The organism is Pseudomonas sp. Irchel s3a18, from assembly GCF_900187535.1.
In the GTDB taxonomy this organism is placed as follows: domain Bacteria; phylum Pseudomonadota; class Gammaproteobacteria; order Pseudomonadales; family Pseudomonadaceae; genus Aquipseudomonas.
The window spans coordinates 54923-111526 of record NZ_FYDV01000007.1 but is presented as its reverse complement, the minus strand read 5'-3'; the positions used below and the strand labels follow the sequence as shown (position 1 = coordinate 111526).

Genomic DNA, 56604 nt, shown 5'->3' with positions numbered 1-56604 from the left:
CCAAGTTCACCGACATCAAGCAAGCGCCAGGCGGTGAAGGCTTCAACCACTGGTATCACTGCGTGGTGATGGAAGGTCGTAACCGCGAAGTGCGTCGCCTGTGGGAATCCCAGGGCCTGGTGGTCAGCCGTCTGAAGCGTGTGCGTTTCGGTCCGGTGTTCCTCAACTCCGACCTGCCGATGGGCCGCTGGCGCGAAATGAGTCAGTACGAAGTCGACATTCTGAGTGCTGAGGTTGGCCTGACGCCGGTCGCGATGCCGCAGATGAACGCCAAGAGCAAAGACAAGCTTGATCGCATGCAGCGTAAATCGTCGCGTCCAATGGCCAAGACCGAGCGCGTGCGCACTTTGCGTCCAGCCGCTGGCACTCCGGCTTCCGTCCCGCGTCCGGCGCGTGAGCCGCAGATCGAAGGCGAGCGTCCAGGCCGCAAGCCAGCGCCACGCCAGGATGGCGAGCGCGGTCCGCGCACGCCGCGTCCGGCCAACGGTCGCACTGAGCGTGGTGAAGTCCGTGGTGCTCCAGCCGGTCGCGGTACGCCGGTGGCAGATCGTCCGGTCGACACCAAGCGCCCGGCCAAGCCTGCGCCGAAGAAGCGCCCAGGCATCGTGCTGGTCGACCGTGACGCGCCGTCAGGCAAGCGTCGTGGCGCACCGGCCGGTTCCGGTCAGCGCCCAGGCTTTGGCCGTCGCAAGCCGGAGTGAAGCAGTTGTAAGCTTCAAGCCATAAGCTGCAGATGAAAACGCCAACCCTCGGGTTGGCGTTTTTTTTTGCTGGAATGGTCGTTAACAATAATGATTAACCCTGTGGGAGAGAGCCGTGTGGCGTTCCGCTTGCTCGCGATGCTCTCAAGAGCGACGCGTTGATTCAGGCAGTACGCGTCATCGTTGACGTCCATCGCGAGCAAGCTCGCTCCCACAGGTGCTGCATTGCTGGTACCTCCAGCCTGGAAATTCAATGTTACGGACTGTAACGAAAACCTGACGAAAACCCCGGCTTAAGCCTGTGGAATCGTCATCTTTCGGACGCTGTAAGGAAATCCTGCCGTCCGTTGTCTTTTTGGTCGCTTTCCAGGGCTCTAGCCCGCTTGTTTCACGGGCTCATGCAAGGTGTCATGCGCCCCATGCCTGTCGTGCAGGTGGATAACAAGAAGGAGGCGCAATGTACGCCGTGAGTCATCTTCATCTCTCTTCGTGGGGCGATTTTTCCGTCACCCCCGTCACTGACCCGCAAAGGTCTGACCCCATTTTTGCAGTCGCCCGACCCTGTCGTGGCGGACACCGGCAATCCCGGCAACCGACACGCTGATTCCTGCGAGGTCTGGCGGCAGGGGGTTACAGGTGTACAATGCGCCGCGTTTTACCTGTGACCTCCTTGCGTAACCACGCAAACCTCAAGGCTATCCGCCTTGTTCACTCCGCCGCGTCACGAGCGCGACGGGTTCGATTTCGTCACAGATAAGAACAAACAGGTGACGCATGACCGTTGTAAATACGCTGAACTCCTGGTGCCTGCGCTGGGGTTTGATCGGCGCTGCTTAATCCCGATTCGAGCAGCAACGTCTTAACGAACATCATCAAACCTTGCGTGAGACCCTTTTCATGAGTGGACAAAACTCGCATTCAGGCGAGCTTAAACGCGGCCTGAAAAATCGTCATATTCAACTGATCGCCCTCGGTGGCGCGATTGGTACCGGATTGTTCCTGGGCTCTGCCGGCGTATTGAAGTCGGCCGGCCCGTCGATGATCCTCGGCTACGCCATCTGTGGCTTCATCGCCTTCATGATCATGCGCCAACTGGGCGAGATGATCGTTGAAGAGCCGGTGGCCGGTTCGTTCAGTCACTTTGCCCACAAGTACTGGGGCGGCTTCGCGGGTTTCCTGTCGGGCTGGAACTGCTGGATTCTGTACATCCTGGTGGGCATGTCGGAGCTGACGGCCGTTGGCAAGTACGTGCACTACTGGTGGCCGGAAATCCCGACCTGGGCTTCGGCGGCAGCGTTCTTCGTGCTGATCAACGTGATCAACCTGGCCAACGTCAAGGTCTTTGGTGAAGCCGAATTCTGGTTTGCGATCATCAAGGTCGTGGCGATTGTCGGCATGATTGGCCTGGGCAGCTACCTGCTGGTCAGCGGCAACGGTGGCCCGCAAGCCGCGGTGAGCAACCTGTGGGAACACGGTGGTTTCTTCCCTAACGGCGTCAGCGGCCTGGTGATGGCCATGGCGATCATCATGTTTTCCTTTGGCGGCCTGGAAATGCTCGGTTTTACCGCTGCAGAAGCCGACAAACCGAAAACCGTGATCCCGAAAGCCATCAACCAGGTGATCTACCGGATCCTGATTTTCTACATCGGCGCCCTGGTCATTCTGTTGTCGCTGACCCCGTGGGACAGCCTGCTGAACACCATTAACGCGTCCGGCGATGCCTACAGCGGCAGCCCGTTCGTCCAGGTGTTCTCGATGCTGGGTAGCAACACCGCGGCACACATCCTCAACTTTGTGGTCCTGACCGCGGCGTTGTCGGTGTACAACAGCGGCACCTACTGCAACAGCCGCATGCTGCTGGGCATGGCCGAGCAGGGCGATGCGCCGAAAGCACTGGCGAAGATCGACAAGCGCGGCGTACCGGTGCGTTCGATCCTGGCGTCGGCAGCGGTGACCCTGGTGGCGGTGCTGTTGAACTACCTGATCCCGCAACACGCGCTCGAGCTGTTGATGTCGCTGGTGGTCGCGACCCTGGTGATCAACTGGGCGATGATCAGCTACTCGCACTTCAAGTTCCGCCAGTACATGAATCGCACCAAGCAGACACCGCTGTTCAAGGCGCTGTGGTACCCGTATGGCAACTACGTCTGCCTGGCATTCGTGGTGTTCATTCTCGGCGTCATGCTGATGATCCCGGGTATCCAGGTCTCGGTGTACGCGATTCCGGTATGGCTCGTGTTCATGTGGGTCTGCTACAGCATCAAGAACAAGCGCAGTGCGCAACCGGTGTTGAATGCGGCGCCTGCCGTGAAGTAAGCCTGCTAAGCACAAACAATAAACCCGGCGAATGCCGGGTTTATTGTTTCAAGGCTTATACGGATTGCCTTTAATAACAAGCTCCGCGTTCACTCTGTCGAAGTTCTTGCCAGGGAGAGAGTGCCGGGGTGCTGGATAAAAGGTGTGTAGCTGGCTGCTCCCGCCTTTAGTTGACCGCGCTCGTCCCAGTCCGTGGGCGAATTGAATGAAAGCAGCGGTGCCTGGTCAATATCAGAGCAAAATGATCCGAAGCGCTCCAGTTCCTCGTTCAGGTCGCGTCCCGTTGCCGTACAGTCTGCCCAGATACCGTGTATCAGATGAGCCTGGAGTACATCGAAGCCTACATAACGAAAGGCGTATTGGATCGGCCATAACAGCAGGTGGGTATTTCCCTCTCGACCGTTAACTGCGCATTCGTCTGCCGAGGAACCGGTTGTGACACACAGAAGCACTCTCTTTCCCCGGCATACACCGTGTTCGAAGCGTTTTTCACTTGAGTAAAGGCCACCGTACACCAGTACCCGATCCATCCACCCTTTGAGCATCGCGGGGGCGCCGAACCACCATAGCGGGAACTGGACAATCAACAGGTCGGCCCAATCAAGGGCAGCCAGCTCGCGGTCCACCTGTGCTGGCAGGGTTCCATTTTCGTAACCGAAGCGCTGCTCGGCCTGCACGTCGAACCGGTGAGAGTTCTTGCGCTTGTGAAAATGCCTGGCGTGCTCGCATGCGTCGAAGTCATGTGCATACAAGTCGGTTGCCTTGACACTGTGCCCCGAGGCTTCAAGCGCCTGGGTGGCAGTCGTCACAAGACTGTTATTGAAAGACGTGGGTTCCGGGTGCGCGGAAACTATATAGATATTCATTATTGATAATGATCTCTAAAGTTGGATTAAGGGAGCGCTGCAGTTGTTACAAGCGCCCTTCAATTGTTGGTGGTCATGGGGTTGCGCGAGCGAGTATGAATGCGAGATAAAGTGTTTCTGTTTAATTGTTAGTTGATATGGAGGTCGTCCAGCATAGGGGGTTTGCAGAGGAAGGCGGAGTTGTGCGATAGATGTGTAAAGTTTCCTTGAATTGCAAGGTGCTCTATGTACGGCTCAGGATAGACTTAAAGTGGCTCAGGGCTTTGGTCGATTTTGTTCCAGAATGTGATTCATCAACATGTACGTGGGTGCAATCAAGTTGATATAGGGCGGGCACAGAGCCATGTTGCGTAGTGGCGTTGCATGAACGGGGTAACAGGCACCCCATTCTTTGCCGTTGCGCGTATCCTGCACGCTCTGAACACGGATGCTTTTCCATGCTGGTGATTTCCAACAATGTGCACGTGCCCGATGCCGAGATCGAGCTGACGGCGATTCGCGCGCAAGGTGCGGGCGGGCAGAACGTCAACAAGGTCTCCAGTGCCGTGCACCTGCGCTTCGACATCCCGGCATCGTCGTTGCCCGAATTCTACAAGGAGCGGCTGTTGGCGTTGCGCGACAGCCGGATCACCAGTGACGGGGTGATCATCATCAAGGCCCAGCAATACCGGACCCAGGAACAGAATCGTGCCGACGCCCTGGAGCGTTTGACCGAACTGATCCTGGCCGCCACCAAGGTGGAAAAGAAGCGCCGTCCCACCAAGCCGACGCTGGGCTCGAAGAAACGTCGGCTGGAGTCCAAGACCAAGCGCGGCTCGATCAAGGCCGGGCGCGGCAAAGTCGACTATTAGCGCAGTTCCCGGTGTTTCGATGCCTGGCGGTACAGGTAGACGCTGAGCATCAGGCCGCAGCAGGCGGCGAGGGACGCAAACAGGAAGATTGAGGCAAAGCCGAAGCCGGCGGCTATCGCCCCGGCCAGCGGTCCGGTGATCCCCAGGGACAGGTCGATGAACAGCGAGTAAGCGCCAACGGCCGCACCACGGCTAGACGCCGGCACCAGGTTCACCGCTTCCACGCCCAATGCCGGGAACACCAGCGAGAAGCCGAACCCGCTCAACGCCGCGCCCGCCAACGCCCAGTGGGCGTCCGGTGCCAGCCAGAGCAGCAACAGGCCGAGGCTTTCCACCGACAGGCAGGCAATGGCCACCCGAAAGCCGCCCAGACGATTGATCAGGTTGCCGAACAGCAGGCGCGCGCCGATGAAGCAGGCGCCGAACAGGCTCAGGCACAGCACGGCGTTGTCCCAGTGTCGGGTGGCGTAATACAGGGTGATGAAGGTGGCAATGGTGCCGAAGCCGATCGAACCTAGCGCCAGGCCGCAGCCATGGGGCAGGACCCGTCCCAGCACATGCATGAACGGCAGGCGTTCGCCGGCAACGATGGGCGCGGCGGTCTTCGGCCAGGCCAGCAGCAGGCCGATGATTGCCAGCAACACAATGCTCACGCCCATGCTCCACAGCCCGAACCGCTGGACCAGCAGCACGCCCAGCGGGGCGCCGACCGCCAACGCGCCATAACTGGCGATGCCGTTCCAGGAAATGACCTTGGCGGTGTTCGGTGCGCCGACCCGGCCAATGCCCCAGCCGATGGAGCCTGAACCTACCAGGCTTTCCGCGCTGCCGAGCACCAGGCGGCCAACCAGCAGGCAGATCAGGCTCAGCGTCGGCAGGTGTTGCGTCCAGGCGGACAACAGCATGAATACACCGCTCAGCCCGCACCCGGCCAAGCCATACATCACCGCCAGCTTGCTACCTTTGTTGTCGATGATCCGTCCTGCGTACGGGCGGCTGAGCAGGGTGGCCAGGTATTGCACACTGATCACCAGGCCGGCGATCACCGCGCCAAAGCCCAGGTCGCTGTGGACATAGCCCGGCAGTACGGCCAATGGAATACCGATGTTCAGATAACCGATGAAGGTAAACAGGACGATTAAAACGACTTGCAGCGTGACTGCCAAGGGGCGCTGGGTATCTGGCATGGGAGAACGTCCACGGGACAGCAGGATAGATAGGCTGCTTATGATACCGGTGGTAGGGCGCGCGGCGGGGGAGAAATTGACGCTACGTGTCGGGCGTCAGGTGTTGCCGGGTGATCAGGGCTTGGCGGGGGCCAGCATCTGGGTGGTGACCAGGGCCGCGAGGGCTTTCTCCTGGCTGCCAAAGCGGGCCAGTAGCAGGGCTTGTTTCTCGGGTGTCAGGCGACTCCAGACGTCGATCATTTTTTCCGCCGCGTTGATCAGTGCGCTGGCCTGGTGTTCGTCGAAGGTGTCGGTCATGGAGCGGGTCTCGGGTTTCAGGCGGTGTGGAAAGCGCATGAGTGAGCGCTTTCCACACGGTCTGGGTCTAACGCTTAGTCTTCGCTGTCGGCCTTGCGGCTGCCAGTGGCTTCTTTGCGCTCGGGCTGTTGGGCGCCGGCTTGTTGCGGGGTTGTCTGCTCAGTTTCGTGCAGGCTTGGGAAGGGGAGATTGGGAATCTCGTGCATGGTGATTGCTCCTCGCAAAGTCTGTTTTTAAATCGCTGTGTAGAACCACGCTTTTAAAAAGCCTCGGCAGGATACAGCAGGGGAGATGACAATCAGACTTTTATCTCGATTTTCTGCGACAGATGGCCGCAGAGGCGAGGCTGTGAACAGCTGTTGTGGCGAGGGAGCAAGCTCCCTCGCCACAGGGAACCTGCCTTGCCGGGGGTTACTTACAGACGTCGGCGATGGCCTGCGCGAGCAGGTCCAGGCGCGTGGCGTCGATGCCGGCCACGTTGGCCCGGCCAGAGCTGACCATGTACACGCTGTGGTGGTCGCGCAGGTCTTTCACCTGTGCCGGCGACAGGCCGGTGTAGGAGAACATCCCACGTTGCACACCGATATGGGCAAAGCGTTCGCGTAAACCGTGCGGCTCCAGTGCCTCCACCAGACCCGAACGCAGCTGCGCGATGCGCAGGCGCATGGCTTCCACTTCGTCGGCCCAGCGTTGTTTCAGCTCCGGGTCGCCGAGGATGGTTGCCACCACGGCCGCACCGTGATCCGGTGGTGTCGACCACAGGTTACGGGCGATATGCGCCAATTGGCTGCGGACATCCACCAGCTTCTCGGCATCCCGGGTGCAGACGATCAGCGCACCCGTGCGGTCGCGGTACAGGCCGAAGTTCTTCGAGCAGGAACTGGTGATCAACAACTCAGGCAGTTCGGCGGCAAACAGCCGGACAGCCCAGGCATCCTGTTCCAGGCCATCGCCAAAGCCCTGGTAGGCAAAGTCGATCAAGGGCAGCAGTTCGCGACTGCGAACCACGTCCAGCACCCGGTACCAGTCATCGTGCGACAGGTCGAAACCGGTCGGGTTATGACAGCAGGCGTGCAGCAGTACCACGTCGCCCTTGGGAATCAGGTTCAGGGTGGCCAGCATCGCCTCGACGTCGAGACGGTTGTCGCTGCCCACGTACGGGTAATGGCTGACCTTGAGGCCGGCGGTGGCGTAGATGGTTTCGTGGATCGGCCAGGTCGGGTTGCTCAACCAGATGCCGCGCCCCGGCAGGCACTGAGCGATAAAATCAGCGCTCAAGCGCAAGGCGCCGGTACCGCCGGGTGTCTGGGTGGCGCCGGCGCGCTGCTCGGCGATCAACGCGGAGTCGGCGCCCAGCACTAACTCGTTGATCACCTTGCCGAACGCAGCGTCACCGTGACCACCGATATAGGTCTTGGTGGTCTGACGATCCACCAGGCGCAGTTCGGCCTGTTTCACCGACTGCGGAATCGGCGTCAGGCCCTGGGCATCCTTGTAGACCCCCACGCCCAGGTCGAACTTGCACGGGTTGCTGTCCTGGGCATAGGCCTCCATCAGGCCGAGGATCGGGTCGCCGGGTACTCGGCCGATGGCGTCGAAATGCATTACTTGCGGCCCTCGGCATCCTTGGCCACTTCGTCAGTGCGCGCGGCCATGATGAAGTCGTTGCGGTGCAGGCCCTTGATCGAGTGGCTCCACCAGGTCACGGTCACTTTGCCCCACTCGGTGAGCAGGCCAGGGTGGTGGCCTTCGGCCTCGGAGATTTCACCCATGGTGTTGGTAAAGGCCAGGGCGAATTTGAAGTTCTTGAACAGGAAGACTTTTTCCAGCTGCATCACGCCGTCGCGAACTTCGATGTTCCAGTCAGGGATCTGCTTGATCAGTACCGGCAGTTCTTCGTCGCTGACTTGTGGGGCATCGGCGCGGCAGGCTTCGCAATGGGCTTGGTTCAGAGCGGTCATGGTGTGTTCCTGAATGTGGTTCTTGTTAGACGTTACTATTTTTTCGGGATCGCCGCGACTGCGGCGAGCCTCAGGCCGCCTTGGGTTTTGGCGGGAATTTCGGTGCGTGCAGACCCAGCTTCATACCTTGATGGACCATGCCCATGATGTCCTCGTGGGCCAGGTCGAACAGGCGCTTGAGGTTTGGCAGGACAAAGTACAGCGGCTGCAGGATGTCGATGCGGTACGGCGTGCGCATGGCTTCCAGCGGATCGAAGGCTTGATGCTCGGGCTCGCCGGACAGGCTGTACACGGTCTCTTTCGGCGAGGAGAGAATGCCGCCGCCGTAGATGCGTTGGCCTTCGGGGGTTTCGACCAGGCCGAACTCGATGGTCATCCAGTACAGGCGCGCCAGGTAGACACGCTCTTCCTTGGTGGCCTGCAGGCCGAGTTTGCCGTAGGTGTGGGTGAACTCCGCAAACCAGGGGTTGGTCAGCAGCGGGCAGTGGCCAAAGATCTCGTGGAAGATGTCCGGCTCTTGCAGGTAATCCAGTTCTTCGCGGGTACGAATAAAGGTCGCGACCGGAAACTGCTTGCTGGCCAGTAATTCGAAAAAGGTCTGGAACGGAATCAGTGCCGGTACCCGGGCCACTTGCCAGCCGGTGGTTTCGCCGAGGACTTTGTTGATTTCGTCGAGTTGCGGGATACGGTCATGGGGCAGGCCGAGCTTCTCGATGCCTTCCATGTATTCCGGGCACGCACGACCTTCGAGCACTTTCAGCTGGCGAGTGATCAGCGTATTCCACACCGCGTGTTCTTCAGCGGTGTAGTGGATAAAACCTTGCGCATCGGGCTCACGGGCCACGTATTGCGTCTGCTTCATGCTGCTCTCCTGCAAAGGGATACGTTCTTGTTATGACGTGCTGATGGATCTAGTGATAACCCGAAGTACGCGACCTTGCAGCAGGGTGTGAGGGGTGAGCGTAGGAAAAAATCCTGAAATTCGTAAACTTTTCGTTACGGATTGACCTGTGTCACGTAACTGCTGAGATTTCATGGTTTGAAAAGCCGTGCACCTGTCACATAATCTTGACGACAAACTTCGTGCGTCGGCAGAAAAATCCACACCGCACGCCGTATTTTTCCTCGTTCGGGCCTTTATATGCGTATCAAAGTCCATTGCCAGAACCGCATCGGCATTCTGCGTGACATCCTCAATCTGCTGGTGGAGTACGGGATCAACGTCGCTCGTGGCGAAGTCGGCGGTGAGCATGGCAACGCGATCTACCTGCATTGCCCGAACCTGATCAACCTTCAGTTCCAGGCCTTGCGCCCGAAATTCGAGGCGATTGCCGGGGTGTTCGGCGTCAAGCGCGTAGGGCTGATGCCCAGCGAGCGTCGGCACATGGAGCTCAATGCCTTGCTCGGCGCCCTGGAGTTTCCGGTGCTGTCGATCGACATGGGCGGTTCGATTGTCGCGGCCAACCGCGCGGCGGCGCAGTTGCTCGGTGTGCGGGTCGACGAAGTGCCGGGCATTCCCTTGTCGCGTTATGCCGAGGACTTCGATCTGCCGGAACTGGTGCGCGCCAACAAGTCGCGGATCAATGGCTTGCGGGTCAAGGTCAAAGGAGACGTGTTCCTGGCCGATATCGCTCCCCTGCAATCGGAGCATGACGACAGCGAAGCCATGGCCGGAGCGGTGTTGACCTTGCATCGGGCGGACCGGGTCGGCGAACGCATCTACAACGTGCGCAAGCAGGAACTGCGTGGCTTCGACAGCATTTTCCAAAGCTCCCGGGTCATGGCGGCGGTGGTCCGTGAGGCACGGCGCATGGCGCCCCTGGATGCGCCGCTGTTGATCGAAGGTGAAACCGGTACCGGCAAGGAGCTGCTGGCGCGCGCCTGTCACCTGGCCAGCCCGCGCGGGCAGTCGCCGCTGATGGCGCTCAACTGCGCCGGATTGCCGGAGTCGATGGCCGAGACCGAGCTGTTTGGTTATGGCCCCGGCGCATTCGAAGGGGCGCGGGCCGAAGGCAAGCTCGGGCTGCTGGAGCTGACGGCGGGCGGTACGCTGTTTCTCGACGGCGTCGGCGAAATGAGCCCGCGCTTGCAGGTCAAGTTGCTGCGGTTCTTGCAGGACGGTTGCTTCCGCAGGGTCGGCAGCGATGAAGAGGTGTACCTGGACGTGCGTGTGATCTGCGCCACGCAGGTCGACTTGTCGGAACTGTGCGCCCGGGGCGAGTTCCGCCAGGACCTTTACCATCGCTTGAATGTGCTGTCGCTGCACATCCCGCCGCTGCGCGAATGCCTGGATGGGCTGACACCGCTGGTGGAGCACTTCCTCGATCAGGCCAGCCGGCAGATCGGCTGCCCGTTGCCGAAACTGGCGCCCGCGGCCATGGAGCGGCTCAGCCACTACCACTGGCCCGGCAATGTCCGGCAACTGGAGAACGTGCTGTTTCAGGCGGTGTCCTTGTGCGACGGTGGCACGGTCAAGGCCGAACACATACGCCTGCCGGATTACGGTGTGCGCCAGCCGCTGGGGGATTTTTCGCTGGAGGGCGGGCTGGATGAGATCGTCGGGCGTTTTGAAAAAGCCGTGCTGGAGCGCTTGTATTCCGAGCATTCGAGCAGCCGGTTGCTGGGTAAGCGCCTGGGTGTTTCCCACACCACGATTGCCAACAAGTTGCGCGAGTATGAAATAGGCAAGCTTGAGCGTTGATGTCTATGCCGTGCTCAAGGGGCTGCGCTTAAAAAGCCGGGCCATGGTTACGCACTGCCAATCTTGATCGAGTGGTTATTGAGCCTGATTGATCTGCCGCTGATCCAAATCATGGAAATTGCCCCGCAGGCCATCTAGGCTCAGTGCACTATTTGGCAGGAGCGTTAACCATGCCTTCGGCAGATGAGTCCGCTCAACGAGTACGCAAAGAAACTCGACTGTTCCTGTTCTTGATTGTTTTTCTGTTTCCACTGCTATCGGTCGCCATCGTCGGTGGCTACGGGTTTTTCGTCTGGTTCTTGCAGATGTTGCTCGGTCCCCCAGGGCCACCTCACTGATTGCTTGTCCTGTTCAGTACTAAGGCAAGGAGTGTGCTGGCCATGAAAGAAACCCTCCATATCGCCAGTCTGGTGGTGCTCGCCCGTCCTGCTTTGTTTGACGCGGTGAAGGCTAATCTGCGCTTGCTCAAAGGCGTTGAGCTGCACCAGGAAAGTCCTGATGGAAAACTGGTGGTCGTGCTGGAAATGCACGGCGAACACCAGATGTTTCAGCGGATCGAGCAGATCGGTCGCCTGCCGGGTGTGCTCAATGCCTCCCTCGTCTATCACGAGATACTCGATGTAACGGGAGAAAACGCATGCCTATGACTCGGCGCGAATTCGTCAAGGCCCAGGCTGCCGGGATTGCTGCGGCCGCTGCCGGGCTTCCGGTGTTCACTTCGGCCAGCAACCTGATTACTGAACAGGACATGGTCGCCTTGAACTGGAACAAGGCCCCTTGCCGCTTTTGCGGCACCGGTTGCAGTGTGATGGTCGCGACCAAGGACAACCGGGTGGTGGCGACCCACGGTGATGTGAAAGCCGAGGTCAACCGTGGCCTGAACTGCGTCAAGGGCTACTTTTTGTCCAAGATCATGTACGGGGTGGATCGTCTGACCCAGCCCCTGCTGCGCATGACGGATGGGCGCTATGACAAGCAAGGCGAGTTCCAGCCGGTTTCCTGGGAGCAAGCCTTCGATGTGATGGAGTTGAAGTTCAAGGAGGCGCTGAAAAACAAGGGCGCCGAATCGATCGCGATGTTCGGCTCCGGGCAGTGGACCGTCTGGGAAGGTTATGCCGCCAACAAACTCATGAAGGCGGGATTTCGCACCAACAACATCGATCCCAATGCGCGTCATTGCATGGCCTCCGCGGTCATGGGGTTCATGCGTACGTTCGGCATCGACGAACCCATGGGCTGTTATGACGATATCGAAGTCACCGACGCGTTCGTCTTGTGGGGATCGAACATGGCGGAGATGCACCCGATTCTCTGGAGTCGGGTGACGGATCGCCGGATGAGCCAGCCCGACGTCAAGGTCGCGGTACTGTCCACCTTCGAGCACCGCAGCTTTGAGCTGGCCGACATCCCGATGGTGTTCAAGCCACAGACCGACCTGCTGATCCTCAATTACATTGCCAACTACATCATTGAAAGTGGCTCGGTGAACAAGGAGTTTGTCAGCAAACACACCAAGTTCGCCAAGGGTGTCGATGACATCGGCTACGGTCTGCGCAGCGATGATCCGCTGGAGATGAAGGCCAAGAATGCGGCCAAGGCGAACACCTGGAGCGATATCGACTTCGAGCAGTTCGCCGCCTTTGTAAAACCCTACACCCTGGAGCGCACCGCCAGGGAAACCGGGGTGCCGGCCGAGCGCCTCGAGGCCTTGGCGCAACTGTACGCGGACCCGAAGCGCAAAGTGGTTTCATTCTGGACCATGGGCTTTAACCAGCACACACGCGGGGTGTGGGCCAATAACCTGATCTACAACATCCATCTGCTGACCGGCAAGATCAGCGAGCCGGGCAACAGTCCCTTCTCCCTGACCGGCCAGCCATCGGCCTGTGGCACGGCGCGGGAAGTGGGGACGTTCTCCCATCGCCTGCCCGCGGACCTGGTGGTCACCAACCCGGCGCACCGTGCGAAGGCTGAAAAAATCTGGAAGGTGCCGCCGGGTACCGTCAATGAAAAGATCGGGTTCCACGCGGTGCAGCAGAGCCGCATGCTCAAGGACAGTGTGATTAATGTCTACTGGACCATGGCCAGCAACAACATGCAGGCCGGTCCCAATATCATGCAGGAAGTACTGCCCGGCTGGCGTAATCCCCAGAACTTCGTGATTGTGTCCGACGTGTACCCGACGGTTTCCGCGCAAGCGGCCGATCTGATTCTGCCGACAGCGATGTGGGTCGAAAAAGAGGGCGCTTATGGCAATGCAGAACGACGCACTCAGTTCTGGCATCAGTTGGTGACGGCACCGGGTGACGCCAGGTCCGATCTCTGGCAACTGGTCGAGTTTTCCAAGCGATTCACGACCGACGAAGTCTGGCCGGCGGAGTTGCTGGCAACCTCACCACAATACAAGGACAAGACCCTGTTTGAGGTGTTGTTCAAGAACGGTCAGGTCGACCAGTTTCCGAATGAGCAACTGGACGCCGCCTATCAAAACTCTGAGGCCAAGGACTTTGGTTTCTACCTGCAAAAAGGCCTGTTCGAAGAGTATGCCCAGTTCGGCCGGGGGCACGGCCATGACCTTGCACCCTTTGATCTCTATCACACCGAGCGGGGTTTGCGCTGGCCGGTTGTCGACGGCAAGGAAACCCGCTGGCGCTTTCGTGAAGGCTATGACCCTTACGTGGAAAAGGGCAGTGGTGTTCAGTTCTATGGCTACCCCGACAAGAAAGCGATCATCTTTGCGCTGCCCTACGAGCCGCCGGCGGAAGCCCCGGATGCGGACTTCCCGTTCTGGCTGAGCACCGGGCGGGTCCTGGAGCATTGGCATACCGGGTCCATGACCCAGCGCGTGGAAGAGCTCCACAAGGCGGTGCCCGACGCGTTGGTGTACATGCACCCGGACGATGCCAAGGCCTTGAATGCCCGTCGCGGCAGTGAAGTCAAAGTGATCAGTCGCCGCGGTGAAATGCGCGGGCGCATCGAAACCCGAGGCCGTAACAAGCCGCCACCGGGCTTGGTGTTCGTGCCGTTCTTCGATGCTAACAGGTTGATCAACAAGGTCACGCTCGATGCGACGGACCCGATCTCCAAACAGACGGATTACAAGAAATGTGCCGTCAGGATCGAGCTGATCAAGACAGCGTAAGGAGAGCTTTGATGAATGGTCGTTCGCTGTCCTTGCTTGCCGCGCTGCTGGTCTGGTTGCCGGTGGCTTTCGCCGCGCAGCCGGGTTATCCGCTGGATGCACCCGCGCCGGATGGTCGGCGGGCAGGTGGCACCCTGACCCAGGAGTTGCCGGCCCCGCCGATTGCCGATGACGAGAACAAGGACCTCAAGCGTGAGCGCAATTATCCCGAGCAACCACCGACCATTCCCCACAGCATTCGCGGTTATCACGTCGATAAGAACAGCAACAAGTGCCTGTCCTGTCATAGCCGTGCCAACAGTGCGCGCACCCAGGCGCCGATGATCAGCATCACCCATTACATGGACCGGGATGGCCAGGCGCTGGCGGCGGTTTCCCCCCGTCGATATTTCTGCAACCAGTGTCACGTGCCGCAGAAAGACGTGAAGCCGCTGGTGAACAACAGCTTCAAGAATATTGACCAGGTACTGCAAGATGAAATCAACAACACGCAGAAGCCTTGAGGAGCGGTCATGAAGTCATTGCTTGTCCTGCTCAAAGACTATTGGGCCATTCTGCGTCGACCCAGCGTCCATTACAGCCTGGGCTTTCTGACGCTTGGGGGGTTCATTGCCGGGGTGATCTTCTGGGGCGGTTTCAACACGGCGCTGGAAGCGACCAATACCGAGAAGTTCTGCATCTCGTGCCATGAGATGCGCGACAACGTCTACGTCGAATTGCAGGAAACCATTCACTACACCAATCGCTCGGGCGTGCGTGCGACCTGCCCGGACTGCCACGTGCCACACGAATGGACCCACAAGATTGCACGCAAGATGCAGGCGTCGAAAGAGGTCTGGGGCAAGGTGTTCGGGACCATCAGTACCCGTGAGAAATTCCTCGGTATGCGCCGCGAGCTGGCGGAGCACGAGTGGGCCAGGCTCAAGGCCAACGACTCCAGGGAATGCCGCAATTGCCACAACTTCGAGTTCATGGATTTCACCCGCCAGGGCAAGCGCGCGGTCAGCATGCATTCCACTTCACTGGCGACGGGGCAGGCGACCTGCATCGACTGCCACAAGGGCATCGCCCACAAGCTACCGGACATGAGCGGGGTCAAAGGCTGGTAGCGATTCAGCAGGTGCGCTTCGGCGCATTGCCGTCAAACGGCATAAGTGCGCCGGTTTTTCGTCTTTGACCCACGCCATCATTCCCCTCTGATTGTCCTCATGTCCTGTGTTTAAAGGACTTCGAACCTCTGCGCGCAAGTTGGTCTGCAAATTGCTACAGCCTGCGCAGTACAGCAGTGGGCGGCAAACGTCCGGCATGCAGAGGAACGATTGTGGACAAGTACCTTTATGTGGCAATGACCGGCGCCAGCCAGAACGCACTGGCGCAGAAGGCCCATGCCAACAACCTGGCGAACATCTCCACCAACGGTTTTCAGAAAGACCTGGAGCAGGCGCGGTCGATGCCGGTGTTTGGCGACAGCTTTCCGGCGCGCACCTTCGCCATGAGCGAACGTCCTGCCACCGACTTCAGCCCCGGCTCGCTGGTGGAAACCGGTCGTGACCTCGACGTGGCGGTCAGCGGTAACGGCTGGATTGCCGTGCAGAACCCCGATGGCGGTGAAAGCTATGTGCGCACCGGCAGCCTGAATGTCGATGCCCTGGGCGTGTTGCGCGCCGGCAACGGCATGCCGGTCATGGGCAATGGCGGGCCGATCGCCGTGCCGCCCGAGCAGAAAATCGAAGTCGGCCAGGACGGCACCATCAGCATCCGTGCCCTGGGCGAAGGCCCGAGCGTGATGGCTGAAGTCGACCGCATCAAGTTGGTCAACCCTGACCTGAAGAACATGACCAAGGGCCTGGACGGTTCGATCCACACCAAGGACGGCCAGCCGGCGCCGGCCGATGCCAACGTGCAACTGGTGTCGGGGTTCCTTGAGTCGAGCAACGTCAACGCGGTGGAAGAGATGACGTCGGTGCTGGCGCTGGCCAAGCAGTTCGAGCTGCACATCAAGATGATGAACACCGCCAAAGAAGACGACCAGGCCATGGCTCGGGTCTTGCAGATCAGCTAATTATCAGAACGTCGCGCCGTAAAACAGGCGCACGAGGAGAATCGAATGCTTCCGGCTCTATGGGTTGCCAAGACAGGCCTGTCCGCCCAGGACACTAACCTGACGACTATTTCCAACAACCTGGCAAACGTCTCGACCACGGGTTTCAAGCGTGACCGTGCCGAGTTCCAGGACTTGCTGTACCAGATAAAGCGTCAGCCTGGCGCCCAGTCGACCCAGGACAGCGAACTGCCGTCGGGCCTGCAACTGGGTACCGGTGTGCGCATCGTCGGCACCCAGAAGAACTTCAGCGCCGGTAGCCTGCAGACCACCGAGCAGCCGCTGGACATGGCCATCGACGGCCGTGGTTTCTTCCAGATCCTGCAACCGGATGGCACCACGTCCTACACCCGCGACGGTACCTTCCACCTGGACTCCAATGGCCAGATCGTGACCTCCGCCGGGTTTGCTCTGGAACCGGCCATCGTTATCCCCAACGAAGCCCAGACCTTCACCGTGGGCCGTGACGGCACCGTTTCGATCACCATCGCCGGCAACCCGGCGGCCCAGGTGATCGGCAACCTGCAAACCGCCGACTTCATCAACCCGGCCGGCTTGCAGGCAACGGGCAACAACCTGTTCCTGGAAACCGCCGCCAGCGGTGCGCCGCAGGTCGGCACCCCGGGCCTGAACGGTTTCGGTACCACGCTGCAGAACACCCTGGAAACCTCCAACGTCAGCACGGTCGAGGAGATGGTCAACATGATCACCACCCAGCGCGCCTACGAGATGAACTCCAAAGTGATCTCCACCGCCGACCAGATGCTCTCGTTCGTAACGCAGAATCTGTAATCCAGTCTATGGGGCGGCGTGAGGCCGCCTGCAACACCGTGAGGTTAGGGTCATGAATCGCTTTGTATCTGTTCTCGCACTGAGTGGGATCGCCGTGCTGGCGGGCTGCGTCGGGCCGACGCCGAAACCCAATGACCCTTACTACGCACCGGTGTTGCCGCGCACGCCACTGCCGGCAGCGGCCAACAACGGCTCGATCTATCAGGCCGGGTTCGAGCAGAATCTGTACAGCGACCGCAAGGCGTTCCGGGTCGGTGACATCATCACCATCACCCTGAACGAAAAAACCCAGGCCAGCAAAAACGCCAACTCCCAGGTGGGCAAGACCAGCAAGGCCGACATCGGCCTGACCTCGTTGTTCGGCAGCGTGCCCAACACCAACAACCCGTTTGGCAGTGGCGACCTGAGCCTGGAGGCCGGCTACAGCGGTGAGCGCGCGACCAAGGGTGACAGCAAGGCGGGGCAGGGCAACAGCCTGACCGGTTCGATCACCGTGACGGTGGCGGACGTCCTGCCCAACGGCATCATCTCCGTGCGCGGCGAGAAGTGGATGACCCTCAACACGGGCGACGAACTGGTGCGTATTGCCGGCCTGGTGCGGGCAGACGATATCGCCACCGACAACACCGTGCCCTCGACCCGTATCGCCGATGCGCGCATCACCTATTCGGGTACCGGCTCGTTTGCCGATGCGAGTCAGCCAGGCTGGTTCGACCGTTTCTTCTTAAGCCCGCTGTTCCCTTTCTAGGTGATGACTATTTCCATGCTGAACTTCAAGCACCTGATGGCGGCCGCGTTGTTGCTGTCCACTTCCCTCGGCGTCCAGGCCGAGCGGTTGAAGGACATCGCCAGTATTTCGGGCGTGCGTTCCAACCAGTTGATCGGCTATGGCCTGGTGGTCGGGCTCAACGGCACGGGCGACCAGACCACGCAGACCCCGTTCACCCTGCAGACCTTCAACAACATGCTGTCGCAGTTCGGCATCAAGGTGCCGCCGGGCTCGGGGAACGTGCAGTTGAAGAACGTCGCGGCGGTGTCGATCAGTGCCGACCTGCCACCCTTCGCCAAGCCGGGTCAGCAGGTCGACATCACAGTCTCGTCGATCGGCAACTCCAAGAGCCTGCGTGGTGGCACCTTGTTGCTGACACCGCTCAAGGGGATCGACGGCAACGTCTATGCGGTCGCCCAGGGCAACCTGGTGGTGGGCGGTTTTGATGCCGAGGGGCGTGATGGCTCGAAGATCACCGTCAACGTTCCGTCGGCCGGTCGTATTCCCGGCGGTGCCTCGGTGGAGCGAGCAGTGCCCAGTGGCTTCAACCAGGGCAATAGCCTGACCCTGAACCTCAACCGCTCGGACTTCACCACCGCCAAGCGCATCGTCGACAAGATCAACGACATGCTTGGCCCTGGCGTTGCCCAGGCCATCGATGGCGGTTCGATTCGCGTCACCGCGCCACTCGATCCGAGCCAGCGCGTCGACTACCTGTCGATCCTGGAAAATCTTGAAGTCGATCCGGGCCAGGCGGTGGCCAAGGTCATCATCAATTCGCGTACCGGGACCATCGTGATCGGCCAGAACGTCAAGGTCTCGCCGGCCGCCGTGACCCACGGCAGCCTGACCGTGACCATCACCGAAGACCCGATCGTCAGCCAGCCCGGCGCGTTCTCCAATGGCCAGACGGCGGTCGTGCCACGTTCGCGAGTCGACGCCCAGCAGGAAGCCAAGCCGATGTTCAAGTTCGGCCCGGGTACCACGCTGGACGAGATCGTGCGGGCGGTGAACCAGGTGGGGGCGGCACCGGGTGACTTGATGGCGATCCTCGAAGCCTTGAAGCAGGCCGGCGCCTTGCAAGCCGACCTGATCGTGATTTGAGGTAGCGGGCATGGATATTCACAAGAGCGGCCTGGTCAGCAGCAGCGATTCGGGTTCCTACTCGGACCTCAACCGGCTTAACCAGCTCAAGGTCGGCGACAAGAACAGCGAAGGCAACATGCGCAAGGTGGCGCAGGAGTTCGAGTCGTTGTTCCTCAACGAAATGCTCAAGTCAATGCGCTCGGCCACCGATGCCCTGGGTCAGGACAATCCGCTGAACACGCCAGCGGCCAAGCAATACCAGGAAATGTACGACCAGCAACTGGCGGTTTCCATGTCTCGTGAGGGCGGTGGTATTGGCCTGGCCGACGTACTGGTGCGGCAGATGTCGAAGAACAAGGCGCTGGCACCGGGTGAGGCGGCGGCCTTGTCCGCCGCCAAGCAGGAAGCCGCGAAAGCGGCCGTGCAGACACCGATCGCCGCCGGCACCACAGCGACCAACGGGCCACTGTCCCGGCTCAATGGCCAGCGTCCGCTGTGGGCTTCGCGCTCGGTCAGCCCGCCGCAAGGTGCGGGCGAGGGTGCCCACGGGAATGACATGGCGTTGCTCAACCAGCGCCGCCTGGCCTTGCCGCCCAAACTGGCCGATCGCCTGTTGGCGGGGCTGGTGCCATCGGCCACGGGGACGGCCGCTACCACTGCCCATACCGCGCTGCCTAATCGCGCTACCACCACCGGCAATGCGCTGGTCAAAGGGGATTGGCAGCCAGCGCAAAGCTATTCCGCGGAGCGCGGTCGCTTGCAGGTTTATGGCCGCGCCATGGCGCAGCCGCCGCTGGCACCGGCGAAAAAATCCTTCAGTTCACCTGACGAGTTCGTGGCCACCATGTTGCCGATGGCACGCCAGGCCGCTGACCGCATCGGCGTCGATCCACTGTACCTGGTGGCTCAGGCGGCGCTGGAAACCGGCTACGGCAAATCGGTCATGCGCCAGCAGGACGGCACCAGCAGCCACAACCTGTTCGGCATCAAGACCGGCAGCAGTTGGCAGGGTGCGCAGGCCCGCGCGATCACCAGTGAGTTCAGGAATGGCGAGATGGTCAAGGAGACCGCCGAGTTCCGCTCCTACACCTCCTACCAGGACAGCTTCCATGACCTGGTGAGCTTGTTGCAGAACAACAATCGCTATCAAGAAGTGCTGAAGTCGGCCGATAAGCCGGAACAGTTTGTACGCGAGTTGCAAAAGGCCGGGTATGCCACCGACCCGAACTACGCCAGCAAGATTTCGCAGATTGCCAAACAAATGAAGAACTACGAGCACTACGCTGCGGCTGGCTCTTCCACGAATTTATAAGGTCTGAATCATGAGTTTGCTCAATATCGGGATGTCGGGTCTGTCAAGCAGCCAGTCTGGATTGATGACGACCGGTAATAACATTGCCAACGCCGACACCGCCGGTTACTCGCGCCAGCAGACCGTGCAGAACAGCAAGGCATCCAACCAGTTCGGCAACGTCTTCATTGGCAGTGGCACCACGCTGGCTGATGTGCGTCGGGTCTACAACTCCTACCTGGACAAGCAACTGCAACTGACCACGTCGCTCAACAGTGATGCCCAGGCGTACCTGAGCCAGGTCAGCCAGGTCGACAAGTTGTTGTCCGACAGCGGCACCGGCATCACCAAGGTGATGCAGTCGTTCTTCTCGTCGTTGCAAACGCTGTCTTCGACTCCGAACGACGCCGCCGCGCGCCAGGCGTTGCTGACCAACGCCCAGAGCCTGAGCAGCCGCTTCAACTCGATGTCCGAGCAGCTCTCGCAGCAGAACACCTACATCAACAGCCAGCTGGGTTCGATGGCGGACCAGGTCAATAAGCTGGCCGCGACCGTGGCGGCCTACAATCAGAAAATCAGCGAGGTCAGCGGTTCGGGCGGCATGCCCAACGACCTGATGGACAAGCGCAACGAGACCGTTCGCCAGCTGTCCGAATTGGTGGGCACGCAGGTCGTCGAGCGTGAAGGCAGCCTGGATATCTACCTCAAGGGTGGCCAGCCGCTGGTGATGGGCAACACCGCCAACTCGCTGCAGGTGCAGACCGACAAGAACGATCCGAGCCGCAGCTCGATCATCATCAATCGCGGTTCCTCGACGCTGGATATCACCTCCGCCGTGACCGGTGGCGAGATGGGCGGCCTGCTGCGTTACCGTGATGACGTCCTGGCACCGGCCACCAACGAGCTGGGGCGTATCGCCATGGTCGTCTCTGACCAGGTGAACAAGCAATTGGGGCAGGGCCTGGACCAGAACGGTGAGTTCGGGGCGGCGCTGTTCAGCAACATCAACAGTGCGCTGGCGATCAGTCAGCGCAGTATCGCCAGCGGTAACAACAACCCGGCGTCCGGCAACCTGAACGTGACGATTGCCGACAGCAGCCGGCTCAGCGCCAGCGATTACCAGGTGACCTTTACCAGCGCCACCGGCTATAGCGTCAAGCGCCTGTCGGACAACACCGACATGGGCACCTTCACCCTGGGCGCCAGCCCGGCGCCGGTGATCGACGGCTTCTCCCTGAGCCTGAACAGTGCCGCCGGCATGAGCCCGGGTGACAGCTTCAAGATCACCCCGACCCGTAGTGGTGCCGGTGATCTGTCGACGGTGATGACCGACATCAAGCGCCTGGCAACCTCCGCCCCGCTGACCTCGACCCTGGCTCAGGGCAACAAGGGCACGGGTGCCGTCGGCCAGCCGACGCTGACCACCAGCGTGGATATCTACAACCCGACTCAGGCGCTGGATCTGCAGAATGCGGTGAAGACCGCGATGCCGGTGCGCGTGCTGATGACCTCGGGCAGTGATTACCAAGTGCTGGATGCCCAGGGCAATACCCTCGGCACGGGCAGCATCGTGCCCGGCCAGGAAAACCAGCTGAGCATCCAGGTGCCGTACACCGACTCGGCCGGGGCCAGCCAGAACTTCAATTTCGAAATGACCGTCAACGGTACGCCGAGCAAGGGCGACAGCTTCAATGTCTCGATGACGGCCGCCGGCAGCAATGACAACCGTAATGCCCAGGCATTGCTCGGGCTGCAGTCGAAGGGCACGGTGGGGGCGAGCGCGACCAGCCCGGGAGTCAGTTTCACCGACGCCTATGGCGGCCTGGTGGCCGGGGTGGGGGCCAAGTCCAAGCAGGGCCAGATGGACGGCACCGCCAACAACGCGATCCTGCAACAGGCCGCCGCGGCGCGCGATTCCCTGTCCGGCGTTCAGCTCGATGAGGAATCGGGCAACCTGGTCAAATATCAGCAGTATTACAGCGCTTCCTCGCAGATCATCAAGGCTGCCCAGGAAACCTTCGCCACGCTGATCAACAGTCTATAAGGAGCCGTAGACCATGCGTATTTCGACTGCACAGTTTTACCAGAACACGGCGGCCAGCTATCAGCGCAACTTGAACAACCTGCTCAAGACGGCCGAGCAGGCCAGCAGTGGCATCAAGCTCGAAACCGCCGGGGATGACCCGGTGGGCGCGGCGCGCTTGCTGCAACTGGAACAGCAAAGTGCATTGCTGGGTCAGTACAACACCAACATCACGGCGCTGAAGACCGCCCAGGCGCAAGAAGAAAGTGTTCTGGACAGCATCAATACCGTGCTGCAGAAAGTCAGTGAACTGGCCGTGCGCGCCGGTAGCATTTCGCTGAACGATGACGACCGCATGTCCATTGCCGCTGAAGTCGGTCAGGCTGAAGAGCAGCTGTTGAGCCTGATGAACAGCAAGGACGCGGCCGGAAACTACCTGTTTTCCGGCGCCAGCAACGACGTGGCCCCCTTCTCGCGCAATGCCGATGGCACCTACAGTTACAACGGTGATCAGAGCCAGCTGGAGCTGAAGATCGGCGACTCCCTGTCCCTGGGGCTCAATGATTCTGGCTGGAGCGTGTTCCAGCAAGCGATCAACTCCAGTCGCACGGCGACCACCCTGACGGCTCCGGCGGTCGATGACGGGCGTGTAGCCCTGTCACCGGGGCTGGTGAGTTCCAGTCCAGAGTTCAATTCGAAGTTTCGCGGTGGCGAGCCTTACAGCTTGTCGTTTGTGAGCAGCACCCAGTTCAAGATCACGGACGCGGCCGGCAATGACGTCACGGCCGAGGCGAGTGAGGGCGGCACCTTCGATCCCAAGGCCAAGGGCGGTTCCGATGTGACCTTCCGGGGCATGACCTTCGCCCTGGACGTGACCTTTCAGGACTCGGATATCGGGGCCGGCGAAGATGCCGCGATCGCCGGTCACAGCTTCCAGCTGTCGGCCAAGCCCGACAGTTTTGTCAGCTCCCGCAGCCCGGGTAATTCGTCGACCGCCCTGGTCACCCAGACGTCGGTCAGCAATCCGTCCGACTATGCCGGTTTCTTCCCGGAGGGTGGGGCGGTGCTCAAGTTCACCAGCGCCACCACCTTTGAGCTGTATGCAAGTCCGTTGACCAGCGACAGTCAACCGGTGTCCACGGGCTCGGTTGCAGGCGGTGTGGCGACGGCGGCGGGAGTGAGCTTCAGCGTGAGTGGTACGCCGGTGGCGGACGACCAGTTCAACATCTCGGTCAATACCCACCAGACCCAGAACGTGCTGGATACCCTGAGCCAGTTTCGCCAGGCGCTTGAAACACCGGTCCAGGGTGACGCGGCTGCACAGCGAAGCTTTGACAGCACGGTGGCCTCGACCATTGCCAACCTGGGCAATGCCAAGAGCCAGGTCGACCTGACTCGTGGGGCCATCGGTGCGCGGGGCAATGTCATGGACATGCAAAGTGACCAGAACCAGAGCGCGGGCCTGATCAATACCTCGACCCAGTCGGGCATCAGGGAGGCCGACCCGGCTGAGGTGCTGACCCGCCTGACCTTGCAACAAACCATGTTGCAGGCGGCGCAGTTGGCATTCTCGAAGATCTCCCAGCTGGGGTTGTTCAACAAGCTCTGACCGAACGCTGGGTTCGCGAGGCCGGCTCCCGTGGTGGGGGCCGGTCTTTTTTTTGAGGGTTTTTCGGGTTTTTATCGACCACTGGGTCAGCTTTTCAGCTGATTTTACTCACAAAAAGACAGAAAGCATCAGCCGCCGAGTGACCCGTGGGTCAAAACGCGCATCTTCACTGTATCCTGTCTGCGGGCGGTGAAGGTTGCGGGCCTGTTCAATGTCGTCATCGACGCCCGCCATTGCCTCCGGTTCGGGGTGGTGCAGCCCCCTGACTGTCGACACCCTCGAGCGTGCGAGTGGTGATTTTCAGCTGTTTATTATTGGGAAGCCATAATGATTGGCATAAAAAGTATAGCGAGTTACGTTCCGGCAGCCGGGGTTGACAACTACGCCCAGGGTGCAAAGTTCGACAAGGATGAAACCTTCATTCTCGGCAAGATCGGTTCGGCCTTTTTGCCGCGCAAGGGTGACGAGCAGGAAACCTCCGACCTGTGTGTCGAGGCAGTCAATGCCTTGTTCGCAGCCAACCCCGGTCTCAAGCGCGAGTCCATTGATGCGCTGATCGTCGTCACCCAGAACGGTGACGAAGAAGGCTTGCCGCACACCGCCGCCATCGTCCAGGACAAGCTGGGCCTGCCGACCCACGTGGCGGCCTTCGATATTTCCCTGGGCTGCTCCGGTTACGTCTACGGCATCTATGCGCTCAAAGGCTTCATGGAAGCGGCGGGGCTGAAAAACGGCCTGCTGATCACCGCCGATCCGTATTCGAAGATCGTTGACCCGGAAGACCGCAACACCACCATGCTGTTTGGTGATGCGGCGACGGTCACCTGGATGGGCGAAGACCCGACCTGGCGCCTGGGCAAGGCCAAGTTCGGCACCGACGGTTCCGGTGCGCCGCACCTGAAGGTCAGCGATGGCGTGTTCTTCATGAACGGTCGTCAGGTGTTCAACTTTGCCTTGCTCAAAGTGCCGGCGCATTTGCATGCGCTGCTCGATGAGTCGGACCTGCAGGCCAGCGACATTGATGCGTTCTGCATTCACCAGGGCAGTGCGGCCATCGTCGATGCCGTGGCACGCCGCTTTGAAGAAGGCGAGCCGGAGAAATTCCTCAAGGACATGCTGGAGACCGGCAACACCGTGTCCTCGAGCATTCCGCTGCTGCTGCAGAACCACGTGTTCGGCTCCGCTTGGAGGCGCGTGGCCATCAGCGGCTTCGGCGTTGGCCTGTCGTGGGGCTCGGCGATTCTCTATCGCCCTTGATCCAGAGCGGTTACAGCGCTGAACAGAACGCCCGGGAATGCACATTCCCGGGCGTTTTTCGTTTTATTGACGCCGGGTTTCTGGCTGCCAGCCCTTGAAAACAAAGGGCTGGCACCATGCCACTAAAAAATTCAAAAAAACCGCTCAAGCAAAGTGTGTTCACGACGATAACTATTACGAAGGTTCTCTAGGCCACACCCGGCGGTTGCCAGGGCCGGAAGCCGCAGTATCCATCCAACGAGGATTTCGTCATGGCTTTAACCGTAAACACTAACATTGCGTCGATCACTACTCAGGGCAACCTGAACAAAGCGGGCGGCGCCCTGGCCACTTCCATGCAGCGCCTGTCTTCCGGCCTGCGTATCAACAGCGCTAAAGACGACGCTGCCGGCCTGCAAATTGCCAACCGCCTGACCAGCCAGATCAACGGCCTGGGCCAAGCGGTCAAGAACGTGAACGACGGCATCTCCATCGCTCAGACCGCTGAAGGCGCGATGCAGGCTTCGACCGACATCCTGCAGAAAATGCGTACCCTGGCCCTATCCTCGGCTACCGGTTCCCTGAGCGCTGACGACCGTAAGTCGAACAACGACGAATACCAGGCACTGACTTCCGAACTGACCCGTATCTCCCAGACCACCACCTTCGGTGGCCAGAAGCTGCTGGACGGCTCCTACGGCACCAAGGCTATCCAGGTCGGCGCCAACGCCAACGAAACCATCAACCTGAGCCTGGAAAACGTAGCGGCCAGCAACATCGGTTCGCAGCAAATCAAAAGTGGCACCATCGCGCCAAGTGCAGGAGGCCTGGCGGGCGGTGATATCACTGTTACCGGCAACGGTCAATCCAACACCATCACCTATGGCGCCAAAGCTTCCGCACAAGAAATCGCCAGCAAGTTGAATGGTTCGATTGGTGGCTTGACCGCTACCGCCAGCACCGAAGTGAAACTGGAAGTGGGTGCTGCTACCCCGTCAAACTTCAAGCTGGCTGTTGGTACCAGCGGCGCAGTTGACTTTGTCGGTGTAACCGATCTGGCCAGCCTGGCTGACCAGTTGAAGTCCAACTCTGCCAAGCTGGGCATCAGCGTTAACTACGACGAAGCGACTTCGAATCTGACAGTCAAGTCCGATTCGGGCGAAAACCTGGTGTTCTCGGGCGCTGACGCCAACGCTCAAGCGAACATCCTGGTTGGCGCAAAAGACGGCGCTGGTAGTTTCGCAACTGCAGCGGCCTTGGGTGGTACTGATCTGATTGTCAATGGTCAGGTTTCCCTGGATTCGGCCAAAGGCTACTCCCTGAGCGATACCGGTACTGGCGTATCCGACGTGTTTGGTGCCGCGACTATCTCGTCGACCAAGAAAACCATCTCCGAGACCGACGTTACCGACATCACCAACGCACAAAACGCGCTGGCTGTGATCGACAAGGCTATCGGCACCATCGACGGCGTTCGTTCGGGTCTGGGTGCTACCCAAAACCGTCTGACCACCACTGCCGACAACCTGCAGAACATCCAGAAGAACTCCACCGCTGCTCGTTCCACCGTGCAAGACGTAGACTTCGCTGCTGAAACTGCAGAGCTGACCAAGCAACAAACCCTGCAATCGGCTTCGACCGCGATCCTGTCGCAAGCGAACCAACTGCCATCCGCTGTACTGAAGCTGCTTCAGTAATAGCGACACTGGGTGACTGACGGAAGGGCGCGTTTACGTGCCCTTTCGTCATTTTCGTGAAGAGGAGATCAGGCATGGACATGAGCGTGAAGTTGAACCTGGCTTATCCAGCAGCCGTGGCCACACAAGGTGCAACGCCGTTGGCCGCAGCGCCTGTTGATAAGTCGAAGGCTGAAGCCGGGGTGTCGAAGCTCTCGGAACCCAAGCGCGATGAGCTGGAAAAAGCAGTCACCGATATTCGAGAATTCGTACAAGCGGCCCAGCGCAAACTGGACTTTTCCATTGATGATTCCACCGGCCGGGTCGTGGTCAAGGTCATCGCCACCGACAGTGGTGACGTGATCCGCCAGATCCCTTCGGAAACCGCATTGAAACTGGCGCAAAGCCTGACGGACGCCAGCAGCCTGCTGTTTGACGACAAGGTCTGAGCTGGCATGAATTTTGTTGCTGCCTGCGCTTGCGGCGCACGTCGTCAAGAAAGCGGCAGCCACTGAACAAGGAGATAGACGATGGCGGGTACAACGGTTAGCGGTATTGGTTCGAACATCGATACCCAGGCGATCGTGAAGTCCTTGGTGGACGCGGAAAAGGCGCCCAAGCAAGCACAGATCAACACCCAGACGCTGAAAGCAACCACCTCGCTGTCGTCGATCGGCAAGATTCAGGCGGCGCTGGATGCTTTCCGTGGCGCCCTGACCACCATGGGCACGGACAACAGTTTCCGTGGCCTGGTCACGTCCTCCTCGGACGAGAAGGTCGCCACCATGACCGCGGGCAATGGCGCCGCCAACGGCAGTTTTGCGCTGGTGGTCGGGCAGTTGGCCAGCGCCTCCAAACTGTCGACCCAAACCTATGCCGGTGGTGCCTCGACGGTGGTCAACAGTGGCACGACGCCGACCACCTTGACGATTTCACAGTCGGGCAAGAACTATGATTTGAGTGTGCCGGCCGGGGCGACCTTGCAGCAGGTGCGTGACTCGATCAACACGCAGTTTTCCACCTCTGGCCTGAGTGCCAACATCCTCACCGACTCTACAGGTTCACGGCTGGTGTTGACCTCGACCACCATGGGCGTTGGCTCGGACCTGACATTGTCCGGCAACTCTGGCCTCGACACCGGTGCGACCGTGATCGACGTGCCACAGAATGCCAAGTACACCATCGACGGCATCGCGATGGAGTCCAAGAGCAACACCATTGCTGAAGCGGTCAGTGGTGTCAGCATCAAGTTGCTGTCGGTTTCGCCGACGGCGGCCGGTGCGCCCAAGCCAACCCCGACCACCATTTCCGTGACCACCAGCAACTCGGCGCTCAAATCCGGGGTCAAGGGTTTTGTCGACACCTACAACGCGCTGATGAAAGCGATCAATACCGAGACCAAGGTCACCATGGGGGCGGATGGCAATCCGATTGCGGGTGCCATGACTGGTGATGCGTCAATGCGCACCTTGGTCAACTCGATTCGTAGTGAGCTGAACGCGCTGTCAGGCACGGGTACCTATAAGTCCCTGGCGCAGTTCGGCATCAGTACTGACTCGACGACAGGGCTGTTGACCCTCGATGACAAGAAGTGGGACAAGGCGATGACCACCAATGCGGCGGACATCACCAGTATCTTCACTGGCAAGGACGGCCTGATCGCGCGCATGACCGCCGTGACGGACGATTACGCCAAGGCAAGCACCGGGACGCTGGCCGAGCGTTCGAAGTCTCTGAGCGAAAGCCTGAATGATCTGAAAAAGCAGCAAGACAAGCTGGATGAACGCATGACGCTTCTGCAAACCAGCCTCACGTCCAAGTACACCGCCATGGACTCCCTGGTAGCCAAGTTGCGTGCACAGAGCGACAGCATCATGACCACGCTCAACGCGCTGAACAATCCCAAGGACAGCTGATCCGTTCCAAGGCTAAGCAGCCCGGGCTGACCTTGCGAGGCGCCCGGGTTTTTTCTTGAGCAGTCCGTCGACCCTAAAGTTTTTTGCGGCACAGTCGAAACAAAGACCAGAACCCGACTTTATAGTGGTCGCCTGTCACGAGGTAGAAACATGAATCCCATGAGAGCCCTTCGCCAATATCAGAAGGTCAATTCCCATGCCCAGATCTCTGAAGCCAGCCCTCATCGCCTGGTGCAGATGCTGATGGAAGGCGGGCTGGACCGCATTGCTCAGGCCAAGGGCGCGCTGGCGCGTGGCGACATCGCGGAGAAGGGCCTGATGCTCGGCAAGGCGATCGATATCATTATCGGCTTGCGTGATGGTCTGGACGCCGAGAAAAGTGATATTCCGGATTATGTGCAGCAGCTCGAAAGCCTGTATGTGTACATGACCAACCGGCTGATGGAAGCCAATCTGCAGAACGACGTCGAAATCATGGACGAAGTGACGCGTTTGCTGATCACGGTCAAGAGTGGTTGGGATGCTATTGCGGCAGAATAGGCCGTTCGGCCTGAGGAACATGTCATGAGCCATGCACTGCAACGGATTGACGACACCCGCGAGGCCTTGATCGGTGCGTTGCTCGAGCGCAACTGGGATGCCATCGGCAAACTGGATGAGACGTGCCGCACCTGTATCGATGAGGTACTGAGCGAGGCGTCGACGGATGAAGGTGCCTTGCGCGAAAAACTGGAGAGTCTGTTGGCGGTTTATCGACAGCTGCTGGAAGTGACGACAGGCGAACGCCAGGCAATCGTCGACGAGATGTCGCAGATCAATCAGGCGCAAAAAGCGGCAAAGGTTTACCACCTGTTCGGTTAACGGTTCAGTTAATCCGATTTTAGTGCGCCATAAATTTGACTATGCACGGTTTTTTGACTTAACTAGTGGCTGATTCGAGTTTTCAGGCGTCTATCAGGCTTAATGTGCCGGCAGGCGTCTAGATTGCCCTCTTTGTTCGGGCATATGAGTTGACCAGGGAAGTTGCTATTGCATGTGGCGTGAAACCAAGATTCTGCTGATTGATGACGATAGCGTCCGCCGCCGCGACCTGGCGGTGATTTTAAATTTTCTCGGTGAAGAAAATTTACCCTGTGGTAGCCATGATTGGCAGCAGGCTGTCGGTTCGTTGTCATCCAGTCGTGAAGTCATCTGTGTCCTCATCGGGACGGTAAGTGCTCCTGGTACGTTGTCGAGTCTGTTAAAGACACTCGCTACCTGGGATGAGTTCCTTCCGGTGTTGTTAATGGGCGATAATTCTTCCGTTGACCTGCCTGATGAACAGCGCCGCCGGGTGCTTTCCACCCTGGAACTGCCGCCCAGCTACAGCAAGTTGCTCGACTCCCTGCACCGTGCCCAGGTCTATCGCGAGATGTACGACCAGGCCCGTGAGCGCGGTCGTCATCGTGAACCCAATCTTTTCCGCAGCCTTGTCGGCACCAGCCGGGCGATTCAACACGTCCGCCAGATGATGCAGCAAGTTGCCGACACCGATGCCAGCGTGCTGATCCTCGGTGAGTCCGGCACGGGCAAGGAAGTGGTGGCGCGCAACCTGCACTATCACTCCAAGCGCCGCGACGCGCCGTTCGTGCCGGTCAACTGCGGGGCGATCCCGGCCGAGTTGCTGGAAAGCGAACTGTTCGGCCACGAGAAGGGCGCCTTTACCGGGGCGATCACCAGCCGTGCCGGGCGTTTTGAGCTGGCCAACGGTGGCACCCTGTTCCTCGACGAAATCGGCGACATGCCGTTGCCGATGCAGGTCAAGCTGCTGCGGGTGTTGCAGGAGCGTACCTTCGAGCGCGTGGGCAGCAACAAGACCCAGAGCGTCGATGTGCGGATCATTGCCGCGACCCACAAGAACCTGGAAAGCATGATCGAGGTCGGCAGCTTCCGCGAAGACCTGTATTACCGCTTGAACGTATTCCCCATCGAAATGGCGCCCCTGCGCGAGCGGGTCGAGGACATCCCGTTGCTGATGAACGAGTTGATCTCGCGCATGGAGCACGAGAAGCGCGGTTCCATTCGTTTCAACTCGGCGGCGATCATGTCGCTGTGCCGCCACGGCTGGCCGGGCAACGTCCGCGAGCTGGCCAACCTGGTGGAGCGCATGGCGATCATGCACCCGTACGGGGTGATCGGCGTGGTCGAGTTGCCGAAGAAGTTTCGCTACGTCGATGACGAAGACGAGCAAATGGTCGACAACCTGCGCAGCGATCTGGAAGAGAGGGTGGCCATCAACGGGCATACCCCGGACTTCACGGCCAACGCCCTGTTGCCGCCCGAAGGCCTGGACCTGAAGGATTACCTGGGTGGCCTGGAGCAAGGGCTGATCCAGCAGGCACTGGATGATGCCAACGGGATTGTCGCGCGCGCGGCCGAGCGCCTGCGCATTCGCCGCACCACCCTGGTGGAAAAGATGCGCAAGTACGGCATGAGCCGTCGTGATGGAGAAGAACAGGCGGAGGATTGACGCCTGTTTTTCAACTCATTGAATAATGGGCAGTTTTTTTTAGGCACGGGTATTGCTACATCCCTCGCAACGTTCCGTTTAACTGACGGTCAGCCAAGCGAGAGAGCACGATGCCCCACGCCGCCCAGATGTCTCCAGTCCCCGACACGCCCTGCGTAGAGCAGGCAAGCCGGCTTGGTCTTGAGCAGGCGTTCGCGCTGTTCAATCAGATGTCGAGCCAACTCACCGACTCCTACAGCATGCTGGAAGCCCGGGTCACCGAACTCAAGGGTGAGCTGGCGGTGGTCAGTGCCCAGCGGATGCAGGAGCTGGCCGAAAAAGAACGCTTGGCCAACCGCCTGCAAAACCTCCTTGATCTGTTGCCTGGCGGTGTCATCGTCATCGATGCTCAGGGCATCGTGCGCGAAGCCAACCCGGCCGCCGAGGAATTGCTCGGTCTGCCCCTCGAAGGCGAGTTGTGGCGCCAGGTGATTGCGCGCAGTTTCGCCCCCCGTGACGACGACGGTCATGAAGTCTCCTTGAAGGACGGTCGACGCCTGTCGATCGCCACCCGTTCTCTGGATGCCGAGCCGGGCCAGTTGGTGCTGCTCAACGACCTGACCGAAACCCGTCATCTGCAAGGTCAACTGGCGCGTCATGAGCGCTTGTCATCCCTGGGGCGCATGGTCGCCTCGCTGGCCCATCAAATCCGCACGCCGCTGTCGGCGGCCTTGCTCTATGCCAGCCATCTGGCCGAGCAGGCGTTGCCGGTGGCGACCCAGCAGCGCTTTGCCGGCCGTTTGAAAGAGCGCTTGCACGAGCTGGAGCACCAGGTGCGTGACATGCTGGTGTTTGCCCGCGGCGAGTTGCCGCTGACGGATCGCGTGACCCCCAAGGCGCTGATGCAATCGCTGCAGGCGGCGGCCCAGACTCACGTCCAGGGCTTGCCGATCCGTTGGCAGTGCGACACCCATGCCGGCGAGTTGCTGTGCAATCGCGACACGCTGGTTGGCGCACTGCTGAACCTGCTTGAAAACGCCATTCAGGCCAGCGCTGGCGATGTGCGCTTGAAAGTGCATGCCTATCGCCGTGGCAATACCCTGCGGCTGTGCGTCAGTGACAACGGCGAAGGGATCGATGCCTCGGTGCTTGAGCGCCTGGGGGAGCCGTTTTTTACCACCAAGGCCACCGGCACCGGCTTGGGCCTGACCGTGGTCAAGGCCGTGGCGCGGGCTCATCAGGGACAATTGCAGCTGCGCTCGCGGCCGGGTCGCGGCACCTGTGCACGGGTCGACCTGCCGTTGTTTTCCAGCGCTCAAGGACTGGAGTGAGGTCAATGACAATCAAGGTTCTGCTGGTCGAGGATGACCGCGCGCTACGCGAGGCACTGGCCGATACGCTGCTGCTGGCCGGTCACGACTATCGCGCCGTGGGTTCGGCCGAAGAGGCACTGAGTGTGGCGGCTGGCGAGTCCTTCAATCTGGTGATCAGTGACGTCAACATGCCGGGCATGGACGGCCACCAGTTGTTGGGCGCACTGCGGGTTCGTTACCCGCACCTGCCGGTGCTGCTGATGACCGCCCATGGCGCCGTGGAGCGCGCGGTGGATGCGATGCGCCAGGGCGCTGCGGACTATCTGGTCAAACCGTTCGAGCCCAAGGCGTTGCTCGACCTGGTGGCGCGGCATGCCCTGGGCAGCCTGGGCGGTGCAGAGGACGAAGGGCCGGTGGCGTTCGAGCCGGCCAGCGCACAGTTGTTGGCGCTCGCGGTGCGGGTGGCACGCAGTGATTCGACGGTGCTGATCTCGGGCGAGTCCGGCACCGGCAAGGAAGTGCTGGCGCGTTACATTCATCAGCACTCGCGACGCGGCCAGCAGCCGTTCATTGCGATCAACTGTGCGGCGATCCCGGACAACATGCTCGAGGCGACGCTGTTCGGGCATGAGAAAGGTGCGTTCACCGGGGCGATTGCCGCTCAGGTCGGCAAGTTCGAGCAGGCCGACGGCGGGACCCTGCTGCTCGACGAAATTTCCGAGATGCCCCTGGGCTTGCAGGCCAAGCTGCTGCGCGTGTTGCAGGAGCGCGAGGTTGAGCGCGTGGGTGCGCGCAAGCCGATTGCCCTGGACATTCGTGTGGTGGCGACCACCAACCGCGACCTGGCGGCGGAAGTGGCGGCGGGGCGTTTTCGTGAGGACCTCTATTATCGCTTGTCGGTCTTCCCGCTGGCCTGGCGCCCGCTGCGCGAACGCACTGCCGACATTCTGCCGCTGGCCGAGCGCCTGCTGGCCCGGCACGTCAGTAAAATGAAGCATACCGCCGCCAGGCTTTCGCCTGAGGCGCAGGCGTGCCTGATCGGTTATCCCTGGCCGGGCAATGTGCGCGAGCTGGACAACGCCATTCAGCGAGCGCTGATTTTGCAGCAGGGCGGGTTGATCCAACCGCAGGACTTTTGTCTGTCCGGGCCGGTGGCTTGTGCGCCATTACCGGTCCTGACGCCTGCTCACGTGGCGTCGCGGGCGCAGGAGGTCAAGACGCCCCAGGCAGAATCGGCCGGGGTCTTGGGCGATGACCTGCGGCGTCATGAGTTCCAGATGATCATCGACACCCTGCGCAGCGAGCGCGGGCGGCGCAAGGAAGCCGCCGAGCGCCTGGGCATCAGTCCGCGGACCCTGCGCTACAAGCTGGCGCAGATGCGTGATGCCGGCATGGACGTCGAGGCCTGTTTATTCGCGACCTGAACCTTGTGTGAGTAAAGCCCGGACAGGGCTTTTGTCGAGCGTCGCCATGGAGCTGGCACCCTTGTTGCTAACACCACTCTATCCGCCGAGTGAGTGTCAAAAAATTGCGGGTCGTCAGAGAGAGTAGTCCATGAGTCAAGGAATTGAATTCAACCGGTTGATGCTGGACATGCGGGCCATGCAAATGGACGCCATGGCTGCGCCCAAGGCTGGCGTCGCCGTGCCGGAACTGGCTGGCAGCAGCTTCGCCGACATGCTCGGCCAGGCCGTCAACAAGGTCAACGAAACCCAGCAGGCGTCGACCCAGTTGTCCACCGCGTTCGAGATCGGCAAGAGCGGTGTCGACCTGACCGATGTGATGATCGCCAAGGAAAAAGCCGGCGTCTCCTTTCAGGCACTGACCCAGGTGCGTAACAAGTTGGTTCAGGCATACCAAGACATCATGCAGATGCCGGTTTAAGGACGAGATTGAGTCATGGCAGAAGCAGTCGCCGATAACGTTCCGGCCAAGGTCGCGCCCACCGACGGCAAACCGCCGCTCTTTGGGTTGTCCTTCCTGGAAAACCTCTCCGAGATGACCATGCTGCGTCAGGTCGGCCTGTTGGTCGGCCTGGCCGCCAGTGTGGCGATTGGCTTTGCCGTGGTGCTGTGGTCGCAGCAACCCGATTATCGGCCGCTGTACGGCAGCCTGGCCGGGATGGATGCCAAGCAGGTCATGGAAACCCTGGCCACCGCTGACATTCCTTACACCGTAGAACCCAATTCCGGCGCCTTGCTGGTCAAGGCCGATGACCTGCCGCGTGCGCGGCTCAAACTGGCCGCCGCGGGTGTCACTCCCACCGACGGCAACATCGGCTTCGAAATTCTCGACAAGGACCAGGGCCTGGGCACCAGCCAGTTCATGGAGGCGACCCGTTATCGTCGCGGCCTTGAAGGCGAACTGGCGCGCACCATTTCCAGCCTGAACAACGTCAAGGGCGCTCGCGTGCACCTGGCGATCCCGAAGAGTTCGGTATTCGTGCGTGACGAGCGCAAGCCCAGCGCTTCGGTACTGGTTGAACTCTATGCCGGGCGCTCGCTGGAGCCGGGTCAGGTGCTGGCCATCGTCAACTTGGTGGCGACCAGTGTTCCGGAATTGAGTAAATCGCAAATCACCGTGGTCGACCAGAAGGGCAACCTGCTCTCCGACCAGGCGGAAAACTCCGCGTTGACCATGGCCGGCAAGCAGTTCGACTACAGCCGCCGCATGGAAAGCATGCTCACCCAGCGTGTGCACAACATCCTGCAGCCGGTGCTGGGTAACGATCGTTACAAGGCCGAAGTGTCCGCCGACGTGGACTTCAGTGCGGTCGAATCGACATCCGAGCAGTTCAACCCTGATCAGCCGGCGTTGCGCAGCGAGCAGTCGACGTCCGAGCAGCGCACCGCCAGCAACGGCCCGCAAGGCGTTCCCGGCGCGTTGAGCAATCAGCCTCCGGCACCGGCCTCGGCGCCGCAAACCACCGGTGGCGCGACCGCTTCGGCCGGCATGGTGCAGCCTGGTCAACCGTTGCTCGATGCCAACGGCCAGCAGATCATGGATCCGGCCACGGGTCAGCCGATGCTGGCCCCGTACCCGGCGGACAAGCGCCAGCAGTCGACCAAGAACTTCGAGCTTGACCGCTCCATCAGCCACACCAAGCAGCAACAGGGGCGCTTGAATCGCCTGTCGGTGTCGGTGGTGGTCGATGATCAGGTCAAGATCAACCCGGCCAACGGCGAAACCAGCCGAGCGCCGTGGAGCGCCGATGAACTGGCGCGCTTCACCCGCCTGGTTCAGGACGCGGTCGGTTTCGACGCCAGCCGTGGCGACAGCGTCAGTGTGATCAACATGCCGTTCTCCGCCGAGCGCGGCGAGGTGATTGCCGATATTCCGTTCTACTCGCAGCCGTGGTTCTGGGACATCGTCAAGCAAGTGCTGGGTGTGCTGTTCATCCTGGTGCTGGTGTTCGGCGTGCTGCGTCCGGTGCTCAACAACATCACCGGTGGCGGTAAGGATCGGCAGCTGGCGGGTATCGGCAGTGATTCCGAGCTCGGCGGCCTGGGCGGTCTGGATGGCGAGCTGGGTAACGATCGCGTCAGCCTCGGCGGTCCGCAAAGCATCCTGTTGCCTAGCCCGAGCGAAGGCTATGACGCACAGTTGAACGCAATCAAGAGCCTGGTGGCCGAAGATCCGGGTCGTGTGGCCCAGGTCGTGAAAGAGTGGATTAACGCAGATGAGTGATAACCGAGCCGCTATCGCCAAACTCAGCCGGGTCGACAAAGCCGCGATTCTGCTGCTGTCCCTGGGCGAAACCGATGCCGCGCAAGTGTTGCGCCACATGGGGCCCAAAGAGGTCCAGCGAGTGGGCGTGGCCATGGCGCAAATGGGTAATGTGCACCGTGAGCAGGTCGAACAGGTGATGAGCGAGTTCGTCGACATCGTCGGCGACCAGACCAGCCTGGGCGTCGGCTCTGATGGCTATATCCGCAAAATGCTCACCCAGGCCCTGGGCGAGGACAAGGCCAACGGCCTGATCGACCGGATCCTGCTAGGGGGCAATACCAGCGGCCTGGACAGCCTCAAGTGGATGGAGCCGCGCGCGGTGGCGGACGTGATCCGGTACGAGCACCCGCAGATCCAGGCCATTGTCGTGGCCTATCTGGACCCGGACCAGGCGGGTGAAGTGCTGGGTAATTTCGACCACAAGGTGCGGCTGGACATCATCCTGCGGGTTTCCTCGCTGAACACGGTACAGCCAGCGGCACTCAAGGAACTGAACCAGATTCTGGAAAAGCAGTTCTCCGGCAATTCCAATGCCTCGCGCACCACCCTGGGTGGCATCAAGCGCGCGGCGGACATCATGAACTTCCTCGACAGTTCGATCGAAGGCCAGTTGATGGACTCGATCCGCGAAGTCGACGAGGACCTGTCCGGTCAGATCGAAGACCTCATGTTCGTGTTCAACAACCTGTCCGACGTCGACGACCGTGGCATCCAGGCGTTGCTGCGCGAAGTCTCCTCCGACGTGCTGGTGCTGGCCCTCAAGGGGTCCGACGAAGGCGTCAAGGACAAGATCTTCAAGAACATGTCCAAGCGTGCCGCCGAACTGCTGCGCGACGACCTGGAGGCCAAGGGCCCGGTGCGCGTCAGCGATGTGGAAACCGCGCAAAAGGAAATCCTCACCATTGCCCGCCGTATGGCCGAAGCCGGAGAAATCGTTCTCGGCGGGAAGGGCGGCGAAGAAATGATCTGACCTTATGGCCTCCAAGAGTGATGAGTCGCCCACTGACCTGATTCGTGCGCGTGATGTCAGTGGGTTCGACATCTGGTCGTTGCCCAGTTTCGATCCGTTTGTCCCGGAGCCCGAACCCGAGCCTGAACCCGAGCCGCCGGAAATCGAAGAGGTGCCGCTGGAGGAAGTCCAGCCGCTGACCCTCGAAGAGCTTGAAAGCATTCGCCAGGAAGCCTGGAACGAAGGGTTTGCCACCGGCGAGAAAGAAGGCTTTCACAGCACCACCCTCAAGGTCCGCCAGGAGGCGGAAGTGGCCTTGGCGGCGAAGCTGGCCAGCCTTGAGCAACTGATGAGCCACCTGTTCGAGCCCATCGCCGAGCAGGACACGCAAATCGAAAAAGGCCTGGTGGCCCTGGTCCGGCACATCTCCCGCCAGGTGATTCAGCGCGAGCTGGCCATCGACTCCTCGCAAATCGAACACGTCATGCGCGAGGCCCTCAAGCTGTTGCCGCTGGGCGTGGGTAACGTGCGCCTGTACATCAATCCGCAGGATTTCGAGCAGGTCAAAGCCTTGCGCGAGCGTCATGAGGAAACCTGGCGCATCGTCGAGGACGAAGCCCTGCTGCCTGGCGGTTGCCGTGTCGAGACCGAACACAGCCGCATCGATGCCACGGTGGAAACCCGGATCACCCAGGCCACGGCGCAGTTGCTCGATCAACTGCACGAGCAGGCGCTGCACCCGGCCGAGGCGGACCTGTCGATCGACTTGTCCGCTCCCGCGAAAGCGCCTGCCCGGCCAGAGCCAGTGGACTGCCTTGATGCGTCTTGAGCGCACCAGTTTCGGCAAGCGCCTGAGTGGCTACGCCGACGCCGTCGAACTGCCGGGCCAGCCAATCCTCGAAGGGCGCCTGCTGCGCATGGTCGGCCTGACGCTCGAGGCCGAGGGCTTGCGCGCGGCCATGGGCAGTCGTTGTCGGGTGATCAACGACAACAGCTATCACCCGATCGAGGTGGAAGCCGAGGTCATGGGGTTTTCCGGCAATAAAATATTCCTGATGCCGGTGGGCAGTGTCGCCGGCATTGCGCCTGGCGCCCGGGTCGTGCCGCTGGCCGACAACGGCCGCTTGCCGATGGGCATGAGCATGCTCGGGCGTGTACTCGACGGTGCCGGCCGTGCCCTGGACGGCAAGGGCGGGATGAAAGCCGAAGACTGGGTGCCGCTGGATGGCCCGACCATCAACCCGCTCAATCGCGACCCCATCAGCCAGCCGCTGGACGTAGGCATTCGTTGCATCAACGGTTTGTTGACGGTGGGGCGTGGCCAGCGCCTGGGCCTGTTCGCCGGTACCGGCGTGGGCAAGAGTGTGTTGCTGGGCATGATGACCCGCTTTACCGAGGCCGACATTATTGTGGTCGGGCTGATCGGTGAGCGGGGCCGTGAAGTCAAGGAATTCATCGAGCATATTCTCGGTGAAGAAGGCCTCAAGCGCTCGGTGGTGGTCGCGTCCCCCGCCGACGATGCGCCGCTGATGCGCCTGCGCGCAGCGATGTATTGCACGCGAATCGCCGAGTACTTTCGCGACAAGGGCAAGAATGTCCTGTTGCTGATGGACTCCCTGACCCGTTTCGCCCAGGCCCAGCGGGAAATCGCCCTGGCCATCGGCGAGCCGCCAGCGACCAAGGGCTATCCGCCCTCGGTGTTCGCCAAGCTGCCGAAACTGGTGGAGCGGGCCGGTAACGCCGAGGCCGGAGGGGGTTCGATCACCGCGTTCTATACCGTGCTGTCCGAAGGCGACGACCAGCAGGACCCGATTGCCGACTCAGCGCGGGGCGTGCTCGACGGGCACATTGTGTTGTCGCGGCGCCTGGCGGAAGAAGGGCACTACCCGGCAATCGACATCGAGGCCTCCATCAGCCGGGTCATGCCGTCGGTGGTCTCGCCCGAGCACATGCGCCGTGCCCAGTACTTCAAGCAGCTCTGGTCGCGTTATCAACAGAGTCGCGACCTGATCAGCGTCGGTGCCTATGTGGCCGGTGGTGACCGTGAGACCGACACCGCCATTGCCTTGCAGCCGACCATGGTCAAGTACCTGCGCCAGGGGCTCAACGACAACATCGGCCTGGGTGAAAGCGATGCGCACCTGGAGACGATCTTCGCGCCGGCGGCCGGGGGCTGACCGCTATGGCCCAAAGCCGCGCAACGCGCCTGGCACCGGTGGTCGACATGGCTGAAAAGGCCGAGAAGACTGCTGTCCAGCGCCTGGGGTATTTCCAGGGGCAGGTTCGGCTGGCGGAAACCAAGCTGGCCGACCTGGACGGCTTTCGCCTGGAATACCTGGAACGCTGGGTAGAGCGCGGCCGCGAGGGGGTTTCCGGGCAATGGTTGCTGGGTTACCAAGGGTTTCTGGTGCAGCTGGGGACCGCGATCGACCAGCAGCGGCAGAGCCTGGCCTGGCACCAGAACAACCTGGACAAGGCGCGGGACGCCTGGCAGCAGGCGTACGCCCGGGTTGAAGGCCTGCGCAAGCTGGTGCAACGCTATATCGATGAGGCCCGCCAGCTTGAAGACAAGCGCGAGCAGAAGCTGCTGGATGAGCTTTCCCAGCGGTTGCCGCGAGAGAGTCCGTATTGATGGGGGAGGGGTGTCGATTTCATTCCTTGAACATGCCCTGTGCAGGTGCTAAACCTTGTACACGATTGCCAATGACAAGGAAGCTTTAGCATGTCAGTCATCACCGAAGTCTCAGCGGATGGACAAAAACTGACGATATCGATCAAGGGACGGTTTGATTTCGCCAAGCATCAGGAATTTCGCGACTCCTACGAAAAGCTCGATGATCAGCTCAGCTCGGTGGTGGTTGACCTCAAGGACGCCACCTACCTCGACAGCTCGGCGCTGGGTATGTTGCTGTTGCTGCGCGACCATGCCGGTGGGGATGAATCCGACGTGCGCCTGGTCAACAGCAGCACTGACGTGCGCAAGATTCTCGCGATCTCCAACTTCGACAAGCTGTTCGACATCAGTTGATCGCCATGGCGCCGTTGGCGGAGTCCCTGACGGTATTGATCGCGGAAGACAGTGCCGCCGATCGCTTGTTGCTGTCGAGTATCGTGCGGCGCCAGGGGCACGAGGTGCTGGTGGCCGCCAACGGTGTCGAAGCGGTCGAGCTGTACCGCCAGCAGCGACCCCACCTGGTGTTGATGGACGCGATGATGCCGGTGATGGACGGCTTTGACGCGGCGCGCCAGATCAAGCAACTGGCCGGGGAGACCCTGGTACCAATCATCTTTCTGACGTCCCTGACCGAAAGCGAGGCGCTGGCCCGTTGCCTGGAGGCCGGTGGTGACGACTTTTTGGCGAAACCCTATAACCAGGTGATCCTCGCGGCCAAGATCAAGGCCATGGATCGCTTGCGGCGTTTGCAGGCCACGGTGCTGGAGCAGCGCGACCAGATCACCCGGCATCACGATTACTTGCTCAACGAACAGCGCGTGGCCAAGGCGGTGTTCGACAAGGTTGCCCATTCGGGGTGTCTGAGCGCGCCAAACATCCGCTACTCGCAATCCCCCTATGCGCTGTTCAATGGGGATTTACTGCTGGCCGCGTTCACCCCATCCGGTGACATGCAGGTGCTGCTCGGCGATTTCACCGGCCATGGGTTGCCGGCGGCGGTTGGCGCCATGCCACTGGCTGAAGTGTTCTACGGCATGACCGCCAAGGGCTATGGCCTGGCCGAAACCCTGCGGGAAATGAATGCCAAACTCAAGCGTATCCTGCCGGTGGACATGTTCTGCTGCGCGACCTTGCTGTCCTTGAGTTTTCAGCGTGGCTCGGTCGAGGTCTGGAATGGCGGGATGCCGGATGGCTACCTGCATGACATCGCCACCGGCGAGCGCAGGCCGCTGACCGCGCGGCATTTGCCGTTGGGTGTGTTGAGCCCCGAAGCCTTCGACGATCGCACTGACGTGTTCCCGATGGCTTTGGGGGATCGGGTGTTCCTGTTGTCCGATGGGGTCATCGATACCTGCGATGCCGACGAGCAGTTGTTCGGCGTCGAGCGTCTGCACAAGGTGTTTGCCGACAATCGTCAGCCAGAGCGGTTGTTCGAGGAGATCGAGCAGGCGCTGCGCGACTTTGGTGGTGGGGCGCGGGATGACGTGAGCATGGTCGAGATCAGCCTGCTGGAGCCTGAGCACGTCAGCCCGCCAGTGCCGGTGTATTCCGACAGTGGTCAGTCCTGTCCGCTGGACTGGTCGGTGAGCTTCGAGTTTCGTGCCGCCACCCTCAAGCGCTTCAACCCGCTGCCGTATCTGCTGCAGTTGCTGCTGGAAGTGCATGGATTGCGCGCGCAAAGCGGCGCGCTCTACAGTGTGCTGGCCGAGCTTTACTCCAATGCGCTGGAGCATGGCGTGCTGGGGCTGGATTCGAGCATCAAGCGCGACGTGTCGGGGTTTGCGCATTATTATCAGCTGCGCAATCAGCGCCTTGAGCAGCTTGCGGACGGCTACCTGCGGGTGCATTTGCAGGTAGTGCCCCAAGGGGCTGGCGGGTGCCTGGTGATAGAGGTTGAAGACAGCGGCAATGGTTTCGATGTGCAGCGCGTGATGGACCGACCGTCGGACGTCGGCCGCTTGTCGGGGCGAGGCGTGAGCCTGATCCGTCAATTGAGCCACAACGCCTGTTGGTCGGACGATGGTCGACGGGCCCGCGTGGAGTTTTCCTGGGACGCTCAGGCATAATCCGTACATTCTTGATCAAGGAGCGAACAAGTGACTGAGACACATCTGGATCACAACGTGTTGAGTGCGTTGCAGGAAGTCATGGAGGGAGAGTATCCGCTGTTGCTGGATGCGTTTCTTGCTGACTCCGAAGAGCGTTTGCGCTTACTGCGCAAGGCGGACGACGTCGCGCAGATTATCAATGTGGCCCATAGCCTCAAGGGCAGTAGCGGCAATATGGGAGCGCTGCGCCTGGCCGAGTTCTGCGGTGAACTGGAACAGCGTGCCAAAAAAAATACGACCCCCCCGGCCGTCATTGCGCGACTGGTAGGCGAAATCGACGGTGAGTTCGAGATTGTCCGGCCGCTTTATGAAGCCGAGCGCCGGCGCTCTTAGTCGCCGCCGGGCAAGGCTGGCCCGACCTTTGCAGTCATCTCCACTGACTTTACCTACGATTCCCGTGCAGCGGAGACTGCCATGCCCCTTTCCCCACACCTGCTTCTTCAGGCGAGCGCCAAGGCCAAACCTCAGTCCGGCCCCGCCAATGCCCCGGCGGCGCCCGTGGCGCCAGGGGACAAGGCCGCCAGCTTTGCCGGCGTGTTTGCCGGTCAGGCCTGGGGAAAATCCCCCGTGACTGCTGACGCAGTGGCAAAGACGCCACGTGACAAGGCTGCCGAAGGTCCGGCCAAAAAGGATGTCGCCAGTGATGCGCCTGCCGCTGCGGCCCCTGTGGTTGCCGGTAGCGGCAAAACCTTGCCTGCCGACAACATCGATAAACCCGACGGCGCCCAGGCCGCAACGGACGATACGCTACCCCTGGACCCGGCGTTGCGGGTGGATGCACAGCCAACAGCGCCGACACCGGTTGCTGACTCAGCGGCCGTGGTCGCGGCGGACCCGGTTGCCGAGGCTGCCATTGCCGCCTCGGTTCAAACCGTCACCGCGCCGGCATTCGACCCTGAAGCCGATCCGCTCGATGCGCTGCCCGCGGTGCGTTTGGCCATGGAGCAGAGCGGTCACGTCTCTGCGTCCACGCAGGCCCAGACCAAGCTGGCCCCGGCTGCGCTCGATGGCGAGCCGACGCCGGCGCAACACTTCTCCGCCGGCATGGCCAGCATGCTTGAATTGCAAGCCGACAAGGACAGCACCGGCCAGGGGGGCGAAAAAGCCTTCACCGGCTTGTTGGACGACGGGCTCAAGGACCTGGGCGCTGCCAGCAGCGACACCCGCGTCGACGATTTTGCCAGCCGCCTGGCGGCGCTGACCCAGGCGGCGACACCGAAAACCACCAATGCGCTGCCGGTCAACCAGCCGATCGCCATGCATCAAAGCGGCTGGACCGAAGAAGTGGTCAATCGCGTCATGTACCTGTCGAGTGCCAACCTCAAGGCCGCCGAGATTCAGCTTCAGCCGGCCGAACTGGGGCGCCTGGATATCCGCGTCAACCTGATTCCGGATCAACAGACCCAGGTGACCTTCATGAGCGCCCACGTCGGGGTTCGCGAAGCGCTGGACGGGCAGATGCACCGGTTGCGCGAGATGTTCGTGCAGCAAGGCATGGGGCAGGTCGACGTCAACGTGTCCGACCAGTCCCGGGGGTCCCAGGAGCAGGCTCAGCAGGGGCAGAGCGGGCGCACTTCGGCCAGCGGTGCGCGCCTGGACGCGACCGCCGATGAGCCTTCGGTCAGCGTGACCGAAGTCGCCGCCAGCACCACCAGTGTGATTGGCACCAGTGCGGTCGATTACTACGCCTGACTGAACGCAGAACCCACTCCAGTGGCAAGCGAGCTTGCTCGCGCAGGGCTGCACAGCAGCCCAAAAAACCTCGCAAAGGTCTTCCCGATAGACCGCCACGACCTTGTCAGGGCGCGCTGCGCACGCCAGCGCGAGCAAGCGCCCTCGCCACAAGGGCAGCCTTCATGTGTTATTGAGTCGCATGAGTGCGCCCCGACACTTCTGGCATAACACTTGCTCTTGCCTTGCCGTGCGACTGTGAAAACCCGAATAGTGACGGATTATTGGCATGGCGAAGAGCGACGCAGCAGTAAAAGACCCCGCCGGGAAAGGCAAACTCAAGCTGATCCTGGTGATTGTGGCGGCGTTGCTGCTGGCCGTCGGCCTGTCCGTGGGGGCGACCTGGTACTTCATGCACAGCGCTCAGAGCAAGCCTGAGCCCGTGGCGGAGTCGACCGGCACTGGCAAGCCCGTGGCGATCTATGAGCCCATGGCGCCGGCGTTCATTGCCAACTACAACCACAATGGCCGTCAGCGCTACATGCAGGTGAGCATCACCCTGCAGGCGCGCAACCAGGCCGATCTGGATGCGCTGAAAGTGCATATGCCGGTGATCCGCAACAACCTGGTCATGCTGTTCTCCGCACAGAGTTTCGACACCCTGGCCACCCCGGTCGGTCAGGAAATGCTGCGCCAGAAAGCCACTGCCAGCGTGCAGGAAGTGGCGCAGAAAGAAGTCGGCAAGGTAGTGGTCGAGCAGTTGCTCTTTACTAATTTCGTACTGCAGTAGGAACACGACATGGCCGTGCAGGACCTGCTGTCCCAGGATGAGATCGATGCGCTGTTGCATGGCGTCGACGATGGTCTGGTACAGACCGATACCGCTGCTGAACCGGGCAGTGTCAAAAGCTACGACCTGACCAGTCAGGACCGTATCGTCCGGGGGCGCATGCCGACCCTGGAAATGATCAATGAGCGTTTCGCCCGCTACACCCGCATCAGCATGTTCAACATGCTGCGGCGCTCGGCTGACGTTGCAGTCGGCGGTGTGCAGGTGATGAAGTTCGGCGAGTACGTACACTCGCTGTACGTACCCACCAGCCTCAACCTGGTCAAGATCAAGCCGCTACGTGGCACCGCGCTGTTTATTCTCGACGCCAAGCTGGTGTTCAAGCTGGTGGACAACTTCTTCGGCGGTGACGGGCGTCACGCCAAGATCGAAGGCCGTGAATTCACGCCCACCGAACTGCGCGTGGTGCGCATGGTGCTGGAGCAGGCCTTCATTGACTTGAAGGAAGCCTGGCAGGCGATCATGGAAGTCAACTTCGAGTACATCAACTCGGAAGTGAACCCGGCCATGGCCAACATCGTCGGGCCGAGCGAGGCCGTGGTGGTCTCCACCTTCCACATTGAGCTCGATGGCGGAGGCGGCGACCTGCACGTGACCATGCCGTACTCGATGATCGAACCGGTTCGCGAAATGCTCGATGCGGGCTTCCAGTCCGACCTCGACGACCAGGACGAACGTTGGGTCAATGCCTTGCGCCAGGACGTGATGGACGTCGACGTGCCATTGAGTGCCACCGTCGCCCGTCGTCAGCTGCGCCTGCGCGACATCCTGCATATGCAGCCGGGGGATGTGATCCCGGTGGAGATGCCGGAAGACATGATCATGCGCGCCAACGGCGTGCCGGCCTTCAAGGTCAAGATGGGCTCCCACAAAGGCAACCTGGCGTTGCAGGTGATCGAGCCGATCGAGCGCCGCTGACCGGCGCTCGTCCCTATTCGCTTTTAAATGACGGCTTCCAATTGAACGGCAGCCCGCCGAGGACAAATGATGGCTAACGATATGAATTCCCAGGACGACCAGGCGCTGGCTGATGAATGGGCTGCGGCGCTGGAAGAAGCCGGTGACGCCGGACAGGACGACATCGATGCCTTGCTGGCAGCTGATGCGGCGAGCTCGCCGTCCAACCGCCTGCCCATGGAAGAGTTCGGCAGCGTGCCGAAGAATAACCAGCCGGTGACCCTCGACGGTCCGAACCTGGACGTGATTCTGGACATTCCGGTGTCGATCTCCATGGAGGTCGGCAGCACCGACATCAACATCCGCAACCTGCTGCAGTTGAACCAGGGTTCGGTGATCGAGCTGGATCGCCTAGCGGGCGAACCACTGGACGTGCTGGTCAATGGCACCTTGATCGCCCACGGCGAGGTGGTGGTGGTCAACGAGAAGTTCGGCATCCGCCTGACTGACGTGATCAGCCCCAGCGAACGCATCAAGAAGCTGCGCTGAGTGAAGACGTTTCTCGGTGTGTTGCTGACCTTGCCATTCACCGTCATGGCTGCCGAACCGGTGACGGCCGTGGCGGCGCCTGCGGTCGGCAGTGGTGTGGCGGGGCAGTTGACTCAGCTGGTGCTGGGCTTGCTGCTGGTGCTGGGGTTGATCTTCTTCCTCGCCTGGCTGCTGCGTCGGGTGCAGCAGGCGGGTCCGGCGGGCAAAGGGCAGGTGATCGAGTTGATCGGCTCGCGTGCCCTCGGGCCGCGTGATCGGCTGGTGCTGGTGCAGGTCGGCAACGAGCAGATCCTGTTGGGGCTGACGCCGGGCACCATCACCCCACTGCATGTACTGAAAGAACCGGTGGCGGTGCCGAGCACCGAGCAGGCCACCCCCGAGTTTGCCCAGCGCCTGATGGAGTTGCTGGGTAAAGACAAGGATAAGAAGTAATGCCGTTGCGAGTCCTGCTGACGCTGCTCCTGATGTTGGCCGCGCCGTTGGCGTTTGCCGCCGATCCGTTGTCGATTCCGGCCATCACCCTGGGCACCAACGCCGAGGGCGCCCAAGAGTATTCGGTCAGCCTGCAGATCCTGCTGATCATGACCGCGCTGAGTTTCATTCCGGCGTTCGTCATGCTGATGACCAGTTTCACCCGGATCATCATCGTGTTCTCGATTCTGCGCCAGGCCCTGGGCTTGCAGCAGACGCCGTCGAACCAGATCCTCACCGGCATGGCACTGTTCCTGACCCTGTTCATCATGGCGCCGGTGTTCGACCGGGTGAATCAGGACGCCTTGCAACCCTATCTGGCGGAGAAAATGACCGCTCAGGATGCGGTGGCCAAGGCCCAGGTGCCGATCAAGGATTTCATGCTGGCGCAGACTCGCAGCAGTGACCTGGAGCTGTTCGTGCGCCTGTCCAAGCGGACCGACATCGCCTCGCCGGAGCAGGCGCCGCTGACCATCCTGGTGCCGGCCTTCGTCACCTCGGAGCTCAAGACTGCGTTCCAGATCGGTTTCATGATCTTCATTCCGTTCCTGATCATCGACCTGGTGGTGGCCAGTGTGCTGATGGCCATGGGCATGATGATGCTCTCGCCGTTGATCATTTCCTTGCCGTTCAAAATCATGCTGTTTGTGCTGGTGGATGGCTGGGCGTTGATCATCGGCACCCTGGCGGGCAGTTTCGGCGGTGTGTAGCCATGAGTGGACGGGTAGGGCGATATGACTCCTGAAGTAGCGGTAGACCTGTTCCGTGAGGCGCTGTGGCTGACCACCCTGATGGTGGCGGTGCTGGTGGTGCCAAGCCTGTTGGTGGGGCTGCTGGTGGCGATGTTCCAGGCGGCCACCCAGATCAACGAGCAGACCCTGAGCTTCCTGCCGCGCCTGCTGGTGATGCTGGTCACGCTGATCGTCGCCGGCCCGTGGCTGGTGCAAACCTTCATGGAATACATCCTGCGCTTGTACGGCAGTATTCCGCAGTTGATCGGCTAAGCCATGTCGCTGCTGGCGCTGACCGACACGCAGATCAGTACCTGGGTGGCCAGCTTCATGCTGCCGCTGTTCCGGGTCGGCGCGGTGTTGATGACCATGCCGATCGTGGGCACGACGCTGGTCCCCAAGCGTATCCGGCTGTACTTCGCGCTGGCGATCACGGTGGTGATCATGCCCGGGCTGCCACCGATGCCGGCGGTCAACCCGCTGGACCTCAGCGGCCTGCTGCTGATCGCCGAACAGATCCTTATCGGTGGCCTGCTGGGGTTCGCCTTGCAGCTGTTCTTCCAGGCGTTCGTGGTGGCCGGCCAGATCATCTCGATCCAGATGGGCATGGGCTTTGCCTCCATGGTCGACCCCACCAACGGCGTGTCGGCGGCAGTGATCGGGCAATTTCTGACCATGCTCGTGACCCTGCTGTTTCTCGGCATGAATGGCCATCTGGTGGTGTTTGAAGTGCTGGCTGAAAGCTTCACTACCTTGCCGGTGGGCAGTGCGGTGTTGACCACGCACTTCTGGGAGATCGCCAACAAGCTGGGCTGGGTGTTGGGCGCGGCCATGTTGCTGGTGCTGCCGGCGATCACTGCGCTGCTGGTGGTCAACATTGCCTTCGGGATCATGACCCGGGCAGCGCCGCAGTTGAACATCTTCTCCATCGGCTTTCCGCTGACCCTGGTGCTGGGCCTGGTGATCTTCTGGATCAGCCTGGGCGACATTCTCAATCAGTATCAACCGCTGGCCACTGAAGCCTTGCAGTTGCTGCGCGATATGGCACAGGCGCGCTAAGCCATGGCCGAGAGCGAGAGTGGTCAGGACAAGACCGAAGAGCCCACGGAGAAAAAGAAAAAGGACGCCCGGGAGAAGGGTGAGATTGCCCGCTCCAAGGAGCTCAACACCCTGGCGGTGATGCTGGCCGGTGCCGGGGGGCTGCTGATCTATGGTGGCGGTCTGGCGCTGGACCTGCTGGAAATCATGCGCCTGAACTTCTCCCTGCCTCGCGAGGTGCTGCTCAGCCCGGGCGCCATGGGCCAATACCTGTTGCACTCGGGCAAAATTGCGATCATCGCCGTACAGCCAGTGCTGATCACCTTGCTCCTGGCCGCGCTGATCGGTCCGATCTCCCTGGGCGGCTGGTTGTTTGCCGGCAGTAGCCTGGCGCCCAAGTTCAGTCGGATGAACCCGGCCAACGGCCTCAAGCGCATGTTTTCCTCCACCGCCGTGATCGAGTTGCTCAAGGCGCTGGCCAAGTTCCTGTTGATCCTGTTTGTGGCGCTGACGGTACTGAAGTCGGACATCGACGACTTGCTGCGTATCGCCCACGAACCGCTGGAACAGGCGATCATCCACAGCGTGCAGCTGGTGGGCTGGAGCACTTTGTGGATGGCCTGCGGCTTGATCCTGATCGCCGCGGTCGACGTGCCGGTGCAGTTGTACCAGAGCCACAAGAAGCTGTTGATGACCAAGCAGGAAATCCGCGACGAGCACAAGGATCAGGAGGGGCGCCCCGAGGTCAAGCAGCGCATTCGCCAACTGCAGCGCGAAATGTCCCAGCGCCGCATGATGGCGGCCATCCCCGACGCCGACGTGGTCATCACCAACCCGACCCACTACGCCGTGGCCCTCAAGTACGACCCGGACAAGGGCGGCGCGCCGATGCTGATCGCCAAGGGCAGCGACTTCCTGGCCCTGAAAATCCGCGAAATCGCTGTGAGCAACAATGTGCTGCTGCTGGAGTCACCGGCGTTGGCGCGGTCGATCTACTACTCCACCGAACTGGATCAGGAGATTCCGGGCGGGCTGTACCTGGCGGTGGCCCAGGTACTGGCCTACGTCTATCAGATCCGCCAGTACCGTGCGGGCAAGGGCAAGCGCCCGGAACCGTTCAAGGATGAGGTGCCGATTCCGCCGGAGTTGCGGCGGGACTCCTGATAAAACCAAAGCAATCACCTGCATTCGCGAAAACGACCTGCCGATTGTGGCCGCGTTGTACGACATGGTGGGGGCGAGTAATTTTGCTTCCGCTATGTTGTAAATAAATCTGTGGCAGGCTCAACCGGTCGATGCAACGAGACGCTGCATCGACCGGTTGAGTCCGCCGTCCTCTTTTTTTCTTCTGCGGTTTTCAGGTTTGTTTTCGTGAGCTTATTGTTTGTTCAAGCATTTCCATCTCGCTCATGTACTCGTCTGATTTCGGGTCTCTAATGTTATCAATTTTTTCTTTGTATGCTCGGGCCGCCGATATCCTTGTTGCGGGTTCTTTTGGGTGATTGCCGTATAGTCTTTCTCTCGTGGCTTCCTCTAATTTTCGGGCGTCATAGGTTCGTGAAGGTTTGGATTTGAAGATTTCAATTCGTTCGAGCAATAGCTTATAGTCTTGTCCAGTCGGTGGTCCTTCTCGGAATGTTTTTCGTTCCAAGGCTTTAATGTTTGACGGCATAATGTTAGCGTTGGCATCAGATCGAAGAATGCTTAAATCCTTATTAAATGCTGCACGCTTATAGCGATCATAGTACACGCGATCCGCGACATACCGTAACCTGCGTTTTGCATTTGAGTTCGAATAAGCCATGCTTTTTCTTGCTCGATTAGCCCATTTTGTAAGTTGCTCAATTATCATATTTGTAATTGGAATATTCCCGCTTGGGTCAAACTTGTTTGTCGGATCTCCTAAGCAGTATGCATACGGATTCAACCCACCTTTTCCAAACGGACTCATGCTGTCCGGGCAATTAAATCTCATCAAAACCGGATTAAACGCCCGATACCCATTCCCCAACAAATAGCATCCAGTCACCGGATCCGGCCGTTCGCCGTTAAAGCCGAGCAAGCTGAGTAACCCGCTTTCAACAGGCCGGTGGCCATAGGGCGAATAGGCGATGGGCTGGGGTGGACGATCCGCCTTAAGCGTCTGCAACACCGAACGCTGCTGATCAGTGGCTAGCAGCGTGGTATCGGTTACATCACCCTCACTTCGCTGTTGCCCCAACAGCTGGTCGCCATGCTGGACGATCGAATAGCGCATCGCCCCCTGTATCTCGGTGGCCAGCCTGCTTTTGCAGTAAAAGCGCTGGCGCTCGGGGATATCTGGCAGTGCGTGACTGATCAGTCGATCAAGGGGGTCGTAGTGGTAATGGCAGAGCACGGTTTCGCGCAGCGATGGCATGGGTGGTTGCTCCGAACGTCTGAAGTGCGGGAGTTCAGTATTGGCGGCTTTGCAAGGGTTGGGTACTAGCAGAACTGATAGGTTTGCTGGGTTTGTTTGTTCGAATGGCTGGTCAGCAGCGCACTTTCCGAGATGTTCGCTGGCAGTGCCGGCCTCATCGCGGGCAAGCCCGGCTCCGGCAATGCTCGGGTCTGGCCGCAAAATCGGCGTTCGACTTAGATCAGTGTGGGAGCGCGGCTTGCCCGCGAAGAAGCCCGTCCAGTCAACCCAAATCCCCCAATAAACCCTCAATTCCAAACCTCCGCAAAAGTTGGAAGGCTTCTTGCAGTAGCCGCCCAGCGCCCGCTTGCGGCGTCAAAAGTTTGCTTCAAAGGAACGGGGAATACCGGTGGATCGCTCTCAATTTATCAACAGTGCCCGCAGCAACATGGCAGACCTCAGTCGAGGCAATCTGGGTGTGCCGCTGTTGCTGTTGGTCATGTTGGCAATGATGATGTTGCCGATCCCGCCGTTCCTGCTCGACGTGTTCTTCACCTTCAACATTGCCCTGTCGATCGTGGTACTGCTGGTCTGCGTGTACGCCTTGCGGCCGCTGGATTTTGCGGTGTTCCCCACGATTCTGCTGGTGGCGACGCTGTTGCGCCTGGCGTTGAACGTGGCCTCCACGCGGGTGGTGATGCTCCACGGCCAGGACGGTCACGCCGCCGCCGGCAAGGTGATCCAGGCCTTCGGCGAGGTGGTGATCGGCGGTAACTACGTGGTCGGTATCGTGGTCTTCGCGATTCTGATGATCATCAACTTCGTGGTGGTGACCAAGGGCGCCGGGCGGATTTCCGAGGTGAGCGCGCGCTTCACCCTCGATGCGATGCCCGGCAAGCAGATGGCCATCGACGCCGACCTCAACGCTGGCCTGATCGATCAGGGCCAGGCCAAGGCCCGCCGTACGGAAGTCGCCCAGGAGGCCGAGTTCTACGGCTCGATGGACGGGGCCAGCAAGTTCGTCCGTGGCGATGCCATCGCTGGCCTGTTGATCCTGTTCATCAACCTCATCGGTGGCATGGCGGTGGGGATCTTCCAGCACGGCATGACCTTCGGTGATGCGGGCAAGGTGTACGCGCTGCTGACTATCGGTGACGGTTTGGTGGCGCAATTGCCATCACTGCTGCTGTCCACTGCCGCGGCGATCATGGTGACCCGTGCATCGGGCTCCGAAGACATGGGCAAGCAGATCAACCGGCAGATGTTTGCCTCGCCCAAGGCCCTGGCCGTATCGGCCGCGCTGATGGCGATCATGGGTATCGTGCCGGGCATGCCGCATTTCGCATTTCTCAGCATGGCGGCAGTGGCGGCGGGCGGTGCCTACCTGTTCTGGAAGAAACAGAACACCGTCAAGGTCAAGGCGCTGGAGGAGGTCAAGCGCCAGCAGGAACTGCTGCCATCGCCAGCGCGGGCCATGGAAACCAAGGAACTGGGCTGGGACGACGTGACCCCGATCGACATGATTGGCCTGGAGGTTGGCTACCGCCTGATCCCGCTGGTGGATCGCAATCAGGGTGGGCAGTTGCTGGCGCGGATCAAGGGCGTGCGTAAAAAGCTCTCCCAGGACCTGGGCTTCCTGATGCCGACCGTGCACATCCGCGACAACCTCGACCTGGCGCCGAGTGCTTACCGCCTGACCCTGATGGGGGTGATCCTTGCCGAAGCGGAGATTTATCCGGATCGCGAGCTGGCGATCAACCCGGGCCAGGTCTACGGCACGCTCAATGGCATTACCGCCAAAGATCCGGCCTTTGGCCTGGAAGCGGTGTGGATCGAAGTCAGCCAGCGCTCCCAGGCGCAATCGCTGGGTTATACCGTGGTTGACGCCAGCACGGTGGTGGCGACGCACCTCAATCAGATTCTGTACAAGCACTCCAGTGAGCTGATCGGTCACGAAGAAGTCCAGCAACTCATGCAGTTGTTGGGCAAAAGTTCGCCGAAACTGGCCGAGGAGCTGGTGCCGGGCGTGCTGTCGCTGTCGCAATTGCTCAAGGTGTTGCAGGCACTGCTGGCTGAACAGGTTCCGGTGCGCGACATTCGCAGCATCGCCGAGGCCATCGCCAACAACGCCGCCAAGAGTCAAGATACCGCCGCTTTGGTGGCCGCGGTGCGTGTCGGCTTGTCCCGCGCTATCGTGCAAAGCATTGTAGGCACTGAGTCCGAGCTGCCTGTGATCACGCTGGAGCCAAGGTTGGAACAAATATTGCTCAATAGTATGCAGAAGGCTGGGCAAGGTGCCGATGAGGGTGTCTTGCTGGAGCCAAGCATGGCCGAGAAGCTGCAGCGCTCACTGATCGACGCGGCGCAGCGTCAGGAAATGCAAGGTCACCCGGTGATTCTGTTGGTCGCAGGTCCGGTCCGCGCGATGCTCTCGCGGTTCGGCCGCCTGGCAGTCCCGGGGTTGCATGTGTTGGCGTACCAGGAAATCCCTGACAACAAGCAAGTGACCATCGTGGCGACAGTAGGGCCCAACGGCTGAGGTAGTGGTTTATGCAAGTTAAGCGTTTTTTCGCCGCCGATATGCGTCAGGCCATGAAGCTGGTTCGTGATGAGCTGGGCGCTGAAGCCGCCATCATTGGCAACCGTCGCATCGCCGGTGGTGTCGAGCTGATGGCTGCCCTGGATTACAAGCTGTCGGCGCTGGCACCACGGGTGCCGAACATGGAACTCGAAGACGAGCTGCGCAAGACCCAGACGCGGATCGTCACCGCCCAGGCCGAACTCAGCCTGCGCGGCGATGGCGAGGCAAGCACCAGCACCAACCGTCAGTTGTTTGCCGGCCTGCCACTGACGGCGGCCGAACCGCTGATCGAGCCCACGCTGTCCGAGCCGCCACGCCCTGCGCCAGCACCGGTGGCAGCGGCCACTGTCGACGTGCGGGTCTACGATTCGATGCGTTCGGAACTCAATGGCTTGCGCGAGCTTCTGGAAGTGCAGCTGGGTTCGCTGGCCTGGAATCAACTGCAAGGCAGCCGCCCGCAACAGGCCAACCTGTGGCGTCGTCTGCAGCGCATCGGCCTGTCCGGCCCGCTGTCGCGCGACCTGCTGGCGTTGACCACGGACATTGAAGAGCCTCGTCAAGCCTGGCGCATGCTGTTGGCGCATCTGGCGAGGATGATCGTGACCCCCGAGATCGAGCCGCTGGAAGAGGGCGGTGTGATTGCCATGGTCGGCCCTGCCGGCATGGGCAAGACCACCACCCTGGCCAAGCTGGCTGCGCGTTACGTGCTCAAGTACGGAGCGCAGAACATTGCGCTGGTGAGCATGGACAGCTACCGCATTGGCGCCCAGGAGCAACTCAAGACCCTGGGGCGGATCCTCAATGTCTCGGTCACCCATGTCGACCCGGGGCAGTCCTTGGCTCAGGCCCTGGATCCACTGCTGCGCAAGCGTGTGGTGCTGATCGACACCGCGGGCCTGCAAGCCAGTGATCCGGCGTTGCGCATGCAGCTGGAAAGCCTGGCCGGTCGCGGGATCAAGTCGAAGAATTACCTGGTCCTGGCCACCACCAGCCAGAAGCAGGTGCTGACCGCCGCGTACCACAGTTACAAGCGTTGTGGCCTGGCGGGGTGCATCCTGACTAAACTGGATGAAACGGCGAGCCTGGGCGAAGTGTTGAGCCTGGCGATCAGTCACGAATTACCGGTGGCCTATCTGACCGATGGGCCGCGGATCCCGGATGATCTGCATTTGCCGCGCCGCCATCAGTTGGTCAGTCGCGCCGTGAGTGTGCAGATGCAGGAAGAACCCAGCGAAGAAGCCATGGCTGATATGTTCGCTGATATCTACCACAGTCCGACCAAGCGGGTTGGCTGAGGTAACAATGACTAGATTTGTATCTACATCGATGGCCTGCCATGCATTGTTCAGTATTGAACGCGCAGCCAGTCATGTAGCCCGCGTCTAAGACGACAAGGTATAGAAAGCACATGGGCAGCATGCATCCCGTACAGGTGATCGCGGTGACCGGCGGCAAGGGTGGCGTCGGTAAGACTAACGTGTCAGTGAACTTGTCCCTGGCTCTGGCAGAGCTCGGCAGGCGAGTGATGTTGTTGGACGCCGACCTGGGGTTGGCGAACGTCGACGTGTTGCTGGGGCTCACCCCCAAGCGCACGCTGGCCGACGTGATCGAGGGCCGTTGCGAACTGCGCGATGTGTTGCTGCAGGGGCCGGGCGGCATTCGTATCGTGCCGGCCGCCTCGGGCACCCAGAGCATGGTGCACCTGAGCCCGGCCCAGCACGCCGGTCTGATCCAGGCGTTCAGCGACATCGGTGACAACCTCGATGTGCTGGTGATCGACACCGCTGCCGGTATCGGCGAGTCGGTGGTCAGCTTTGTGCGCGCCGCCCAGGAAGTGCTGCTGGTGGTGTGCGACGAGCCGACCTCCATCACCGATGCCTACGCACTGATCAAACTGCTTAATCGCGACTACGGCATGAACCGTTTCCGCGTGCTGGCCAATATGGCGCAGAGCCCGCAGGAAGGGCGCAACCTGTTCGCCAAGTTGACCAAGGTCACGGATCGCTTCCTGGATGTCGCCTTACAATATGTCGGCGCGGTGCCTTACGACGAAAGCGTGCGCAAGGCCGTGCAGAAACAGCGCGCCGTGTACGAAGCCTTCCCCCGCTCCAAGTGCGCATTGGCCTTCAGGGCCATCGCGCAGAAAGTCGATACCTGGCCGTTGCCCGCCAATCCGCGCGGGCATCTGGAGTTTTTCGTCGAGCGCCTGGTGCAACAAACGGCGGGTCCGGTGTTATGACAGCCAGCGGTTACAACCTGTACAAGAAGTCGGCGCGTGACGCGCAGTACGAGCTGATCGAGCGTTACGCGCCACTGGTAAAACGTATTGCCTATCACCTGCTGGCGCGTCTGCCGGCCAGCGTGCAGGTGGAAGACCTGATCCAGGCGGGGATGATCGGGTTGCTTGAAGTGTCGACCAAATACGACGCGAGCAAAGGTGCAAGTTTCGAGACCTATGCCGGGATTCGTATCCGCGGCGCGATGCTCGATGAAGTGCGCAAGGGGGACTGGGCGCCACGTTCGGTCCACCGTAATACCCGGATGGTCAGTGACGCGATTCGCTCAATTGAAGCTAAAACCGGACGTGACGCTAAAGATCACGAGGTTGCGGCCGAACTCCAATTGAGTCTCGATGATTATTACGGGATTTTGAATGACACCTTGGGCAGCCGCCTGTTCAGTTTCGACGACCTGCTGCAGGACGGCGAACACGAAGGGCTGCACGAGGATGGCGCGAGTGCTCATCTTGAGCCGTCGCGTGACCTGGAAGATGAACGCTTCCAGGCCGCGCTGGCGGACGCGATTGCCAATTTGCCGGAGCGTGAGCGACTGGTGTTGGCGCTGTACTACGACGAAGAGCTGAACCTCAAGGAAATCGGTGAGGTCCTGGGGGTCAGCGAATCGCGGGTCAGCCAGTTACACAGCCAGTGCGCGGCCCGTTTGCGGGGGCGTTTGGGAGAGTGGCGAGCGCGTTGACAGCAGTGTGGGGACACTGCGAACGAGACCGGTGTGGCGTGCAGCCGCACAGGCTTCAATCCGTTGTGCTCCAGACAGTCGTTGAGTGTTACGCCTGATTGATTGAGTGGCGTGTCCAGGTGCTGGGCGCGTTTAAGACTGCTTGGAGGTCGAATTGGACAAGAACATGAAAATCCTCATCGTTGATGACTTCTCAACGATGCGGCGGATCATTAAAAACCTGTTGCGTGACCTCGGGTTCACCAACACGGTCGAGGCAGACGACGGCACAACGGCCATCCCTGTGCTCAACAGCGGCAGCATCGACTTTCTGGTAACGGACTGGAACATGCCTGGCATGACCGGCATCGATTTGCTGCGCCACGTGCGCGCCGACGAAAAACTCAAGCACCTGCCGGTGTTGATGGTGACCGCTGAAGCCAAGCGCGAGCAGATCATCGAAGCGGCTCAGGCCGGCGTCAACGGCTACGTGGTCAAGCCGTTCACGGCCCTGGCGTTGAAAGAGAAGATCGAGAAAATCTTCGAACGCATCGGTTGATAGGTGGTGCCACTGCGCCACGGGGGAGCTATGGAGCATAGAGAGATTTCACAGGGCGATTTTGAATCGACCCTGAAAAAACACGCGGTCGAATTGGTCGACAGCCTTGAAAAGGGCAAGTTCGGCGACGCCGTGCAACTGAT

The 56604-nt window shown here is 60.6% G+C and carries 57 protein-coding genes (2 of these 57 only partly in view); 49 read left to right on the top strand and 8 right to left on the bottom strand.

Going from position 1 to position 56604, the window contains the following annotated elements; all coding sequences use genetic code 11:
• Together rluB and CKW29_RS12310 are read left to right on the top strand one after the other, a co-directional pair.
• Window positions 1–701, top strand: the 3' portion of a protein-coding gene (gene rluB / locus CKW29_RS12320; protein ID WP_095145651.1) for a 23S rRNA pseudouridine(2605) synthase RluB. The gene continues 535 nt to the left of window position 1, outside the view; only the last 701 of its 1236 coding nucleotides appear in the window; its start codon lies off the left edge, out of view; the stop codon is at window positions 699–701.
• 897 nt (window positions 702–1598) lie between these two features.
• Window positions 1599–3017: an amino acid permease gene (locus CKW29_RS12310; RefSeq protein ID WP_095148586.1), complete on the top strand. Its 1419-nt coding sequence runs from the start codon at window positions 1599–1601 to the stop codon at window positions 3015–3017.
• Between the two features lie 89 nt (window positions 3018–3106).
• On the opposite strand, the gene CKW29_RS12305 is transcribed toward CKW29_RS12310, so the two are convergent.
• Window positions 3107–3883, bottom strand: a complete 777-nt coding sequence (locus CKW29_RS12305) for an NAD(P)H-dependent oxidoreductase (RefSeq protein WP_095148585.1) — start codon at window positions 3881–3883, stop codon at window positions 3107–3109.
• Window positions 3884–4320: 437 nt separating this feature from the next.
• Here CKW29_RS12305 and arfB point away from each other — a divergent pair, with 437 nt between their 5' ends.
• On the top strand, window positions 4321–4734 hold the full coding sequence (gene arfB, locus CKW29_RS12300) for an alternative ribosome rescue aminoacyl-tRNA hydrolase ArfB (protein ID WP_095148584.1): 414 nt from the start codon (window positions 4321–4323) through the stop codon (window positions 4732–4734).
• Here the strand turns inward: arfB and CKW29_RS12295 are convergent.
• The 6 genes from CKW29_RS12295 to phhA form a co-directional block, all read right to left on the bottom strand.
• Window positions 4731–5921 carry an MFS transporter gene (locus tag CKW29_RS12295; RefSeq protein WP_095148583.1) on the bottom strand — a complete coding sequence of 397 codons (1191 nt, stop codon included), beginning with the start codon at window positions 5919–5921 and terminating at the stop codon, window positions 4731–4733. The genes arfB and CKW29_RS12295 overlap by 4 nt on opposite strands.
• A gap of 114 nt (window positions 5922–6035) precedes the next feature.
• Window positions 6036–6218: a hypothetical protein gene (locus tag CKW29_RS12290; RefSeq protein WP_095080398.1), complete on the bottom strand. Its 183-nt coding sequence runs from the start codon at window positions 6216–6218 to the stop codon at window positions 6036–6038.
• Window positions 6219–6292: 74 nt separating this feature from the next.
• Window positions 6293–6424, bottom strand: coding sequence for a hypothetical protein (locus tag CKW29_RS26035; protein ID WP_256577056.1), 132 nt, complete (start codon window positions 6422–6424; stop codon window positions 6293–6295).
• 205 nt (window positions 6425–6629) lie between these two features.
• Complete coding sequence (locus CKW29_RS12285) at window positions 6630–7823, bottom strand: amino acid aminotransferase (RefSeq protein ID WP_095148582.1); 1194 nt, start codon at window positions 7821–7823, stop codon at window positions 6630–6632.
• Entirely contained in the window at window positions 7823–8179 is a 357-nt protein-coding gene (locus CKW29_RS12280; RefSeq protein WP_095080175.1) for a 4a-hydroxytetrahydrobiopterin dehydratase, read from the bottom strand. The genes CKW29_RS12285 and CKW29_RS12280 overlap by 1 nt, the downstream gene beginning before the upstream one ends.
• Before the next feature lie 70 nt (window positions 8180–8249).
• Window positions 8250–9041, bottom strand: coding sequence for a phenylalanine 4-monooxygenase (phhA, locus tag CKW29_RS12275; RefSeq protein WP_095080174.1), 792 nt, complete (start codon window positions 9039–9041; stop codon window positions 8250–8252).
• A 279-nt stretch (window positions 9042–9320) separates the two neighbouring features.
• On the opposite strand from phhA, the gene CKW29_RS12270 reads away from it, so the two are divergent.
• From CKW29_RS12270 to flhB, 40 genes are all read left to right on the top strand, one after another.
• The gene (locus CKW29_RS12270) at window positions 9321–10880 is read left to right on the top strand and encodes a sigma-54-dependent transcriptional regulator (protein WP_095145657.1); all 1560 of its coding nucleotides are present in this window, start codon (window positions 9321–9323) and stop codon (window positions 10878–10880) included.
• A 170-nt stretch (window positions 10881–11050) separates the two neighbouring features.
• Entirely contained in the window at window positions 11051–11218 is a 168-nt protein-coding gene (locus CKW29_RS12265) for a periplasmic nitrate reductase, NapE protein (protein WP_095145658.1), read from the top strand.
• 42 nt (window positions 11219–11260) lie between these two features.
• Window positions 11261–11527 (top strand): chaperone NapD, encoded by a 267-nt coding sequence (locus tag CKW29_RS12260; protein ID WP_095080171.1) that lies wholly within the window; start codon window positions 11261–11263, stop codon window positions 11525–11527.
• Complete coding sequence (napA, locus tag CKW29_RS12255; RefSeq protein WP_095148581.1) at window positions 11518–14022, top strand: nitrate reductase catalytic subunit NapA; 2505 nt, start codon at window positions 11518–11520, stop codon at window positions 14020–14022. Before CKW29_RS12260 ends, napA begins: the two co-directional genes overlap by 10 nt.
• A gap of 11 nt (window positions 14023–14033) precedes the next feature.
• Window positions 14034–14525, top strand: a complete 492-nt coding sequence (locus tag CKW29_RS12250; protein ID WP_095148580.1) for a nitrate reductase cytochrome c-type subunit — start codon at window positions 14034–14036, stop codon at window positions 14523–14525.
• A gap of 9 nt (window positions 14526–14534) precedes the next feature.
• Window positions 14535–15131 (top strand): cytochrome c3 family protein, encoded by a 597-nt coding sequence (locus tag CKW29_RS12245; protein WP_095080168.1) that lies wholly within the window; start codon window positions 14535–14537, stop codon window positions 15129–15131.
• 212 nt (window positions 15132–15343) lie between these two features.
• Entirely contained in the window at window positions 15344–16084 is a 741-nt protein-coding gene (locus CKW29_RS12240) for a flagellar basal body rod protein FlgF (protein ID WP_095148579.1), read from the top strand.
• A 45-nt stretch (window positions 16085–16129) separates the two neighbouring features.
• Window positions 16130–16915 (top strand): flagellar basal-body rod protein FlgG, encoded by a 786-nt coding sequence (gene flgG / locus CKW29_RS12235; RefSeq protein WP_095145661.1) that lies wholly within the window; start codon window positions 16130–16132, stop codon window positions 16913–16915.
• Between the two features lie 52 nt (window positions 16916–16967).
• Window positions 16968–17663, top strand: coding sequence for a flagellar basal body L-ring protein FlgH (gene flgH, locus CKW29_RS12230; protein ID WP_095080165.1), 696 nt, complete (start codon window positions 16968–16970; stop codon window positions 17661–17663).
• A 15-nt stretch (window positions 17664–17678) separates the two neighbouring features.
• The gene (locus CKW29_RS12225) at window positions 17679–18788 is read left to right on the top strand and encodes a flagellar basal body P-ring protein FlgI (protein WP_095148578.1); all 1110 of its coding nucleotides are present in this window, start codon (window positions 17679–17681) and stop codon (window positions 18786–18788) included.
• 10 nt (window positions 18789–18798) lie between these two features.
• Window positions 18799–20082 (top strand): flagellar assembly peptidoglycan hydrolase FlgJ, encoded by a 1284-nt coding sequence (gene flgJ, locus CKW29_RS12220; RefSeq protein ID WP_095148577.1) that lies wholly within the window; start codon window positions 18799–18801, stop codon window positions 20080–20082.
• Window positions 20083–20092: 10 nt separating this feature from the next.
• Entirely contained in the window at window positions 20093–22105 is a 2013-nt protein-coding gene (gene flgK, locus CKW29_RS12215; protein WP_095145664.1) for a flagellar hook-associated protein FlgK, read from the top strand.
• Between the two features lie 13 nt (window positions 22106–22118).
• Complete coding sequence (locus CKW29_RS12210) at window positions 22119–23693, top strand: flagellar hook-associated protein 3 (protein ID WP_095148576.1); 1575 nt, start codon at window positions 22119–22121, stop codon at window positions 23691–23693.
• A 327-nt stretch (window positions 23694–24020) separates the two neighbouring features.
• Window positions 24021–24950 carry a ketoacyl-ACP synthase III gene (locus tag CKW29_RS12205; RefSeq protein ID WP_095145666.1) on the top strand — a complete coding sequence of 310 codons (930 nt, stop codon included), beginning with the start codon at window positions 24021–24023 and terminating at the stop codon, window positions 24948–24950.
• Between the two features lie 251 nt (window positions 24951–25201).
• Window positions 25202–26626 (top strand): flagellin, encoded by a 1425-nt coding sequence (locus CKW29_RS12200; RefSeq protein WP_095145667.1) that lies wholly within the window; start codon window positions 25202–25204, stop codon window positions 26624–26626.
• A 74-nt stretch (window positions 26627–26700) separates the two neighbouring features.
• Window positions 26701–27054: a flagellar protein FlaG gene (locus CKW29_RS12195; protein WP_095145668.1), complete on the top strand. Its 354-nt coding sequence runs from the start codon at window positions 26701–26703 to the stop codon at window positions 27052–27054.
• An 81-nt stretch (window positions 27055–27135) separates the two neighbouring features.
• Window positions 27136–28521: a flagellar filament capping protein FliD gene (gene fliD, locus CKW29_RS12190; protein ID WP_095145669.1), complete on the top strand. Its 1386-nt coding sequence runs from the start codon at window positions 27136–27138 to the stop codon at window positions 28519–28521.
• A 150-nt stretch (window positions 28522–28671) separates the two neighbouring features.
• Window positions 28672–29061, top strand: a complete 390-nt coding sequence (fliS, locus tag CKW29_RS12185; RefSeq protein WP_095148575.1) for a flagellar export chaperone FliS — start codon at window positions 28672–28674, stop codon at window positions 29059–29061.
• Between the two features lie 24 nt (window positions 29062–29085).
• Window positions 29086–29382 (top strand): flagellar protein FliT, encoded by a 297-nt coding sequence (locus tag CKW29_RS12180; protein ID WP_095145671.1) that lies wholly within the window; start codon window positions 29086–29088, stop codon window positions 29380–29382.
• Between the two features lie 172 nt (window positions 29383–29554).
• A complete protein-coding gene (locus tag CKW29_RS12175; RefSeq protein WP_095148574.1) occupies window positions 29555–31030 on the top strand; it encodes a sigma-54 dependent transcriptional regulator in 1476 nt (491 codons plus the stop codon).
• 110 nt (window positions 31031–31140) lie between these two features.
• Complete coding sequence (locus tag CKW29_RS12170; RefSeq protein ID WP_095145673.1) at window positions 31141–32340, top strand: PAS domain-containing sensor histidine kinase; 1200 nt, start codon at window positions 31141–31143, stop codon at window positions 32338–32340.
• A 5-nt stretch (window positions 32341–32345) separates the two neighbouring features.
• On the top strand, window positions 32346–33746 hold the full coding sequence (locus CKW29_RS12165) for a sigma-54 dependent transcriptional regulator (protein WP_095148573.1): 1401 nt from the start codon (window positions 32346–32348) through the stop codon (window positions 33744–33746).
• Window positions 33747–33876: 130 nt separating this feature from the next.
• The gene (gene fliE, locus CKW29_RS12160) at window positions 33877–34206 is read left to right on the top strand and encodes a flagellar hook-basal body complex protein FliE (protein WP_095148572.1); all 330 of its coding nucleotides are present in this window, start codon (window positions 33877–33879) and stop codon (window positions 34204–34206) included.
• A 15-nt stretch (window positions 34207–34221) separates the two neighbouring features.
• Window positions 34222–36009 (top strand): flagellar basal-body MS-ring/collar protein FliF, encoded by a 1788-nt coding sequence (gene fliF / locus CKW29_RS12155; protein WP_095148571.1) that lies wholly within the window; start codon window positions 34222–34224, stop codon window positions 36007–36009.
• Window positions 36002–37021, top strand: a complete 1020-nt coding sequence (gene fliG / locus CKW29_RS12150) for a flagellar motor switch protein FliG (protein ID WP_095080149.1) — start codon at window positions 36002–36004, stop codon at window positions 37019–37021. Before fliF ends, fliG begins: the two co-directional genes overlap by 8 nt.
• Window positions 37022–37025: 4 nt before the next feature.
• Window positions 37026–37829, top strand: a complete 804-nt coding sequence (gene fliH, locus CKW29_RS12145; RefSeq protein WP_095145677.1) for a flagellar assembly protein FliH — start codon at window positions 37026–37028, stop codon at window positions 37827–37829.
• Entirely contained in the window at window positions 37819–39177 is a 1359-nt protein-coding gene (gene fliI / locus CKW29_RS12140) for a flagellar protein export ATPase FliI (RefSeq protein ID WP_095145678.1), read from the top strand. The genes fliH and fliI overlap by 11 nt, the downstream gene beginning before the upstream one ends.
• A gap of 5 nt (window positions 39178–39182) precedes the next feature.
• Window positions 39183–39632, top strand: coding sequence for a flagellar export protein FliJ (fliJ, locus tag CKW29_RS12135; RefSeq protein ID WP_095145679.1), 450 nt, complete (start codon window positions 39183–39185; stop codon window positions 39630–39632).
• A gap of 90 nt (window positions 39633–39722) precedes the next feature.
• Window positions 39723–40028: an STAS domain-containing protein gene (locus CKW29_RS12130; RefSeq protein WP_095145680.1), complete on the top strand. Its 306-nt coding sequence runs from the start codon at window positions 39723–39725 to the stop codon at window positions 40026–40028.
• Window positions 40029–40033: 5 nt separating this feature from the next.
• Window positions 40034–41740 carry a fused response regulator/phosphatase gene (locus tag CKW29_RS12125; RefSeq protein WP_095145681.1) on the top strand — a complete coding sequence of 569 codons (1707 nt, stop codon included), beginning with the start codon at window positions 40034–40036 and terminating at the stop codon, window positions 41738–41740.
• Window positions 41741–41770: 30 nt separating this feature from the next.
• Entirely contained in the window at window positions 41771–42115 is a 345-nt protein-coding gene (locus CKW29_RS12120) for an Hpt domain-containing protein (RefSeq protein ID WP_095145682.1), read from the top strand.
• An 81-nt stretch (window positions 42116–42196) separates the two neighbouring features.
• Entirely contained in the window at window positions 42197–43474 is a 1278-nt protein-coding gene (locus CKW29_RS12115) for a flagellar hook-length control protein FliK (protein ID WP_095148570.1), read from the top strand.
• 268 nt (window positions 43475–43742) lie between these two features.
• The gene (gene fliL, locus CKW29_RS12110; RefSeq protein ID WP_095145684.1) at window positions 43743–44243 is read left to right on the top strand and encodes a flagellar basal body-associated protein FliL; all 501 of its coding nucleotides are present in this window, start codon (window positions 43743–43745) and stop codon (window positions 44241–44243) included.
• A gap of 9 nt (window positions 44244–44252) precedes the next feature.
• Window positions 44253–45221, top strand: coding sequence for a flagellar motor switch protein FliM (gene fliM / locus CKW29_RS12105; protein ID WP_095080140.1), 969 nt, complete (start codon window positions 44253–44255; stop codon window positions 45219–45221).
• Between the two features lie 69 nt (window positions 45222–45290).
• Window positions 45291–45749 carry a flagellar motor switch protein FliN gene (gene fliN, locus CKW29_RS12100; RefSeq protein ID WP_095145687.1) on the top strand — a complete coding sequence of 153 codons (459 nt, stop codon included), beginning with the start codon at window positions 45291–45293 and terminating at the stop codon, window positions 45747–45749.
• Window positions 45750–45794: 45 nt separating this feature from the next.
• Window positions 45795–46181 (top strand): flagellar biosynthetic protein FliO, encoded by a 387-nt coding sequence (fliO, locus tag CKW29_RS12095; protein ID WP_095148629.1) that lies wholly within the window; start codon window positions 45795–45797, stop codon window positions 46179–46181.
• The gene (gene fliP / locus CKW29_RS12090) at window positions 46181–46930 is read left to right on the top strand and encodes a flagellar type III secretion system pore protein FliP (protein ID WP_095145690.1); all 750 of its coding nucleotides are present in this window, start codon (window positions 46181–46183) and stop codon (window positions 46928–46930) included. Before fliO ends, fliP begins: the two co-directional genes overlap by 1 nt.
• Before the next feature lie 24 nt (window positions 46931–46954).
• On the top strand, window positions 46955–47224 hold the full coding sequence (gene fliQ, locus CKW29_RS12085; RefSeq protein ID WP_093417060.1) for a flagellar biosynthesis protein FliQ: 270 nt from the start codon (window positions 46955–46957) through the stop codon (window positions 47222–47224).
• A gap of 3 nt (window positions 47225–47227) precedes the next feature.
• Entirely contained in the window at window positions 47228–48010 is a 783-nt protein-coding gene (gene fliR, locus CKW29_RS12080) for a flagellar biosynthetic protein FliR (RefSeq protein WP_095145692.1), read from the top strand.
• A gap of 3 nt (window positions 48011–48013) precedes the next feature.
• Window positions 48014–49153, top strand: coding sequence for a flagellar biosynthesis protein FlhB (gene flhB / locus CKW29_RS12075; RefSeq protein ID WP_095145694.1), 1140 nt, complete (start codon window positions 48014–48016; stop codon window positions 49151–49153).
• Between the two features lie 193 nt (window positions 49154–49346).
• Here flhB and CKW29_RS12070 read toward each other — a convergent pair whose 3' ends face one another.
• Window positions 49347–50387 (bottom strand): RHS repeat-associated core domain-containing protein, encoded by a 1041-nt coding sequence (locus CKW29_RS12070; RefSeq protein ID WP_095145696.1) that lies wholly within the window; start codon window positions 50385–50387, stop codon window positions 49347–49349.
• A gap of 388 nt (window positions 50388–50775) precedes the next feature.
• Here CKW29_RS12070 and flhA point away from each other — a divergent pair, with 388 nt between their 5' ends.
• The 6 genes from flhA to CKW29_RS12040 all read left to right on the top strand — a co-directional run.
• Window positions 50776–52905 carry a flagellar biosynthesis protein FlhA gene (gene flhA, locus CKW29_RS12065; protein WP_095145698.1) on the top strand — a complete coding sequence of 710 codons (2130 nt, stop codon included), beginning with the start codon at window positions 50776–50778 and terminating at the stop codon, window positions 52903–52905.
• Window positions 52906–52916: 11 nt separating this feature from the next.
• Window positions 52917–54242 (top strand): flagellar biosynthesis protein FlhF, encoded by a 1326-nt coding sequence (flhF, locus tag CKW29_RS12060; RefSeq protein WP_095148569.1) that lies wholly within the window; start codon window positions 52917–52919, stop codon window positions 54240–54242.
• Between the two features lie 113 nt (window positions 54243–54355).
• Window positions 54356–55186: a flagellar synthesis regulator FleN gene (gene fleN / locus CKW29_RS12055; RefSeq protein ID WP_027621027.1), complete on the top strand. Its 831-nt coding sequence runs from the start codon at window positions 54356–54358 to the stop codon at window positions 55184–55186.
• Window positions 55183–55923 carry an RNA polymerase sigma factor FliA gene (gene fliA, locus CKW29_RS12050; RefSeq protein WP_007894214.1) on the top strand — a complete coding sequence of 247 codons (741 nt, stop codon included), beginning with the start codon at window positions 55183–55185 and terminating at the stop codon, window positions 55921–55923. Before fleN ends, fliA begins: the two co-directional genes overlap by 4 nt.
• Window positions 55924–56089: 166 nt before the next feature.
• Complete coding sequence (locus CKW29_RS12045) at window positions 56090–56461, top strand: chemotaxis response regulator CheY (protein WP_172736526.1); 372 nt, start codon at window positions 56090–56092, stop codon at window positions 56459–56461.
• A gap of 30 nt (window positions 56462–56491) precedes the next feature.
• Window positions 56492–56604, top strand: the start of a protein-coding gene (locus CKW29_RS12040) for a protein phosphatase CheZ (RefSeq protein ID WP_095145701.1). 676 nt of this gene lie beyond the right edge of the window; 113 of the gene's 789 nt are visible here — the first part of the coding sequence; the start codon lies at window positions 56492–56494; its stop codon lies off the right edge, out of view.

Excerpts from the sequence above, each read along its gene's own strand:
- CKW29_RS12310 (WP_095148586.1), top strand. The coding sequence starts at position 1,599 with ATGAGTGGACAAAACTCGCATTCAGGCGAGCTTAAACGCGGCCTGAAA.
- CKW29_RS12305 (WP_095148585.1), bottom strand. The coding sequence starts at position 3,883 with ATGAATATCTATATAGTTTCCGCGCACCCGGAACCCACGTCTTTCAAT.
- arfB (WP_095148584.1), top strand. The coding sequence starts at position 4,321 with ATGCTGGTGATTTCCAACAATGTGCACGTGCCCGATGCCGAGATCGAG.
- CKW29_RS12295 (WP_095148583.1), bottom strand. The coding sequence starts at position 5,921 with ATGCCAGATACCCAGCGCCCCTTGGCAGTCACGCTGCAAGTCGTTTTA.
- CKW29_RS12290 (WP_095080398.1), bottom strand. The coding sequence starts at position 6,218 with ATGACCGACACCTTCGACGAACACCAGGCCAGCGCACTGATCAACGCG.
- CKW29_RS26035 (WP_256577056.1), bottom strand. The coding sequence starts at position 6,424 with ATGCACGAGATTCCCAATCTCCCCTTCCCAAGCCTGCACGAAACTGAG.
- CKW29_RS12285 (WP_095148582.1), bottom strand. The coding sequence starts at position 7,823 with ATGCATTTCGACGCCATCGGCCGAGTACCCGGCGACCCGATCCTCGGC.
- CKW29_RS12280 (WP_095080175.1), bottom strand. The coding sequence starts at position 8,179 with ATGACCGCTCTGAACCAAGCCCATTGCGAAGCCTGCCGCGCCGATGCC.
- phhA (WP_095080174.1), bottom strand. The coding sequence starts at position 9,041 with ATGAAGCAGACGCAATACGTGGCCCGTGAGCCCGATGCGCAAGGTTTT.
- CKW29_RS12270 (WP_095145657.1), top strand. The coding sequence starts at position 9,321 with ATGCGTATCAAAGTCCATTGCCAGAACCGCATCGGCATTCTGCGTGAC.
- CKW29_RS12265 (WP_095145658.1), top strand. The coding sequence starts at position 11,051 with ATGCCTTCGGCAGATGAGTCCGCTCAACGAGTACGCAAAGAAACTCGA.
- CKW29_RS12260 (WP_095080171.1), top strand. The coding sequence starts at position 11,261 with ATGAAAGAAACCCTCCATATCGCCAGTCTGGTGGTGCTCGCCCGTCCT.
- napA (WP_095148581.1), top strand. The coding sequence starts at position 11,518 with ATGCCTATGACTCGGCGCGAATTCGTCAAGGCCCAGGCTGCCGGGATT.
- CKW29_RS12250 (WP_095148580.1), top strand. The coding sequence starts at position 14,034 with ATGAATGGTCGTTCGCTGTCCTTGCTTGCCGCGCTGCTGGTCTGGTTG.
- CKW29_RS12245 (WP_095080168.1), top strand. The coding sequence starts at position 14,535 with ATGAAGTCATTGCTTGTCCTGCTCAAAGACTATTGGGCCATTCTGCGT.
- flgG (WP_095145661.1), top strand. The coding sequence starts at position 16,130 with ATGCTTCCGGCTCTATGGGTTGCCAAGACAGGCCTGTCCGCCCAGGAC.
- flgH (WP_095080165.1), top strand. The coding sequence starts at position 16,968 with ATGAATCGCTTTGTATCTGTTCTCGCACTGAGTGGGATCGCCGTGCTG.
- CKW29_RS12225 (WP_095148578.1), top strand. The coding sequence starts at position 17,679 with ATGCTGAACTTCAAGCACCTGATGGCGGCCGCGTTGTTGCTGTCCACT.
- flgJ (WP_095148577.1), top strand. The coding sequence starts at position 18,799 with ATGGATATTCACAAGAGCGGCCTGGTCAGCAGCAGCGATTCGGGTTCC.
- flgK (WP_095145664.1), top strand. The coding sequence starts at position 20,093 with ATGAGTTTGCTCAATATCGGGATGTCGGGTCTGTCAAGCAGCCAGTCT.
- CKW29_RS12210 (WP_095148576.1), top strand. The coding sequence starts at position 22,119 with ATGCGTATTTCGACTGCACAGTTTTACCAGAACACGGCGGCCAGCTAT.
- CKW29_RS12205 (WP_095145666.1), top strand. The coding sequence starts at position 24,021 with ATGATTGGCATAAAAAGTATAGCGAGTTACGTTCCGGCAGCCGGGGTT.
- CKW29_RS12200 (WP_095145667.1), top strand. The coding sequence starts at position 25,202 with ATGGCTTTAACCGTAAACACTAACATTGCGTCGATCACTACTCAGGGC.
- CKW29_RS12195 (WP_095145668.1), top strand. The coding sequence starts at position 26,701 with ATGGACATGAGCGTGAAGTTGAACCTGGCTTATCCAGCAGCCGTGGCC.
- fliD (WP_095145669.1), top strand. The coding sequence starts at position 27,136 with ATGGCGGGTACAACGGTTAGCGGTATTGGTTCGAACATCGATACCCAG.
- fliS (WP_095148575.1), top strand. The coding sequence starts at position 28,672 with ATGAATCCCATGAGAGCCCTTCGCCAATATCAGAAGGTCAATTCCCAT.
- CKW29_RS12180 (WP_095145671.1), top strand. The coding sequence starts at position 29,086 with ATGAGCCATGCACTGCAACGGATTGACGACACCCGCGAGGCCTTGATC.
- CKW29_RS12175 (WP_095148574.1), top strand. The coding sequence starts at position 29,555 with ATGTGGCGTGAAACCAAGATTCTGCTGATTGATGACGATAGCGTCCGC.
- CKW29_RS12170 (WP_095145673.1), top strand. The coding sequence starts at position 31,141 with ATGCCCCACGCCGCCCAGATGTCTCCAGTCCCCGACACGCCCTGCGTA.
- CKW29_RS12165 (WP_095148573.1), top strand. The coding sequence starts at position 32,346 with ATGACAATCAAGGTTCTGCTGGTCGAGGATGACCGCGCGCTACGCGAG.
- fliE (WP_095148572.1), top strand. The coding sequence starts at position 33,877 with ATGAGTCAAGGAATTGAATTCAACCGGTTGATGCTGGACATGCGGGCC.
- fliF (WP_095148571.1), top strand. The coding sequence starts at position 34,222 with ATGGCAGAAGCAGTCGCCGATAACGTTCCGGCCAAGGTCGCGCCCACC.
- fliG (WP_095080149.1), top strand. The coding sequence starts at position 36,002 with ATGAGTGATAACCGAGCCGCTATCGCCAAACTCAGCCGGGTCGACAAA.
- fliH (WP_095145677.1), top strand. The coding sequence starts at position 37,026 with ATGGCCTCCAAGAGTGATGAGTCGCCCACTGACCTGATTCGTGCGCGT.
- fliI (WP_095145678.1), top strand. The coding sequence starts at position 37,819 with ATGCGTCTTGAGCGCACCAGTTTCGGCAAGCGCCTGAGTGGCTACGCC.
- fliJ (WP_095145679.1), top strand. The coding sequence starts at position 39,183 with ATGGCCCAAAGCCGCGCAACGCGCCTGGCACCGGTGGTCGACATGGCT.
- CKW29_RS12130 (WP_095145680.1), top strand. The coding sequence starts at position 39,723 with ATGTCAGTCATCACCGAAGTCTCAGCGGATGGACAAAAACTGACGATA.
- CKW29_RS12125 (WP_095145681.1), top strand. The coding sequence starts at position 40,034 with ATGGCGCCGTTGGCGGAGTCCCTGACGGTATTGATCGCGGAAGACAGT.
- CKW29_RS12115 (WP_095148570.1), top strand. The coding sequence starts at position 42,197 with ATGCCCCTTTCCCCACACCTGCTTCTTCAGGCGAGCGCCAAGGCCAAA.
- fliL (WP_095145684.1), top strand. The coding sequence starts at position 43,743 with ATGGCGAAGAGCGACGCAGCAGTAAAAGACCCCGCCGGGAAAGGCAAA.
- fliM (WP_095080140.1), top strand. The coding sequence starts at position 44,253 with ATGGCCGTGCAGGACCTGCTGTCCCAGGATGAGATCGATGCGCTGTTG.
- fliN (WP_095145687.1), top strand. The coding sequence starts at position 45,291 with ATGGCTAACGATATGAATTCCCAGGACGACCAGGCGCTGGCTGATGAA.
- fliO (WP_095148629.1), top strand. The coding sequence starts at position 45,795 with ATGGCTGCCGAACCGGTGACGGCCGTGGCGGCGCCTGCGGTCGGCAGT.
- fliP (WP_095145690.1), top strand. The coding sequence starts at position 46,181 with ATGCCGTTGCGAGTCCTGCTGACGCTGCTCCTGATGTTGGCCGCGCCG.
- fliQ (WP_093417060.1), top strand. The coding sequence starts at position 46,955 with ATGACTCCTGAAGTAGCGGTAGACCTGTTCCGTGAGGCGCTGTGGCTG.
- fliR (WP_095145692.1), top strand. The coding sequence starts at position 47,228 with ATGTCGCTGCTGGCGCTGACCGACACGCAGATCAGTACCTGGGTGGCC.
- flhB (WP_095145694.1), top strand. The coding sequence starts at position 48,014 with ATGGCCGAGAGCGAGAGTGGTCAGGACAAGACCGAAGAGCCCACGGAG.
- CKW29_RS12070 (WP_095145696.1), bottom strand. The coding sequence starts at position 50,387 with ATGCCATCGCTGCGCGAAACCGTGCTCTGCCATTACCACTACGACCCC.
- flhF (WP_095148569.1), top strand. The coding sequence starts at position 52,917 with ATGCAAGTTAAGCGTTTTTTCGCCGCCGATATGCGTCAGGCCATGAAG.
- fleN (WP_027621027.1), top strand. The coding sequence starts at position 54,356 with ATGGGCAGCATGCATCCCGTACAGGTGATCGCGGTGACCGGCGGCAAG.
- fliA (WP_007894214.1), top strand. The coding sequence starts at position 55,183 with ATGACAGCCAGCGGTTACAACCTGTACAAGAAGTCGGCGCGTGACGCG.
- CKW29_RS12045 (WP_172736526.1), top strand. The coding sequence starts at position 56,090 with ATGAAAATCCTCATCGTTGATGACTTCTCAACGATGCGGCGGATCATT.